Origin of the sequence: Aeromonas sp. QDB31 (genome assembly GCF_027707605.1) — a bacterium.
Taxonomy (GTDB): Bacteria; Pseudomonadota; Gammaproteobacteria; order Enterobacterales; family Aeromonadaceae; genus Aeromonas; species Aeromonas media.
The window spans coordinates 1-56,233 of the sequence record NZ_JAPCIX010000008.1 but is presented as its reverse complement, the minus strand read 5'-3'; the positions used below and the strand labels follow the sequence as shown (position 1 = coordinate 56,233).

Here is a 56,233-nt window from a genome sequence, read left to right as displayed (position 1 = left end):
TTGTTGGTAACGGCGATGACGCTGGGGTTGGTGATGAGAAAACCTGTCTCCTCGGCCACCTCTCTGATTGCCGCCGACTCGAAGCTCTCACCGAGCTCCAGGTGGCCGCCGGCGATGGACCAGTAGGGGGCGTGGCTGCCCTTGCGCTTGCCGAGCAGCACCTGGCCCTGATGGTTGACGAGGATGACACCGACCCCGACGCGGGGATAGGGCGTGGACATAAGAAGAGCTCCTTGCCAAAACTGGATGGCACCATAAAAAACGGGCCCACCTTAGGACGGATGGGCCCGTTTCGCAAGTCGCCAATTGGCTATCAATTCGGGATCACGTCAACCTGACCTGCATCTTGTCGGCGCAGTGCGCCTCGGCTTGCAACCGTCGATAAAGGGCTGGATCTCTCGACTGGTGGCCGATGGTCAGCCCAGCCTGACCAGCATCTTGCCGGTGTTGCGTCCCTCGAACAGCCCGATAAAGGCCTGCGGCATGCTGGCCAGTCCCTCGCTGATGGTCTCCTCTGCCTGCAGGAGGCCAGCCTCGAAGGCGGGGATGGCCTCGGCCAGGAACTCCCCGTAATGCTGCCAGTGATCGGAGACCAGCAGCCCCTGCATCAGGATGCGCTTGCGGATCATTTGGGCGAGGTTGCGCGGCCCGCTGCCCTGGCCGTTGCTGTTGTACTGCTCGATAAGGCCGCACAGGACGATGCGCCCGTGCAGCGCCATATGGTTGAGGGCCGCGTCCAGCATGGCGCCCCCCACGTTCTCGAAATAGACCTGGATGCCTTCTGGCGCGAGTCGGGCCAGCTCGGCGTCGAGATCCGGCGTCTCCCGATAGTTGATCACCGCATCGGCGCCGAGCGTCTTGAGGTAGGCGACCTTGTCAGCGGAGCCGGTGGATCCGATCACCCGGGCGCCAGCCCGCTTGGCGAGTTGCACCGCCATGGTGCCGACCGCGCCGGAGGCGGCCGATACCAGCAGAGTCTCACCGGCCTGCAGACGGGCGACCTTGTGCAGGCCCGCCCAGGCAGTCATGCCCGGCATGCCGAGGGCGCCGAGGAAGTGCTGGGAGGGCAGCGCTGTGGCGGGCAAACGGGTCAGTTGCTCCCCACTGGCGACGAAGGCATCCCGCCAGCCCAGCATGCTGCTCACCGGGTCACCCACCTTGAAGTCGGGGTGACGGGACGCCTGCACAGTGCCGATGGCGCCGCCGTCGAGAGGGCCGTTCAGGGGGAAGGGGGGCACATAGCTCTTGGCCTCGCTCATGCGACCGCGCATGTAAGGGTCCACCGACAGCCACTGGTTGGTCACCAGCACCTCGCCCTCCTGCAGGGCGGGCAGGGGCACTTCCCTGAGGGCGAAATCGTCCGGGGTGGGGAGGCCGGTTGGGCGGCGCAGCAGTTGGATCTGATGGCTGATCGGGGTCATGGTCGTTCTCCAGCGAGGTAAGGGGCTGTCGACGCCGGGCCCGTTTAAGGCTGAGGCGGCTAGGGCATTCTATTTGTGTGCAAACTAAAATCAGGTTAATCCCGAAAAGAGGGGGTGACAACTGTTTTGTGTGCAAATTATTCAGACGCCAGTTGTCCTGGGGTATACTGGCCCCAGTCGTCAGCGAGGTGCCCCATGAGTGAATTGAAAAAGCAGGTCTGTTTTGCCCTCTACAGCGCCTCCAATGCAGTGATGCGCGCCTATCGGCCGCTCCTGGACAAGCTGGATCTGACCTACACCCAGTACCTGGTGATGCTGTCGCTCTGGGCGCGGGACGAGGTCAGCCTCAAGGAGATTGGCCAGGAGACCGGCCTGGACGCGGGCACCCTGACCCCCATCGTCAAGCGGTTGGAGAGCAAGGGCTGGCTTACCCGCACCGTCTCACACGAAGACGAGCGGCAAAAATGCATCCGCCTGACCGAGGCGGGGCGCGAGCTGCAGCAGGGGGTCAGGGAGTGCTGTCTGGCGGACAACTTGCGCAATCAGGTGGATCTGGCCGATGCTGAGTTGGCCGAGCTCAAGCGACTCTGCGATCGCGTGGCGGCGCAGCTCGGGCGCTGAATCCTCTTCCCCTTGCCTGGAGTCATCCGATGAAACCCTGGTTACCCCTGTGTGTTCTGCTGCTCGGTGGCTGCGCCGGCAGCACCTATTCCCCGTCCGAGTTGCGGATCGATGATGCGGATGCCTGGCAGGCCGTCTGCAAGGATGGCGTGCGGGTCAGGGCCATCAACGAGGAGGGGATCTGCGCGGATCACCGCGGCGTGGCCATGTGGACGAATAAGCCAAGGGCGGTTCGAATGGCAGAGGAAGCCGCCAAATAGTGTGATCCAGGCACCATAAAATGACACAACCGGCCCATTGGCCGGTTTTTTTTCGCGATCTCGCCTGCACTTTGCGGCCTTGTTCATGGTGTGCTCATGGTTCCCTTTCCATACTGGCCTCACAGTTTCATGAGAGGAGAGAGAGATGCAGTCATCCATCGTCGGGCTCTCCATTCTGTGGGGGCTGGCCAGTTTTGGTGTTCAGGGGGATTTCATCGAGAGCCGTGATTCCGTTGCGCCGTCCTGGCAAGCCGAGTCCAGAGTGGAGATGGAAGGTTATCTGATTGAGTCGCTCGGCGAAGATCGCTGGGTGTTCGACAACGGCAGTGAGAGTCTGCTGGTCTCCCTGCCCGAGGGGCAGTGGGTGTCAGAAGGCGAGCGGTTGCGACTGAGTGGTGAACCCCAGCAGGAGCAGGCCGGTTGGCTGTTGCAGGTGCAGGATGTCAGCCAGGTCGGCGTCTGACCCGGCCAGTTCTCGGTGACACAAGATACAAAGAGGAGGCCAGTGCCTCCTCTTGCTTTTTGCGCTTCTGGCCCTCAGCCCAAGTGCCGGGTTGCTAGCCCAGGTGGTTGAGGGGCAGCGCCGTCTTGTGCTTGATGCGGCGCAGCACGAAGCTGGAGCGTACCCCGGTCACGCCGGAGATGTGGGTCAGTTTGTCAAGCAGGAAGTGCTGGTAGTGCTCCATGTCCCGCACCACCACCTTGAGCTGGTAGTCGGCGTCGTTGCCGGTGATGAGGTCGCATTCCAGCACCTCGGGCAGATTCTGGATGGCCCGATCGAAGTTTTCGAACCGCTCAGGGGTGTGCCTGTCCATGGAGATGTGAATGTAGGCGGTGAGGGTGAGCCCCAGCTGACGGGCGTTGAGCAGGGTGACGTGGGTATCGATGAGACCGGCATCCTCCAGCGCCTTGACCCGGCGCGAGCAGGGAGAGGGGGAGAGCCCGACCAGCTCGGCCAGCTCCAGGTTGCTGATGCGGCCATTCTCCTGCATCAACTCCAGAATATGCCTGTCTATGCGATCAAGTTTCAGCATTCTCCGTTCCTCGTTGCAATTATTAATTCACTTTTCCTAGATTAAGGGTGAACTATTGCAAAAACAACTGAAAATACCTACTACTTCACAACCACTCACCGCACCGGTAGGGGTACCATGGTTTCATCTTCCGGTGGCAAGACAGATGCCCAATCAGGCCTCTGTGGTGAAGGACCTTACCGGGTCAACAACCCCATCAGCCGTCCGACCTTATCGGGAAACGACGGGCTGGAACGAGAGCATCCCCTCCCCGAAGGCAACAAAGCAGGCATCCCGGCGCCTGCTTTGTTGTTTTTGCGCGCCGGCATCCTCAGGCCTGCGGCGGCCGGATGCGATAGAGGCAGCGCCTGTCCCCCTCCAGCAGGTATTGTTCCCGCTCCACCCCGGCCGGTGCCAGCAACTGGCGAAACAGCGCCAGCTCGCTCCTGCAAAATCCCCGACAGGCCCGCGCCGCGGCGCAGATGGGGCAGTGGCTCTCCCACAGCAGCCAGCTGCCATCCTCCTCCTGGCGAAAATCCGCCATATAGCCCTCTCGCGTACGCTGCGCCGTCAGTGCAGCCAGCCTGTCGGCTAGCGCCGGCTGGGTCAGCTCGGCCTGATAACGGGCCAGCTGTTGCTGCTCCCGCTGGGCGATCAGCCGCTCCATGCCCACCTCGCCAAACAGCTGCTGGATGTTGTCGATAAGCTGCAGGGTCAGCTCGCTGTGGCTATCGGGGAAGCGCTGCCAGGCCTGCTCGGTGAGGTGCCAGAGCCGTACCGGGCGACCGCGGCCCCGCGCCTCGTCGCTAAATCCTACCCAGCCGTCGGCCTCCAGCGCCGTCAGATGCTGGCGGGCGCCCATGGAGGTCATCTGCAGCTGCTCCCCCAGCGCGGCGGCACTCTGGGGGCCGTGAGTCTTAAGCAGGTAGAGGATCTTGTCGGTACTGGCGTTCATGGGGGATCTCGTTGTCGACAGGTGCGGCATATTGAGCGGAAGCGGTTCGCGCGATTCTGGTATGCGTGTGGTCATTATGGGCAGCGGCCTCATTTAAATCAATGATTCACTTTACTTAATGTCGTTCCCTTTGCAGTATAAATAAATCAATAAATTTATTTAATGAGGCGAAGATGGAAGGGATCAAGGGACAGGCGACCCTCTGGGTATTGGTGATGACGGTGACCCTGGCGGTGGCGGGTTTCAGTCTGCCCTCGCCGGTGCTGGCGCCACTGATGCTGGATCCGGCCCAGGGCATGTTGACGCCCGAGGCGTCTGACTGGAGCCGCAAGGTGTGGCTCGGGGTCATCATGGGACTCTATCCGCTGTTTCAATTGCTGGGGGCCCCCTGGCTGGGCAAGTTGTCGGATCGCCATGGCCGCAAGCCGGTGCTGACCCTCTGCCTGATCGGGGTGTTGGCGGGTTATGTGCTGATGGCCCTGGGGATTGCCTGGCGCTCCCTGCCGCTCTTGCTGCTGAGCCGGGTGGTGGAGGGCTTCTTCAACGGCGACATTGCCATCGTGCAGGCGATGGCGGCGGATATGAGCACCACCAGAACCAAGGCACGCAACTTCGCTCGCATCAACATCGGCATGAACCTGGGCTGGGTACTGGGCCCCATGATTGGGGGCTATGCCGCCGTGGTGTCGGGGGATTACAGCCTGGCGGCCTGGCTGGCGGTGGCCATGACGGTGGGCAACCTGCTGCTGGTGCTCTGGCTGTTGCCCAACCGGCCGCCGGTACCGGCCGAGCAAGAGCTGGCCTCCCTCTCGACCCGGCAACTGTTGTTGCAACCTCGCCTGCTGCCGTACTTCGTGCTGACTCTGCTCAGCTACGGGGCCGTGCAGCTCTACTTCACCTACTTCAACGTCTGGTTGGTGGAGCGGCTGGCCTGGGATCCGGTGCAACTGGCCCAGGCCGCCGTGCTGGTGAGCGTACCCATGATGCTGGGGTCCTGGCTCGGGGCGCAACTTGCCCGACACTGGCGTGGCAGCTCCCTTGGCATAGTCGGACATCTGGTGATGGCGGCGGGCATGCTGATGTTCATTCTGCCGACCCAGTGGTGGGGGCTGGCGCTCACCTTCATTCCGGCCGGCATCGGCATGAGCCTGGGGGAGCTCGCCACCTCGGTGGCCATCTCCAATCGCAGCCATGCCAGCCAGCAGGGGCAGGCGATGGGGGTCTACCGCGGCCTGGCGGTGGGCAGCGAGATCCTGGCGGTGGTGCTCGGCAGCCTGGCGCTGCTGGCAGGCACCGAGTGGCCCTTCTATCTGGCGGCGCTCTGCGGCGTGATCTGCGCCCTCGGTTTCTACGGGTTGCGCAGACGGGCGGACAGACGAAGCGCCGTGGCCGCCTGCGCCGAGCCGGGCTGAGGCGGCTGGATCACAGATCGGCGCCGGGGTGACAGCCGGGGCTTGCATCCCGGCGCCGAGTTTGGGACGGTATGGCTCTTTGCCCCCTTTACCCCGTCGCCCGGCGAACCTGACCAGCACAGGCCTTCATATGCGCCCCGCGATGCCCAGTCCTGAGAGGTGATATGAGCGAGTTTCAGGCCATTGCGCCGGGATTGAAATGGTATGGCACCTTGCACGGCTCAACATTCCTGGAGGTGATATGAATCATTATCAAGCCATTGCACTGGATATGGACGGTACCCTGCTGACCCGGGATCACAAGATCTCGTCTGCGACCCGGGCCGCCCTGGCCCAGGCCCGCGCCCACGGTATCAAGGTGCTGCTGGTGACGGGCCGCCACTTCATGACGGCTCGGCCCTTCCATCACGAGCTGGCCCTCGACACCCCCCTCATCTGCAGCAACGGCGCCTACCTCTATGATCCGGCGCAAGGCAGGATCCTGGCCGGGGATCCCCTGGCGGTGGCGCCGCTCACCGCCCTGCTGGCCGAGGTGCAGGCGCAGCAGATGGGCGCCCTGTTCCACCTCGACGAAGGCATAGGCTATCTCGGCTGCGAGGAGCATGTGGGGCGGATGCGGCGCTGGTCGGCGAACCAGCCGGATCACCTCAAGGTCTCATTGCTGCCGGCGGAGGATATCGACAGCTGGCTGCAAAAGCCCATCTGGAAGCTGGAGCTGTTCAATCAGGATCCGGGCCTGCTGCACCGCTTCGTGGGGGAGGTGGTGCAGCACCTGCCCTTCACCCAGGATTGGGCGGCGCCCTATGCGGTGGAGCTGGTGCAGCCTGGCTGCAGCAAGGGCAACCGGCTGGCCCAGTGGGCCGCGAGGGAGGGCATAGCGATGGAAAACGTGGTGGCCTTTGGGGACAACAACAACGACATCAGCATGTTCGAGCAGGTAGGGCTGGCGGTGGCCATGGGCAACGCGGCGCCCCAGATCCATGCCCATGCGGACAGGGTCACCGCGGATCACAACGAAGACGGCATAGCGCTGGCGCTGCAGCGCTGGGTCCTGCCCTCCTGAGGGGCAACAGAAAGGGGCCAGCGCGGCCCCTTGTTGGTCAGCTCCCGAAGGAGAACTGGATCACCCGATCCGGGAAGCGGATCCGGTTGTAGTCACGGCGTACCCCCTCGTAGTGGCGGATGGCGCGCTCGCGCTGGGCCCGGTAGTAGTCCCGCTGCTTGCTGTCGCTCTCGCCCCGGATCTGCTGATCCAGCTGATAGATGGTCCGCTCGGTGCGCTCCAGCTCCTGTTGCAGCTCGCCGAGGCGCTGCTCAAGCAGATACTCTTTGCGACCGCGTTCGAACTGGGTGAGGAAGGTCGTGTCGTTGGGGCAGACTCCCAGGTATTCGTTCCCCTCCCGCCCCTTGCTGTAGGCGAGCTCCGGGATGCAGTAGAGCTCGAGCCCCTTGGCGTAGCCGCGCTGCCACTCGTCTTCGTCCACCCTGAGGCCGTATTCCCCGCAGGTCTGCTTGTAGTCACGGGTGGCGGTCCGGGTCTTGCCCTGCTCCCCGTCCTGATAACCCTGGTTGTACCAGCTCATGGCGCGGCACTCCTCCTCCGACAGGGAGCTGCACCCGGCGAGCAGCAGGGGGAGGGTCAACAGCAGGATCTTGGGGGACATGAAGGGGCTCCGACAGCAAGGATGGTGGGGCATTCTAGAAGAGGAAGCCCGCCTGGGACAAGCACCCGGTACCAGGCTGATTTCATGATGTTTTTATCAGTACTTTCAAGCCGTTGCGAACGGGCCTCCGGCGACCTTTTCTTGCCGGGGGAGGCAGGGTAAACTGCGCCTACTTTTAACTGGCACGTAACAAAAACAATGAAAGTCCTGACCGTCGATTATCGCTCCCCCGACGCGGCCGAGCGCTTCACCGAATCCCTGCGCACCACCGGCTTCGGGGTGCTGACCCACCACCCCATCCCGAAGGAGCTGGTGCAGTCCATCTATGACAACTGGTATCGCTTCTTCATGAGCGAGCAGAAGCAGGCGTTCCTGTTCAACCGCGAGACCCAGGACGGCTACTTCCCGCCCTCGGTGTCCGAGGTGGCCAAGGGCAACAGCCAGAAGGACATCAAGGAGTACTTCCACCTCTACCCCTGGGGCCAGATGCCGGAAGAGCTGAGGGCGCAGGCGATGGAGTACTACCGCCTCGCCAACGATCTCGCCGCCGAGCTGCTCTCCTGGGTGGAGCAATACACCCCGGCGGACATCGCCGCCCACTACAGCTGCCCGCTCTCCTCCATGATCGAAGAGAGCCAGAAGACCCTGCTGCGGGTGCTGCACTATCCGCCGTTCGACGGCACCGAGGAGCCGGGGGCCATCCGCGCCGCGGCCCATGAAGACATCAATCTGCTGACCATTTTGCCCGCCGCGAGCGAGCCCGGCCTGCAAGTGAAGGGTTCCGACGGGGAGTGGATGGACGTGCCCTGCGACTTTGGCACCCTGATCATCAACATAGGTGACATGCTGCAGGAGGCCTCCCGTGGCTATTACCCCTCCACCACCCACAGGGTCATCAACCCGACCGGCGGCAGTGCCGCTAAGTCCCGCATCTCCTTGCCGCTGTTCCTGCACCCGCGCCCGGACGTGGTGCTCTCCGAGCGCCACACCGCCCACAGCTACCTGATGGAGCGGCTGCGGGAGCTGGGGGTCATCTAATCCCGCCAGAGGCGATCAGACAGTAAACCGGAGCAAACTCGCTCCGGTTTCTTATTTTGCGGCACAGTTGGTTGGTTATCCGGATTTTATTGGTTGATGATGCTAAAAACTGAGTTTTATAACGGATATACGCCGAGTGATTGCGCGCCCCCGGGCGTACTCTGAGCGCCATTCCGGGCCCCGCTGGCGGGCCCCTCGATTGGAGTTCCCATGAAGCAGTCCCAATGGTCATCCCGGCTCGGTTACATCCTGGCCGCCGCAGGTTCGGCGGTCGGTCTCGGCGCCATCTGGAAGTTCCCCTATGTGACCGCCGCCAACGGTGGCGGTGCCTTCCTGCTGGTGTTCCTGCTGTTCAGCTTCACCCTGGGGGGGGGCGGTGCTGATGGGGGAGACGTTGCTCGGCAGCCTGACCCGGCGCGGGGTGGTGGGGGCCTTCGGCGAATTGATGGGCAAGCGCTGGCGCTGGGTCGGCGCCATGGGTTTGCTGTGCAGCCTGCTCATCTTCAGCTTCTACAGCGTGGTGGGAGGTTGGACCCTGGGTTACACCGGCATGGCGCTGGCGGGGGAGCTGCAGCAGGGGGACGGCGCGGCGCTGACCGCCCGCTTCAACGACTACGTCGGTGATCCGCTCTGGCCGGTGCTGACCCACCTGCTGTTCGCCGCCCTCTCCTGGTGGTTCGTGCTGGGCGGGGTGCAGAAGGGGGTGGAGCGCACCCTGCGCTGGATGATGCCGGCCCTCTTCATCATGATCCTGCTGCTGGTGGCCTTCGGCCTCACCCTGCCCAATGCCATGGCCGGGGTGCGCCACTTCCTGATGCCTGACTTCAGCAAGCTCGGCATGTCCGGGGTGCTCGACGCCATGGGGCTGGCCTTCTTCTCCCTCTCCATTGGCCTCGGCATCCACACCACCTATGGCGCCTACCTGCCCTCCAGCGAAGGGGTGGGCCGCTCCAGCCTCTGGGTGGTGTTGCTGGCGAGCCTGATCGCCGTGCTGGCGGGCTTGATGATCTTCCCCGTGCTGGCGGCGACCGGTATCGATCCCGCCTCAGGGCCCGGCCTCACCTTCATGACCATGCCGGCGGTGTTCCAGCAACTGCCCTTCGGCCAGGGGCTGGCGGTGGTCTTCTTCGCCCTGCTGGTGGTGGCGGCGCTCTCCTCGGCCATCTCCCTGCTGGAGCACCTGCAGTGCTTCGTCTGCGAGAGCCTGGGCTGGTCGCGGCGGGCGGCCTGCAGCCTGATCACAGCCCTGGTGATGGCGGGGGGCATCCCGGTCAGCCTGTCGTTCGGCCCCTGGGCGGATCTGACCCTGTTTGGCAAGAACATCTTCGAGCTGCTGGACTTCATCACCTCCAACCTGCTGATGCCCCTGTTCGGGCTGGCACTCACCCTGCTGCTGGGCTGGCGGTTGGGCCTGAGGGCCTTGCCCCAGGGGCTGGATCCATACTGGTGCGCCCTGCTGATGTGCTGCTGGCGCTGGCTGGCCCCCCTGCTCATCGGCGGCATCCTGGTGCGGGGTCTGCTGTAATCTTCTGCCGTTCGGGCGGGCCCTCGGGCCTGCCCGTTGCCCGGGCAGATAAAGGAACCTCGCCGGTAGGATTGACTGTCTCGAAAAATCCATGAAATGGATATTTATCAAAATTTTGATTCACAATGTGGCTATTAAATTGAGAAATATTCTGTTTTACGGACGGTAATGGACTATTGGCTGTCAACTTCTCTTGCCGTGGTTTAGGCTGTGGCTCCTTTTTCGCGTCCAGGTTACTCACAGAATGTCACCCCTCATCGCCCTTGTTGGTCGATTTTTCAGCTCGCAAGAGAGGTGACCCTGCACGCGCACTCAGTCTGAATGTTCATTGCAAAGGTCGCCCCCGGGCGGCCTTTTTGTTGCAGCCCAGTTGTTGCGACCCAGGTTGCACTTACCCATGGAGTATCGATTCGATGTTGTCTTCCCCGGAGGTTGTATGAGCCAGGTTCAGTGGTCTTCCCGTCTCGGTCATGTGCTGGCGGCGGCCGGCACGGCCATTGGCCTTGGCGCCATCTGGAAGTTTCCCTATGTGACCGCCACCAATGGTGGCGGCGCCTTCCTGCTGGTGTTTCTGCTGTTCAGTTTCACCCTGGGGGTCGCGGTGCTGGTGGGTGAGACCCTGCTCGGCAGCCGCAGCCAGCGCGGGGTGCTCGGCGCCTTCCATCGGCTGGTGGGGCCGAACTGGCGCTGGATGGGCTATATGGGGATCCTCTGCGGCTTCTTCATCTACAGCTTCTACAGCGTGGTAGGGGGCTGGACCGTGGGCTATGCGGCGCTGGCTGTGGCGGGCAAGCTCAACCTGAGCGAGGGCTCGGCGCTGACCGCCCTGTTCAACGGCTACGTCAGCCATCCCTGGTGGCCTGTGCTGACTCATCTGGTCTTCGCCGGGCTCACCTGGTGGTTCGTGCAGGGAGGCATCCAGAAGGGAGTGGAGCGGGCGCTACGCTGGATGATGCCAGCGCTCTTCATCATGATGCTGCTGCTGGTGGGGGTGGGTCTCTCCATGCCGGGGGCCATGGCCGGGGTGCGCCAACTGCTGCTGCCGGACTTCTCCATGCTGACCGGCCAGAGCGTGCTGGATGCCCTGGGGCTGGCCTTCTTCTCCCTCTCCATCGGCCTCGGGGTACACACCACCTATGGCGCCTATCTGCCCAATAGCGAAGGGGTGCTGCGCTCCGGGGTCTGGGTAGTGACCCTGGCGAGCCTTATCTCTGTGCTGGCGGGGCTGATGATCTTCCCGGCGCTGGCCTCTACCGGCATTGACCCCACAGCCGGCCCGGGTCTCACCTTCATGACCATGCCCGCCGTGTTCAGCCACCTGCCGTTCGGTCAGGGGCTGGGGGTAGTCTTCTTCCTGCTGCTGCTGGTGGCGGCGCTCTCCTCCTCCATCTCCATGCTGGAGCACCTGGTGCGCTTCACCTGCGAGGAGTGGGGCTGGTCGCGCCGTGGTGCCTGCCGGGTGCTGACCCTGCTGATCATGGCCTCCGGCATTCCGGTGAGCCTGTCGTTCGGTCCCTGGGCCGACTACACCCTGTTTGGCAAGACCATTTTCGACTTGCTGGACTACCTCACCTCCAACCTGATGATGCCGCTGTTCGGTCTGGTGTTGACCCTGCTGCTGGGCTGGCGGCTGGGGGATACCATACTGCCTGCCGGGTTGTCGCCGGCCCTGCGCCTGTGCCTGCTCTGGTGCTGGCGACTGGTGGCGCCGCTCTTGATCGCCGGTATTCTGGTGCGGGGTCTGCTCTAGCCGTTGTTCCGTGAAGGCGCTTGGGCTCCCGACCTTAGTGAGGTGTGAGAGGAGGAAGTTTGGGGGCCAGGTGAGATCGGATCTGCCGCAGCGTCTCCTGATAGGCGTCGGCATGCTGCCCCAGGAACGCGGCGCTGTGGTTGAGGCGCCGCTCAAGCCGGTCAACCAGTTGGGCGACCCCGGGAGCCGGCATGCCGCTCGGCCAGCACAGTTGCAACAGCGTCAGCAGTTGCCAGGCATCCCCCGGCAGAGCGGGAAACTCCTCCAGCAGGGTCAAGCCATATTGGATGGCCACCTGATGCTGCCCGGCAGAGATGGCCTCTTGCCGCCCCAGGCGCAGAGAGGCCAGGCGCTGTTCGCGTTGCTCCAACTGCTGCCCGAGTTCGGTGATCACCAGCCTGAACAGCCGCTGGAGCAGTGGGGAGGGCGCCACCCTGGCCTGATGCTGGCTGAGCTGTGCCAGATAACGCCGGGCGTGCTGGGGCAGGCCGCAGAACTGGCTGACGGCAAAGCCGAGCAACTGGTTGAGGTGATGGTCCCGCGCCGCCTCTGGCGGATGTCTGGCCAGCAGCACCAGGGCCTCATCGAAGCGATAATCCAGGCCCAGCATCAGGGCTTGCAGCAGTGCGGCCTCGTGGTCACGCAGGGTCGTCGTCTGGCCGAGGCTGTCACACTCCTGGCGCAGCGTGGCTATCCTGGCCGCTGTCGGGTTGTGCCAGAGCACCGCCAGACTGGCGCTCAGGATGACATGCTCGATAGATATCCGGAATCTGTGCTCGGAAAAGAAACGCAGAGTGAGGCTTCTGGCCTGCTCCAGCGCCTTCCCCTCCTCTTTGAGCAGCAGTGCCAGCAGGATACCGACCTGGCGCCACTCCGGTTGCCAGGGGTACTTGTGCAGCAACTGCCCGAGCGCGGCCCAGGCCGGTTCCCATTGTGCCTCGTGTAGCAGGCAGGCGAGGGATAGCTCCTGATGAATGGCGGCAGGAAGTCGTGTCTGATTGCGAGCCAGATCCTTGCGGGCACTTTCCAGCCTGTTCAATCCAAGCAGGGCGAGGATCAACCCCTTGCGTGGCCACCAGGCGTCGTGTTCCGTGGTGCACATGGCGTAGTGCTGGGTGGCCTGGAAGTGATCCTGCTCCTGCAACAGCATGTATCCCTTGACCCTGTCTATCTGCGGCCCCAGCCCCTTGTGCCGCGAGTGCTGATAGAGCAGATCCTCGCATCGGGCACAGGCGTTGCGCCACTCCCTGAGGGCCATGGGCGTGGCCAGAGGCCGCGTCAGCTCGATCAGCATCAGCAATTCACGCAGGCTGTTGGTCAGTTGCTCCGTGGTGAAGGGGACGGGCAGGCGCAACGGGAAATAGAGGTCGGAAGGGGGGAATTGACCGGCGTCATCCTCCTCGCCCAGCAACCACAGCACGCAGCCCGGCGCGAGCAGGCCCAGATAGTGCGCCTCATGGAGCAGACGGATCCCGTCATGGGCCTGATGCTGATACTGGCGGCAGATGATGGCATCAAAGGCGTGCTGGCCGAGGAGGGCGGGCAGGGTCGCGAGCTCCTTGCAATGGCGCAGTTGGGATGCGTTCACCCCCAGCTCGCCGAGCCCCTGGGAGAGGGCCGAGCTGATCATGGCATCGTCTTCGATCAGGAGGATCTGCATTCTTGACGCTCCTTCGCTGACTGGGATGTGGCCAGGCGTGTGAAAACCGGATTCAAAGATGGCCCCACTGTCGTCCGAGAGAGGCGACGGGGTCAATACCCCACTTGGGTCAGTGACAGGGCGCGTGGAAGATAAGCCGCCATAGGGCGGGGGTCTTCATCCGGTCAGGCCTTGCCGCAGGCCGGGATGAGGGCGGGACCCTACTGCAAACCGGGTCCCTTGGCCGAGAAGGGACAGTCGCGCTGACGGATGAGCCGATTGCCCTGCTGCCCGTGCCCCTGCCAGGCGAGCTCGAGTTGGCCGAGACGACCGAGGTGGCGCAGCTCGAACTCGTAGCGCAGGCAGGGGTTGTCCGTGGGCAGCCGGGTCATGGACGCCGGCAGGCGGTAGTCATAGCGCAGCAGGGGGCCGTCCTGCAGCTGGCTCTGGGCGGGCACCAGGCCCTCCGCCGTGGGGGAGGGAACACTCAGGTAGCGGCGCAGGGTCAGGGGGGCGTCGATGGCCCTCTGATAGTGGAGCCCGTTCATGGCGGCGAGCTCCTCCTCCAGCCGCTGCAACTCCCCCTCCAGCCCGCTCAGCGCCGCACCCAGCTGCTGATGGCTGGGCGAGGCGCAGCCCCCCAGCAACAGGGTCATGAGCAGCAGGGCGGGGCGGACGGGCAGCATGGTCACTCCTTCGGGATCAGGGCCACTGACTATAGCAGGGGATTGGTGGGCGGCGCCGCGCGCAGCAGCCCGGCGAGGCGCTCCAGCCCCTCGGCGACCCGGGCGTCGGTGGCGGGCTGGCTCAGGCTCAGGCGCACCCCTTGCGGGGCGGCAAACTGGCCGGCGGCAAAGTGTTCTCCGCTCGCGACCCCGACGTCAAGGGCGTTGGCCGCCTCGGCGAACTCCTGACTGCGCCAGGGCTCGGGCAGCGGCAGCCAGGCGTGCATGGAGCCCGGCTGCCAGCGAGCCCCCGGCAGCAGGTGGCGCAGCAGCTCTCCCCGACGCGCCAGGACCCGTCTCTGCTGCTCGATGAGCGGCATGATCTGGTGCTGGCTCACCAGCTTGCAGGCCAGCTCGATGAGCAGAGGGCTCACCATCCAGCTCGACAGCCGCATCGCCTGGGCGAAGCCGTTGCGAAGGGCGGGGGGAGCCAGCACGAAGCCGACCCGCAGGCCGCCGCAGGCGATCTTGGCCAGGCTGCCGAGGTAGATGACCCGCTCCGGCGCCAGATTGACCAGAGGCGGGAGCGAGACCTCGGGCAGCAGGCCGTTGACGTCATCCTCGACGATCAGCAGATCATGGCGGCGTGCGATGGCGACTATCTCCTCTCGCCGCGCCAGGCTCATGGTGGCCGTGGTGGGGTTTTGCAGGGTGGGGGTCAGGTAGAGCAGCTTGGCCCGCCGCTGGCGACAGGCGGCCTCCAGGGCGGCGGGGATCAGCCCCTCCTCGTCCATCGCCAGCCCCATCACCTGATTCTTCAGCTGGCGCGCATTGCCCAGCATGCCGGGGTAGCTGAGCCCCTCACAGAAGATAGTCTCCCCCACGCAGCCGGTGGCCAGCAGGGCCAGCATGATGCCGTGCTGGGCGCCATGGCTGAACAGCAGCCTGTCCTCGCTCCCCCGGATGCCCTGCTCGGCGAGCCAGTCGACGAACAGCTGGCGCTGCGGGGCACGCCCGGCCTCCTTGTCATAGCCCAGCAACCCGTTGAGATCCCCGTCCGCCAGCTCGGTCAGCATGGGTTTGATGATGGCGGCCCTGTCCAGCTGCACCGGCAAGTTCTGCCACAGCTCGATGCGCTGGTTGTCCTCGTTGCGGATCACCCATTCGTTGGCGGGATCCGCCGCGGCCCTGACCCAGGTGCCATGACCCACCCTGGCCGCCAGCAGACCCCGCCGCTCGGCTTCGGTGTAGGCGCGGGTGATGGTGCCCACAGTCACTCCCAGCCGGTCCGCCAGCGCCCTGTGGGTGGGCAGCCGGGTCTGGGGAGGCAGGGCGCCATCGGCAATGGCCTGCTCGATGGCCTTGACCAGTTTCAGGTAGAGGGGGCCCTCGAAGGGGGTGAGGTCGGGTGTCCAGATTGTCATGGTGACAATAAATCCATTGATCCAATATTGTCCCCAATATAGCGTGATAATCAGCCTGTTAACAACCCGATAGCTCACATTGTACCGATACAATGTGGCAAGAAAGGAGTCACCTCATGACCATTGAATGGTATGCCACCCTGTTTGGCTTCGCCCTGCTCACCTGCGGCACCCCGGGGCCCAACAATCTGATGTTGACGGCATCCGGTGCCAACTTCGGGGTGCGCCGCACCCTGCCGCACCTGATAGGTGTGGTGGTGGGCCAGCCGGTGCTGCAACTGGTGCTGGCGCTCGGTTTCTATCCGCTGTTCGAGCGCTGGCCCCTGCTCAAGCTGAGCCTGCAGGTGCTGGGCAGTCTTTATCTGCTGTGGCTGGCCTGGCGCATCGCCGTGGCCGGTGCCCCCGGCGATCCGGCGAGGCGCGCCCGCCCGCTGACCCTGCTGGAAGGCCTGGGCTTTCAGTTCCTCAACCCCAAGGCCTGGATGATGGGGATCTCCGCCATCAGTCTGTTCAGCCTGCCGGGGAGCGACTACTGGGCGAGTATGTGGGGCATCATGTCCGTTTTCCCCATGGCGGGGCTGCCGGTCTGCTTCGCCTGGGTGCTGTTCGGTCATCAGCTCAGCCGCTGGATCAACTCGGACAGAGGCTGGCGCCGTCTCAATGGCAGCCTGGGCGCGCTCACCGCCCTGTGCGTGGTGATGCTCTGGTATTAATGACAGCCTGATTATTCATGCAAAGAAAATGCATTGCTGACCTTGTCGTCAGGGCGCTGGCTCTGCATATTAGGAGGCTTGCCGTATCTGAATGAGGTTGAGATGGATCTGAACTGGTTGTTTCCCCTGGCGGGCTTTGCCCTGATCACCTGTGGCACCCCTGGCCCCAACAACATGCTGCTCACCAGCGCCGGGGCCGCTCAGGGGTTTCGCCGCTCCATCCCCCTGCTGGTGGGTGTGGTAGGAGGCATCAACCTGATGATCCTGGCCACGGCCCTGGGGCTGGGGGTGGTGTTCGAGAAGGTGCCGCTGCTGCACGACGGCCTCAAGCTGGTGGGCTCGGCCTACCTGCTCTGGCTGGCCTGGAAGGTGGCCACCGCCAGCGGCCCGGCGGATGGCAGTAGGCCGCTTATCCCGGCCCATCAGGGGGCCATGTTGCAGTTGCTCAACCCCAAGGCCTGGATGATGGCGCTCTCCGCCATCAGCGGCTTTACCCTGGCGGGGGAGGCTTACTGGCCGTCCGCCGGCTGGGTGCTCGGCATCTTCTTCGTGACCGGCCTCTATACCGGGGCCTTCTGGGTGCTGTTTGGTGCCCAGGTGCGCCGCCTCATCCGCACCGCCAAAGGCTGGCGTCGCTTTAACCTCGGCATGGGGATCGCCACGGCGGCCTGCGTGCTGATGATCTGGATTTAGGCCTTGGCCTGAGCCTGAGCCTTTACCGGCTGTCTTGTTGGCCCTTCGGGGCCTTTTTTGTTTCCCCGGCGGCGCGGCATGACGCTCGCGCCGTCCAGTGCCAGCATGGTGGCAAGGAGGTTTTATGAAATGTATCGGTCTGCTGGGTGGCATGAGCTGGGAGTCCACCGTCAGCTACTACCAGGCGCTCAACCGAGGCGTGCGGGCGCGGCTCGGCGGCCTGCATTCGGCGCGGGTGTTGCTCAATAGCGTCGATTTTGCCGAGATAGAGCGGCTGCAACATGCCGGTGACTGGCCCGCCACCGCCCGTCTGCTGGCGGCCGAGGCCCGCGCACTCCAGGCCGGTGGCGCCGATTTCCTGCTGATAGGCACCAACACCATGCACAAGGTGGCCCCCGAGATCGCCGCCGCCATCGAGATCCCGCTGCTGCACATCGCCGACGCCACCGCCCGCCGTCTGCAGGCCGACGGGGTGACCCGGGTCGGCTTGCTCGGTACCCGCTTCACCATGGAGCAGGATTTCTACAAGGGGCGGCTGCAAGAGCTGTTCGGGCTGGAGGTGCTGGTGCCGCAGGAGGCTGCGCGGGAGCGGGTGCATCGCATCATCTATGACGAGCTCTGTCTGGGGCAGATCCATGAGCCGTCGCGGGCCGAATACCTGGCCATCATCGCCGAGCTGGCCCAGGCCGGGGCTCAGGCCGTGATCCTGGGCTGCACCGAAATCGCCCTGCTGGTGGGGGAGTGCCAGGCCGCCGTGCCGCTCTACGACACTACCGCCATTCATGCCGACGCCGCCGTGGCGTGGGCGCTGGAGTAGGGAAGAGAGAGACAGAATCCGTGGAGGCGCTGCGGCGTCTCCCCTCCTCTTGCCGTCATCCTCCCCGATCCTGACTGTGAGTCAGCCTTCACTTCAGCAAGCCGATTGACGCTTTTATTGTCAAACGGCTCACATTTCCTCCTTTTGTCCCTTGAGTCCGACGCGTCGGACGCCTAGGTTTCGATCACTGAAACGATTCAGCTATCACCAAAAACAAGAGACACGAGGATAAAGCCATGTTGAAGAAACTCTCCATTGCCGTGCTGCTCGCCCTGGGCGCGAGTTCTGGCCAGGCCGCCGAATTCTTGCTGACCGACGCCCAGCAGGGACTGGATGTGGGGGACTGGAAGATCACCAGCGACAAGCTGGGGATCAAGAGCCCGGTACCCTTCTCCATCGAGAAGAAACGCCTGCACGGCGGGCGTCAGGAGGGGGTGGATCTGCTCATCGTCGACAACGGGGTGATGAAGATCACCCTGGTGCCGACCCGTGGCATGGGGATCAAGGAGGTCAAGGGGGCCGATCTGCGCCTGGGTTGGGATTCCCCGGTCAAGGAGGTGGTCAACCCGGCCTTCATCGATCTGGAGAGTCGCGCCGGTCTGGGCTGGCTCGATGGCTTCAACGAGATGTTGGTGCGCTGCGGCTACGAGTGGACCGGTCACCCCGGGGTGGATGACGACGGCCGCCTCAAGAGCCTGCACGGCCGGGTGCAGAACATACCGGCGTCCGTGGTCAGCGTGACAGTGGACGAGGAGCCGCCCTACGCCATCCACGTGCGGGGCCGGGTGGACGAGCGCACCTTCAAGATGAGCGAGCTGGTCACCTGGACCCAGCTGAGCGTGGTACCCGGTCAGGCGGAATTTGCCCTGCAGGACAAGCTGACCAACCACGCGGACTACGAGAACGAGTACCAGATCATCTATCACGGCAACTTCGGGGCGCCGATCCTGGAGGAGGGGGCACATGTCAGCACGCCGGTGAAGCAGATCTCTCCGTTCAACGACTACGCCAAGGCGGGACTCAAGGGCTGGCAAACCTATCTGGGGCCCACCAAGGGCTTCGACGAGATGGTGTTCAACCTGGTGCCCTACAGCGATGCCGAGGGCAACACCCTGGCGGTGCTGAACAACCGGGCGGGCAGCGCCGGGGTGGCGGTGGGTTACAACACCAAACAGTTACCTGTGCTGACGCTCTGGAAGAACACAGACACCCGGGCCCAGGGCTATGTGACCGGCATAGAGCCCGGTACCAGCTATGCCTACAGCACCAAGTACCAGCGCCCGCTGGGGCTGGTACCCAAGATCCAGCCGGGGGAGACCAAGACCTTCGACCTGACCTATCGCCTGCTGCGCAATGGGGAGGAGGTGAAGCAGGCCCTGGCCCAGGTGGACAAGATCCAGGCCGGCCGTCCCACCGAGCTGCGCGAGCAACCCCTGGTCAAGCTGCCCTGAGTGGCAGGTAGACAGCAAAAAGCCGCTCCATGAGCGGCTTTTTCATGCCAGATGAGGGATCAGCCGTGGCTGGACTCAGACATGGCTGTACATGGCCTCGATCTCGCTCTGGTACTTGGATTCGATGATCTTGCGGCGCAGCTTCATGGTGGGGGTGATCTCCCCGAGCTCCATGGAGAAGGCGCTCGGCAGCAGGGTGAACTTCTTCACCTGCTCAAACTTGGCCAGCTCTTTTTGCAAGTCAGCAATCCGTGCCTCGAAGAACTCCACCACCTTGGAGTGGCGCAGCAGCTCGGTCTTGCACTGGTACTGCAGGTTGATGGAGCGGGCATACTCCTCCAGGGACTCGAAGCAGGGGACGATCAGCGCCGAGACGAAGTGGCGGGCATCGGCGACGATGGCGATCTGCTCGATGAAGCGATCCTTGCCGAGGGTCCCCTCTACCAGTTGCGGGGCCACGTACTTGCCGTTGGAGGTCTTCATCAGCTCCTTGAGGCGCTCGGTGAAGTAGATGTTGCCCTGGTCGTCGAGCTCGCCGGCATCGCCGGTACGCAGGAAGCCATCGGTCGTCATCACCTCGGCGGTGGCGTCCGGCTTGTTGTAGTAGCCGCGCATCACTGTCGGTGAGCGCACCAGCAGCTCGTTGTTCTCGCCGAGTTTGACCTCGATACCGTCCATGACGGTGCCGATGGAACCCAGCTTGAACTGGCTGTCTTCGTAGCAGCAGACGGTGGCCGTGGTCTCTGTCATGCCGTAGCCGTACTTGAGGTTGAGCCCCATGGCCTGGAAGAAGAGGTTGACGTCGTCCGCGAGGCGAGCGCCTGCCACCGGCAGGAAGCGGGTGCGGCCGCCGAAGCGCGCACGCAGCTTGCGAAACACCAGCCGCTCGGCCAGGGCCAGCTGCAGGTAAAGCAGGGGGGAGGCGGACTTGCCGGCCTGGCGGGTGGCGACCATCCGCTTGCCGACCCCGGTGGCCCAGCCGAACAGGGCGCGGCGCAGGCGCGGTGCCTGGGCAACTTTGGCCTGGATCATGGCGTAGGCCTTCTCGTAGAGGCGCGGTACGGCGCACATCACTGTGGGCTGCACCTCGCCAATCACTTCCATCACCTTCTGCGGATCGCGGATATAGACGTTCTCGGCGCCGCAATAGAGCACGTAGTAGCTCCAGGCGCGCTCGAACACGTGGCTGAGCGGCAGCATGCAGAGGGAGACATCCTGCTCGCCAAGATCCAGGCGGCGGTCGTGCATCTCGAAACAAGCGGCGATGTTGTTGAAGTCGAGCATGACCCCCTTGGGTTCACCCGTGGTGCCCGAGGTGTAGATCAGGGTCAGCAGATCATCCATGCGGTAGTGCTGCTCGCGCTCCCTCAGCGCCTGCTCGCTGGGCTGATGGTTGCCGGAGACCAGGAAGGTCTGGAAGTGGCTAGCCTGCTCGCAGCCGCGCAGATCGACGGTGCCGTCAAGGGTGACTATCTGGTTGATCTCGCCACTCTTGAGCAGCAGGAGCGCCTGATCGAACTGGGGCTGCTCCCCCACGAACAGCAGCTTGATGCCGGCGTCCTTTATGATGTAGCGCAGTTGTTCGAGCGTGCTGGTGGGGTAGATGGGCACGCTGACGCCACGGGCGGCGAGGATGCCGAGATCGGCCTGAGTCCACTCCGGCATGTTGCGGGCATAGAGGCCGACCATCTCGGTGGGCTGGTGGCCGGCGCGGATCAGCGCCTGGGCGCAGTAGTCCATGGCCTGGCCCAGGGTACGCCAGCCGATGGCGCGCCATTGGCCATCCTGCTGGACGCGCAGGGCGGCCTTGTTGCCAAGGCGGGCAATACGCTCACGCATCACTCTAACCAGATGAAGCTGCGACATCTAAATCATCCTCAAGTAACAGTTGTGCGCCCGCAGGGGCACTAAAATCGGGGCTGGAGTTTAAACTCTAACATTACAGCTTACAAGTGTGCGCCATTTGTCCTGGATCACAAAGTCGTCAACTCGGGGAGAGTCAGGCATGATAAGGACAAGGGTCGGATTCATTCAGGGAGTAGCGCCATGGGGATCGGGGTCAAGAGTCTGTTGACGGGCATGTTGTTGCTGCTGGCGGGAGCCGGTGCACTCTGGTTTGTCCTTGGCGGATCAGGGGCGCAGGACAACCCCTGGCTGAGCGGGGCCGAGGGTTATGAGCAGGCGCAGCGGCTGGCGCTGAGCGAAGGATACCCCTTGCTCTACGTGATAGAGCGCGCCAAATGCCGACGCTGCAAGGCGCTCAATAACGAGCTGTGGCGCGCCCCCGAGATGCAATCCGCCCTGGCGGGGCTGGCCAAGGTACGGCTCAACCCGGATGCGGGGGATGGCAGCGAGCACATACTGCGGCGCTTCCCCCAGGTGGCGACCGCGCCCGGCATCTATGTGCAGCGACCGGGAGAGCCGCTTAGGCCCATCAAGGTGGCGGTGGATATCCAGCAGATCTGGATGCCTGGCGTCACCTACGGGCGCGGCTTCTTCATGCCGCTCTCGGGGGCTGCCTTCGAGGCGGTGCTGAGGGTTACCCTCAGCCTGGAGGATCCCGCCATCGACAATGCCCCCCTGCCCTGAGGGGCGACTGGGGAGCGGGATGAGGGTAGACACGACAAGGGGGCTGCACGGCCCCCTTGTCCGTTGTGGATGGCCTTCTGACCCAAGCCGAGGGGGATCAGCCGAAGTCGAACAGGCGGGACATCAGCACGGCGTCTTCCCGATCCTGGCCGGTGCCGTAGTAGTCGGCGCGGCGGCAATACTCGGCAAACCCCTCGCTCTCGTAGAGGCCGATGGCGGTGCGGTTGCCCGCCCGTACCTCCAGAAACCAGGCCTCGGCCCCCTTCGCCTTGCTGCGGCCCAGATACTCTTTCAACAGCGCCCGACCCAGCCCCTTGCCCTGAAACTCGGGGTGCACGCAGATGTTCATCAGCGAGCTGTCTCCCGCCACCAGATCCGAGATATAGAAACCGGCGGGACGCCCCTCCACCAGCATCAGGCCGTTGAGATAGCGCGGCCCGAAGCAGGAGAGCAGGTTGGCCTGACTCCAGGGCTCCTGGTGGGCGGCCCGCTCTATGGGATAGATGGCATCGAAATCGGATTCGAGCAGGGGACGAAAGCTGGGCAAGAGGTCAGACATGGTTACTCCGGACGGGATTCGGACTTGCGACGGACGGCATGGTCATGCCATGGTCGTGGCTTCAAGGATCTTGGCGGCTGGCCGGTTCAACCGGGCTGGCGCTGCCGGCACTGCTGCCACAGGGCGCGCTTGTGCGCCGCGCCTGGCTTGAGCGGGCAGATGAGGGCATGGGGCCAGCGCGGATCCGGCGCCGTCAGCCAGAGCAGAGGAGGCGTCACCCCCTCGGGCAGCTCGCCGAGCAAGGAGACCTCGTCCGTGCCTATGCCGAGCCACTGGCAGATATCCCCGAGCAAGGAGGGCGCGGGCAGTGCCTCGGCCTGCAGCCACAGCTTGCCGGTCGGCACCGCCACCGGCTGGCGTGGGGTCGCCGCATCCGCTGCCGCCGGGGTCACCTGCGGCTGCCGGGTTGCCCCAGCGTCTGCCGGTTGGTCTGGCAGGTCCCTGGCTCTCAGTTGCCAGAGGGGGATGCCCATCCGGGCCAGGATGCGCTGACGCAGTGGGTCCAGCAGGGGATCTTGCATGCGAAGGCTCACTCTTGATCTGCATTGGGGTAAATTCTGATGCGCAGAGTACACTCTCGCAGGTTTTGCTGCACCCCCTTGCGTGCCGGGATTGTCCCGCCGGGGCCGTGCGATCCCGACCCCGACCGCGGGATGACCAGATTCAACAGACCATGACAGTGAGGCGGGGCCAGAGGCCGGACCCCGTGGACACTATGACCATACCAGCTTCGGAACTGTGCCTATGCCGCCTTTAGCCCAGAATACTGTTCGTGCCACCCCCATCCATGAGCGCCTGCCACGGCTGCTGGCCGCCCTCGGGGAGGGGCTGTATGAGCGCCAGGACGCCCTGCGGCTCGGCCTGCTGGCGGCCTTGAGTGGCGAGAGCGTCTTCCTGCTGGGCCCCCCGGGCATCGCCAAGAGCCTGATCGCGCGGCGCCTCAAGCTCGCCTTTCACGATGCCCGCCACTTCGAATACCTGATGACCCGCTTCAGCACGCCGGAGGAGGTGTTCGGCCCTCTCTCGATCCAGGCGCTCAAGGAGGATGGCAAGTACCTGAGGCTGACTCACGGCTACCTGCCGGAAGCCGAGGTGGTGTTTCTCGACGAGATTTGGAAGGCGGGCCCGGCCATCCTCAACACCCTGCTCACCGCCATCAACGAGCGGCAGTTCCGCAACGGCGACAGCCAGCATCCCATTCCCATGCGTCTGCTGGTGACCGCATCGAACGAGCTGCCCGCCCCGGACAGCGGGTTGGAGGCGCTCTACGATCGCATGCTGGTGCGGATCTGGATGGACAGGGTGCAGGAGAAATCCAACTTCCAGGCCATGCTGGCGAGCGATGGCCAATCCCACCAGAACCTGACGCCCTCGGTGCAGATCCGGGGGGAGGAGTACGAGGCCTGGCAGGCGGAGATCGAGCAGGTGCGCCTGCCCGACGCCTGTTTCGAGCTCATCTATCAGCTGCGCCAGCAGCTCGACAGCCAGCTCGGTCACGGCTGCTATGTGTCGGATCGGCGCTGGAAGAAGGCGGTCAGACTCATCAAGGCGAGCGCCTTCTTCAACGGCCGCGACGAAGTGGCGCCGCTGGATCTGCTGCTGTTCAAGGATTGCCTCTGGCACGATGAGGCTTCCCGCGCCGCCTTGCTGGAGATGATCGGCGAGTTCTCCCGCCTCTACGGTTACCAGCAACTGGTGCTGACCCGTGAGCTGCTGGCCCTGCGCGAGCGATTCAAACAGCTCAAGGGGGCCGTCGCCCAGCGCCTCGGCTGCAAGGCGGTCAAGCGCAAGCAGTGGTTTGGCCGCCGCGCCCGCGGCACCGAGTTGCCGCTGGCCAACGCCAAACCGTTCGGCAAGCAGGTGCACTTCCACCTGCTCACCCCGGCTCCTCTGGATGGCGGGGATCCCAAGCGTCTGACCGAGACCCTCACCTTCGATCGCACCCTGCTCTCCCACTGGCACCCCACCGGGGAGGCGCTGGTGGGCTGGCCCCTTGGCAACCTCAAGGAGGGACACTACGAGCTGGTGCTCGACGAGCAGTTGCGGCTGCAGGTGCTGGATGTCCAGCGCCAGCCCGTGCCCCTGGTGCTGGTGGAGCGAACCCCCATCCCCGAGGTGGTGACGGCCCCCTGGCAGACCGAGCTCGGTGAGCTGGCGAGCCAGGTTGTCCGGGTGCAGCAGAGCCTCAAGGGGCAGCGCAGCCTGTTCGATCGTCACCAGCCCCACCTGTTTGTCGGGGAGCACTGGCTGCGCCAGGTGGAGGACAGCTTCTTCGTGCTGAACCGTGACCTGGAACGGCTGGGCGAGGAGCTGAAGCAGTGGCGGGATCGCCTGCCCAGGCTCGATGCCTGATGCTGTCCGAACTGATGCTGGCCCATGAGATGAGCCGCCTGTCGTACCCGCAGGATGTCGCCATGCGTCCCTTGCGTGGGGAGTGCCCATGCTAGAGATCGGCATGATGGATCTGGGGCTCCTCATCGGTGAGGGGGAGCTGGCGGGGGAGATGGCGCTGCTGCTGGCGTCCACCCCCAAGATCTCCGAATTCCTCAAACGCTCCCCGCTGCAGGGCAAGCTGCTGAAAAAACGCATCCAGACCTGGAGCGAGCAGCTCGGCGAGGAGATGCGCCACAAGCCGGTGCCGGTGGCGCTGGAGCAGGAGTACCTGCTCTATCAGGCCCACAGATTGCTGCCCCTGCCCGAGCTGGTGGGGCGGCTGCCGGCCCTGCTGGAGGCGCTGGAGCAGCACAGCCCCTTTGCTGGTGATGCCCGCAGCCTGGTGCGCCAGATCATGGTGCAGCCGACCGAGGGGCTGCGTCAGCTGTTCGTGGAGAAGTGGCGGGCCAGCCTGGTGGGCAGCCTGCTGCAGTTGCAGCAGCAGATCGCCGAAGCGGAGCGGGAGAAGCAGCGCCAGGAGATAGAGGATCAGCTGCTGGCGAACCGGACCCTGGCCGATGCCCTGGATCCGCACCAGATCTCCGCCGGGGGACTCTGGGATCTGGCCCAGGGCAGCTGGCACAAACGCAGCCTGGTGCTGGTGCAACAATATGCCCGCATGTTGCAGCGCGAACCCCTGCTGGGGGAGATCGCGGCCCTGCTGGGGCGCAGCGAGCGGGATCGGCGGACCGACGCCCGGACGCTGCCCCCTGTGCCCATGCACGAGCTGGAAGAGGTGCAGACCGACGACGTGCCTGACGATCTGGTGGGGGTGCACCCGGCCAGCGATCTGATGCGTCTCTTGCCGAGCGAGGCCGTGATGCTGGCCCTGCCGGAGCTGGAACTGGAGTTCTATCGCCGCTATCTGGAGCGGCGCCTGCTGAGTTATCAGTCGCGGGGCACCTTGCCGCGCCAGCGCCTGATGCAGCGCTCCCCGGAGCAGGGCGGGCAGGAGGTGCAGCCGCGGGGACCCTTCATCGTCTGCGTCGATACCTCGGGCTCCATGGGGGGCTATCCGGAGGAGTGCGCCAAGGCACTGTTCCTCGCGCTGCTCAAGGTGGCGATGGACGAGAAACGGGGCTGCTATCTCATGTTATTTTCCACCGAGGTGGCGACCCTCGAGATCACCGCCGACACCGGGCTGGACAAGGCGGAACGCTTCCTCTCCATGAGTTTCCACGGCGGCACCGATCTGGTGCCCTGCCTCGAGCAGGCGCTGGTACAGCTCGAGCAACCGGATTTTGCCAGGGCCGATGTGCTGGTGATCTCCGACTTCATCGCCCAGAGCCTGCCCCATGCCCTGCTCGATCGGATGAACCGGCGGCGAGCGCAGCAGACCCGCTTCCACGCCGTCGCCATGTCCAGGCACGCCAAATCGGCGATCCTGCGGGTGTTCGACAACAGCTGGCTGCTGGACTGCGGTCTGCGTGGCCGCCTGCTCAGGCGCTGGCAACGCAGCTAGGGACGGGCTGGCGCCGCTCCGGTGTCAGATACCGGTCCTGTGATAGAGACCCCGTTCGCTGACCTGATCCTGATCCAGCAGCGGTTGGCCGCTCGGCTGGGCGATATGAAATCCCCGTTTGCCGCTACGTTTGACCCGGTACATGGCCTGATCGGCCCGGGCCAGCGCCGTGCTGAAATCATCCTGAGGCCGGATGGCCGCTATCCCCATGCTCAGGCCCACGGCCGCCTCCCCATTGGGCAGCTCGAACGGAGTGGCGATGGCATCGATGCATTGACGGGCCAGGTGGCTGGTGCGGGGATCCTCGCTCGGCCAGGGCAGCAAGAGCACGAACTCATCCCCCCCGAGCCGACCCAGTCTGACCTCCTCACAACAGCAGTGGCGCAGCCGCTGGCTGAGGGCCACCAGCAGCTCGTCGCCGGCGCGGTGGCCCAAGTTGTCGTTCACCTGCTTGAAGTCATCGAGATCGATGAAGCAGATGGCCCTGTACTCCCCCGGAAACTGGCGGTGCAGGGCGGTGCGATTGAGCAGGCCGGTGAGGGGATCCCGGTGGGCGAGCTGGGCCAGCTGCTGCTCGTACTCCTTCTCGTGGGTGATGTCGATGTGGGTGCCCATCACCCGCAGCGGGTTGCCCTGCTCATCCCATTCCACCACCCGACCCCTGTCCAGCACCCAGGTGGTCTTGCCATCCTTGGCGATCATCCGGTGCATCACCTGATAGAAGGGGCTCTTGCCCTCCAGATGGTCGAAGAAGGCCTGCAGCACCCGCTCCCTGTCTTCCGGGTGCAGGTGTTCACGCCAGGTGTCGAAGTGGGCCGACAGCTCCTTGGGCTGATAGCCGAGCATGGATCCCCAGCGCCGGTTGAAGATGATGAGCTTGCCGGTGGGAACATGGTTCTGCCAGATGCACAGGCCGGTACCGTCCATGGCGGCATCCAGCTTCTCCCGTGCGTCATCCGCGATGCGTTTGAGGCGCTCGTTCTCCAGCAACAACCTGTCGTAAGCCTCCCGCAGCTCCTCGTAGGTCATTCATCATCCCTTCCCTTGTGTCAGTTCGCTTATAGTCGATGCAGACTTTCCTTCTGTAAAGAATGAGATAGCGGGAGTGAGCGCTGACACGGCAATGAATGCCGTGGCTGTGCGCCCATGGCAAGCAGGGATATGATTGAGGCGATGGGCACGGCGTCCGGGCCATCGAACGGGGAGACTGAATCAGCATGAAGATCCTGATGGGCGTTAGCCTGCTGTTATGGCTGGGGGTGACACCCGCCTTCGCGGTGTCCCCCCGGCTGAGCGAGCCCGGATTGTCTCGGGAGCTGCAGCAGCTGGAGGATGATGCTCCGCCCTTGCAAGTGTTTCGCGACCGTGTCGCCGCCCTGGTTGCCCATGTCGATGCCTATCCGCCCGAGGTGCAGGGACGCATCGCCCGGTTGCAGTGCTGGGCCCAGCCGAGCGAGCGGGACGAGGAGTTCCTGCGCGCGGTGCAGTTTGCCGATCGGGCGCTGGCAGAGGTGAGGGGCCGCAAGGACAGGGTCGCCGAGAGCGGCCTGCTCGCCTGCCGCGGTTATCATCAGCAGTTGCTCGGCAACATGGACGAGGCGAGGCTGGACTACGCCGCCGCCCTGACCCTGGCGCGCAGGCTGGGGGATGAACGGCAGCGGGCCGACATCCTCAACCTGCGGGGGGAGATGTACTCCTACCAGGGGGAGTTGGCCGAGGGGCTGATGGAGCTTATCGATGCCCATCGCCGCTACGAGGCCCTGGGGCTGGAGAGCAAGGGGCGCGAGGTGCTGGCCAGGATCGCCAATGCCTATCGCAGGATGGGGCTCTTCGAGCGGGCCGAGGGCTATTTCCAGGAGCTGGAGCACGACTACCGGACGCTGGGGGATGTCGAGCGGCTGGTAGATATCCACACCCAACAGGGACTGCTCTATATCGACACGGCAGAGTACGACAAGGCGCTGCCGCTGATGGTGGAGGCCGAGCGCTACTATGAGGCGCAACAGCAGGACGGGGTGCTGGCCTGGAGCAGGATAGAGCTGGCCACCATCCTGCTCAAACAGGGCAAGACGGCGCAGGCCATGGCCAAGCTGGAACAGGCCGCCACCTTGCTGCATCGGGGGGAAGGGGCAGACAGCGTGACTCTGGGCCATTGGCACATCGTCATGGCCACCGTGCAGGATGCCATGGGCAAACCGGCCGAGGCGCTGCGACACCTGGACGAGGCCGAGCCGATTTTTGCCCGGGAGCAGAACCTGCGCTTCCTTGCCTGGGTGCACGAGGTGCGCGCCCGGGTGCTGGAGCGTCAGGGACGGGTCGGGGAGGCCCTGGCCAGCCTCAAGGCCTTCGTGCAGACCCGTCATGCACTGGATCAGCGGCTGCGGGAACAGCGGGCCCTGCAGATGCGTTTCGAGTTCGATCTGGCGCGTAAGGAGCTGGAGAACCAGACCCTCAGAGCCCAGCAGCAGTTGCAGGCCGAAAAGTTCAAGCAGTTGCAGGAGCGACGCTACTGGCAATTTCTGGTGGTGGCCCTGCTGCTGCTGGTCATGGGGATACTGGTGATCCACCAGCGGGGCCGTACCCGCAAGATGCAGCGTCTCGCCATGACGGACGAGCTGACGGGCATCCACAACCGGCGCCAGATCCAGGCCAAGGGGCGCAAATGGTTCGCCCTGGCGCGCGCGAGCGGCAAGCCCCTTTGCGTGCTGTTGCTGGACATCGATCACTTCAAGAAGGTCAACGACCGGCTCGGCCACCAGGTGGGGGATAGGGTGCTGACCGCCGTGGCCCAGTGCATCGAGGAGCAGGTGCGCAGCCTGGATCGGGTGGGGCGCAACGGCGGGGAGGAGTTTCTGGTGCTGCTGCCCGACACCGGTCTGGAGGAGGCGGCCGAGGTGGCGGAGCGGGTGCGGCTCGCCGTCTCCCGCCTCGTCATCGAGGGGGTGCCTGCGGATCACCCCATCCACGTCAGCATAGGCTGTGCCGAGTACAGGGCAGAGGATGACAATCTCGGGGAGCTGATCCGCCGGGCCGACGAGGCCATGTACGCCGCCAAGCTGGCGGGGCGCAACCGGGTGGTGAAGGCGGCCTGATCCCGAACCGCCCTTCAGCCCCTCATGCCGGGCTGGGTATTTTTCACTCGCGCGGGTATAATGTCGCGCAATTTTGCTTTGACTCAGGCGAGAAGGCCCATGTAACGCAGCGCTCCTCCTTTTTCCACCTGCGGGTTCCATGACCCGGCTGCGTGGCGTCGTTGTCTGCATGGGAGCCCTGATCCCAAGGTGCTGTCCCGCATTTATTCCCACGGTGGCTCCAGGCCGCCGCTCAATAGAAGAACGTCGAATTATGTCAGCTGAATTTCTGAGTGAAGTCTCCAAGAGACGCACTTTTGCGATCATCTCGCACCCGGATGCGGGTAAGACCACCATCACCGAAAAAGTCCTGCTGTTCGGACAGGCCATTCAGCGCGCCGGTACCGTCAAGGGCCGTGGCTCAGGCCAGCATGCCAAATCCGACTGGATGGAGATGGAGAAGCAGCGTGGTATCTCCATCACTACGTCCGTGATGCAGTTCCCCTATGCCGACTGTCTGGTCAACCTGCTCGACACCCCGGGTCACGAGGACTTCTCCGAAGATACCTATCGTACGCTCACAGCTGTGGATTGCTGCCTGATGGTCATCGATGCCGCCAAGGGCGTCGAAGATCGGACCCGCAAGCTGATGGAAGTGACCCGGCTGCGGGACACCCCCATCCTCACCTTCATGAACAAGCTGGACCGCGAAGTGCGCGATCCCATGGAAGTGATGGACGAGGTGGAGCGCGAGCTGAAGATCATGTGCGCCCCCATCACCTGGCCCATCGGCTGCGGCAAGTCCTTCAAGGGTGTCTACCACCTCTACAAGGATGAGACCTATCTGTATCAGACCGGTCAGGGCCACACCATCCAGGAGAAGCGGGTGGTCAAGGGGTTGAACAATCCGGATCTCGATGCCGCCATCGGTGAAGATCTGGCCGCCCAACTGCGCGGCGAACTGGAGCTGGTGCAGGGCGCCTCTCCGGAGTTCGATCACGAGACCTTCATCGCCGGCGAGATGACCCCTGTCTTCTTCGGGACGGCGCTGGGTAACTTCGGCGTCGACCACATGCTGGACGGCCTGACCGACTGGGCCCCGGCCCCCATGCCGCGCAAGGCCGAGAGCCGCGAAGTGGTGGCCACCGAGGAGAAGTTCTCCGGCTTCGTGTTCAAGATCCAGGCGAACATGGATCCGAAACACCGCGACCGTATCGCCTTTATGCGCATCGTATCCGGCACCTACTCCAAGGGCATGAAGATGCGCCACGTGCGCATCGGCAAGGATGTGAACATCTCCGACGCCGTCACCTTCATGGCCGGTGACCGTGAGCAGGCCGTCGAGGCGTGCGCCGGTGACATCATCGGGCTGCACAACCACGGTACCATCCAGATCGGTGACACCTTCACCCAGGGTGAGGATCTCAAGTTCACCGGCATCCCGAACTTTGCCCCTGAACTGTTCCGCCGCATCCGCCTGCGCGACCCGCTCAAGCAGAAGCAGCTGCTCAAGGGGCTGGTGCAGCTCTCCGAAGAGGGGGCGGTGCAGGTGTTCCGTCCGCTCATCAGCAACGATCTCATCGTCGGCGCCGTCGGTGTGCTGCAGTTCGATGTGGTGGTCTCCCGCCTCAAGAGTGAGTACAACGTCGAGGCCATCTACGAGGCGGTCAACGTCTCCACCGCCCGCTGGGTGGAAGGGACCGACGTCAAGAAGTTCGAGGAGTTCAAGCGCAAGAACGAGGTCAACCTGGCCCTGGATGGTGGTGACAACCTCACCTATATCGCCCCGACCATGGTCAACCTGCGCCTGTCCCAGGAGCGTCACCCGGACGTCCAGTTCCGCCAGACCCGCGAGCACTGATAACGCGCGCCCCCAGGCGGCAAAAGCTGATATAAAAGAAGGCCCTCGCGGGCCTTCTTTTTTTTGCCCGCGTTCTATTTCAGATCAGGAGATCACCATGCTTGGACGCATTACCAACCTCTTCCCGCTCTGGGCCTTGCTGTTTTCAGTGCTGGCTTACTGGCAGCCAGCGCTGTTCGTCGATCTCAAGACCCAGATAGTGCCGCTGCTCACCATCATCATGCTGGCCATGGGGCTGACCCTGCGCCCCGCCAACTTCCTCGACGTGGTAAACAACAAGAGGGCCATCGGACTGGGACTGGTGTTGCAGTTCAGCGTGATGCCGCTGGCGGCCCTGCTGATCAGCCTGCTGCTCGGTTTCGATGCCGAGCTGACCGTGGGCATGGTGCTGGTGGGCAGCGTCGCCGGTGGCACCTCCTCCAACGTGATGTGCTACCTCGCCAAGGGGGATGTGGCCCTCTCCATCACCATGACGGCGCTCTCCACCTTGCTTGGGGTGATCATCACCCCGCTGCTGGTGCAACTGCTGGCTGGCAAGAGCGTCGATGTCCCCGTGCTGGACATGCTGTTGAGCCTGCTCAAGATAGTGCTGATCCCGGTGGTCATCGGGGTCCTGGCCAACGTCTGGCTGCACTCCCTGACCGCGAGGCTAGAGCCTCTGCTGCCGCTGGTTTCCATGGTGGCCATAGTGCTGATCATCGCCACCGTCGTGGCCCTCAATGCCGGCCAGTTCGCCGCCATAGGTCCCATAGTGGCGCTGGCGGTGATCCTCCATAACGGCATAGGCATCACGGCGGGTTACTGGATGAGCCGATGGCTTGGCTTCGATGAGCGCATCTGCCGCACCATCGCCTTCGAGGTGGGGCTGCAAAACTCCGGGCTGGCCACGGCGCTCGCAATGAAGTTCTTCACCCCGGCCTCCGCCGTGGCGGGCACCCTGTTCTCGGTCTGGCACAACCTCTCCGGCTCTCTGCTCGCCGGCTTCTGGGCCAGGCGGCCGCTGCTTCTCGCCGAGAGGCAAACCGGGGCTGTGGTCAAGGATCACTGAGGCCTGCTTTGGCTCCATGCAAGAGACCCCGCTGCGGCGGGGTCTCTTTTTTGTCCCTCTTCCCGTGACAGGGGAAGAAGAGATGGGACAGGCTCAGGGGCGACTCAGAGCGCCAGCACCATGCAGATCTCGCAGGCGTCGTGGCCGGTGCAGCCAAGGGGCCCCGGCAGGTGCACGAAGCCCAGCGACTCGTAGAGGCTGGTGGCCTCGCGCAGATCGGCCGTGGTCTCCAGATAGCAGCGTTGGTAACCGAGCGTGCGAGCCTCGGCCAGGGCCTGCAGCACCAGTCTCCGCCCCAGCCCCAGGCCGCGCAGGGCGGGCAGGAAGTACATCTTCTGCAGCTCGCAGGTCCCGGCTTCACCCGCCAGGGGGGCTATGCCGCCCCCGCCTAGGATGGCGCCGTCCGGCCCCTCTATCACCCAATAACGGCTGTGCTTGCCCTGATAGGTCTCATGGAGGAAGTCGAGATTGGGATCTGCCACCCCGTAGCCCTTGTCGGCGGTGAGGCCGTATTCGGCGGAGACGGCGCGCACCACGGCGGCGATGGCGGCATTGTCCTCAGGGGCGATGGGCCTGATGCGATAGCCCTGCTGGCGGCGGGCGCGGGAGAGGGCGCTGCGATAGAGGCGCATGCCCTCCCAGAGCCGTTCGCGCTCCTCGGGGGCGAGCTGGGCCAGGGTCTCTGCCATGGCCTCATCCATCTGCCGGTGCAGCTCCTCAAGCTGCGCCTTGCCCTGTCCGGTGAGGGTCGCCTGCTTGCTGCGCCCGTCCGAGGGGTGTGGCTGCCAGGCGATGAGCTCCCGCTCGGCGAGGCGGGCCAGGGGGCGGCTGGCGTTGGACTTGTCGATGCGCAGTTGCTCGGCGAGCTGCTGGTTGGTGGCGGGGCCATTCTCCAGCTCGATCAGCAGGTGGGCCTCGAGGGGGCTGAGGGCCAGGGAGCCGCACTGCTGGGAGAGCATGCCAAGTTCGCGTACCAGTTCCCGTGACAGGGCGCGCAGGGGGCGGGGATCCATCTTGTGAGTGTCCTTCTCGTTGTTACCTGCAACCAATATAGCCAACTGGTTGTTGATGACAACTATTTCATGAGCCAGAAGGCGGACACAAAAAAGGGCCCGGGAGAGGGGCCCAAACATTGGAAACCCGCGCCAGTGCGCGGATCCCATCCTTGGTCAGGAACACGCTGGCCGGGCAAAGGCGGCCCGGCCTGCGTATGACTCGGGCTCGGCTTACACCAGCTCGGCCAGCATGGTGCCGGCCACGGCGCTGTCTCAGGGCGCGGCGCGGTTTATACCAATTCCGCCAGCATGGTGTCGGCATAGGGGACCAGGGCGTCGCCCTGTTTCACCTTGGCGAGATAGTCAGGGTTGGCGATAAGCGGGCGGCCGATGGCGACGAGGTCGAAGCGGTCGGCGCGGATCGCCTCGGCGGCGGTCTCGGCGCTGTAGTTGCCCACCCCCACCAGGTGGCCGTCGTAGTGGGCGCGCAGGTAGTCGGAGGCGCGGCCATCCAGGTAGTCGAAGGTGAGGCTGTCATCGAAGATGCCAAGGTGCACATAGGCCAGGGCACGCTTGTTCAGCTCGGCCAGCAGGTAATCGAACACGGCGCGATCCCGCGCATCGCCTTCGAGGTGCACATAGGCACCGGGGGAGAGACGCAGGCCCACCCGCTCGCTGCCGATGCGGGCGTTGATGGCATCCACCACCTCCAGGGCGAAGCGGCTCATGTTCTCCGGGGTCTGGCCGTACTGGTCGGTGCGCAGGTTGCTGGAGTGGTGCAGGAACTGGTCGATGAGGTAGCCGTTGGCGCCGTGGATCTCCACCCCGTCAAAGCCCGCCTCGATGGCGTTGGCGGCGGCCTGGGCGTAATCCTCGACCAGCTGGGCAATGTCGCTCTCGCTCAGGGCGCGGGGCACCTGATACACCAGTTCGCGCATGCGCGGCACTGTGCCTTCATGGGCGACCGCAGACGGTGCCAGCACTTCGGCGTGATGGAAGAAGGGGTGGGAGAGACGACCCACGTGCCACAGCTGGGCGAAGATCTTGCCCCCCTTGGCGTGCACGGTCTCGGTGACCTGTTTCCAGCCTGCGATCTGCTCAGGGCTGTAGATGCCGGGGGTGTTGGGATAGCCCTGGCCGTCCGGGCGAATGATGGTGGCTTCGGAGATGATGAGGCCGATGTCGGCGCGGCGACCATAGTAGGCAGCCATCTGCGCGGTCGGCACCAGTCCCGGGCCCGCCATGCAGCGGGTGAGGGGGGCCATCATGAAGCGATTCGCGAGGGTGAGGGTGCCGTTGAGGCGGTAAGGTTGAAACAGGGTATCCATGCAGAGCGTCCTCGGGGGTGATTCTTGAATAGGCATTCAAGACGTTTTTTGGTTTGTACGCAAGTATTTTTTGAACAAGCATTCAACATGGATTGGTCTTGCCTGCCTGCTGGGGTAAACTTGCCGCCCTGTTCCCCGGTACGCCGGGCCCTTGCCAGCGGAGATCCCATGCGCAGTGCCGAATTTGATCGGGACCTTGTCCTGCGAAGCGCCATGGAGGCGTTTCGAGCCAGAGGCTATGCCAAGACCACCATGCAGGATCTGGTGGCGGCGACCGGGTTGCACCCGGGCAGTCTCTATGCCGCCTTTGGCAACAAGCGGGGCCTGCTGCTGGCGGCGGTCGATCACTATGTGCAGGAGAAGGGCACCCTGCGCCGTCGCTGCTTCGATCAACCGAGTCCGCTGGCCGGGCTGAAGGCCTTCTTCACCCAGTTGGTGGACGATGCCCTGCAAGGCTCCTGCCTGCTGACCCGCACCCTGATGGAGCTGGCGGAGCAGGACGAAGAGCTGCACCTGCGCTTCAAGGTCATCTATGGCGAGCTGGAAAGCGACCTGGCGCAGCTGCTGCATCAGGCCGGCGAGCAGGGAGAGCTGGCCCCCGGGGGCGACATCCCCACCCTGACCGCCTTCTTGCAGGTCAACATCCAGGGGCTGGTGACCTTCGCCCAGTGCCACCCAGACCGCGTCCTGCTGGGGGGCGTCGTCGATCAGCTGATGGCGGCCCTGACTCCTCGGCGCTGAATCCCGGCCCTCTGGGCCTATATTTGTCCCCGCTGCTTGCCCCTGCCTGCCCCCTCTTCCATCTTCATGGTGAGGATATCGGCAGGAGGAAAGGGAATGACCAGAAAGGCAACGTCTCGGGCGATACTGGCGCACTTCACCACGCCACGGCTCTCCATTGCGCAGCGCTTCGCCGCCGGCAAGGCCCTGCGGGAACAGTTTCCCCGCGAAGCTCACTCCTGGCTGCCACCCGCGGCGTATGACAGGGATCCCATCGCCGTGCTCAAGGCCCAGGCCACCACTCGCTTGAAGCAGCTGGTGCCGGTGCGCCATGCCAGGATGCAGGAGTCCCCCTTCGCCTTCCTGCGCGGGGCGGCCGCCATCATGGCGGGGGATCTCGTCGCCACTCCCCACTCCGGCCTCATGGTCCAGGCCTGTGGCGACATGCATGTCGCCAATATCGGCCTCTACGCGAGCGCCGAGCGCAACCTGGTGCTGGCCATCAACGACTTCGATGAGACCCACCTCGGCCCCTGGGAGTGGGATCTCAAGCGTCTGGCCGCCAGCGCTCTGGTGGCGGCCGAGTACCTGGGGGCCGACGCCGCCCGCCAGCGGGAGGCGGCCAGGATGATAGCGACCGGTTACCGCACCAAGCTGCGGGAATACGGCAAGATGGGATTTATGAGGGTCTGGTACGATCACATCGAACAGGCCTCGGTGCTCGATGCCTTCTCCGTCGATGCCCATCAGCGCGTCAAGGCCACCTTCGCCAAGGCGCGGAGTCGCAACCACCTGCAGGTGCTCGGCAAGATGACGGATCTGGTGGACGATCAGCACAGGATCCGCGAACTCCACCCCTTTGTCATCCGCGAGACCCACACCGAGGACGGGGAGCCCGTCTATGAGGTGCTCGGCGAACTGCTGGAGGCCTATCTCGCCTCCCTGCCGGAGGACAGGCGCATACTGCTGCGCCGCTACCGGGTCGTGGACGTGGCTCGCAAGGTGGTGGGGGTGGGCAGCGTGGGCACCCGCTGCTGGGTGATCCTGCTGACCGGCGCCGACGATGACGATCCCCTCTTCCTGCAGGTCAAAGAGGCGCAACCCTCGGTGCTGGCCCCCTATTTCACCTCGGAAGACGACAGCGGCAACCAGGGGCGGCGGGTGGTGCGGGGGCAGCGGATGATCCAGGGATCACCGGACATCTTTCTCGGCTGGTGCGATCTCAGAGGCCGTCACTTCTATGTGCGCCAACTGCGGGACATGAAGGGGGGCATCGACATCACCCCTGGCATGGTCAAGCCCCGCCACTTCGTGGAGTATTGCCAACTGTGCGGCTGGGCCCTGGCGCTGGCCCATGCCAAGTCGGGGGATGCGGCCCAGATCGCCGGCTACCTCGGCAAGTCGGAGGTGATGGATGAGGCTATCGCCGACTTTGCGGTGGCCTATGGCCAGCGCACCCGGGAAGATCATGCCCTGCTGCTGGCCGCCATCGCCCGCGGGGAGCTGCCGGTCGCCTCAGAGGCGAGGTGAGGGGCTGGTGGAGGCGAGGCTCGTAATGGTGATCATCTGTTGGTTGCCACGATTTATCCGCAGGCCGCCGATCCGCTCCCTTGCAAAAGAATGTGATAAGAGTTGGGGGTGAGGGGCTCACCTGGGTGGGCCCGCCGGTTGTCCACGAACTTTCCGTTGACGGGGACAGGCTCCCTTCTCCCCTTGCGGGAGAAGGGCTGGGGATGAGGGGGGAATCTAGTCACTGCAATGACAACCTGATAAACGCCAGCACCCCATCCATCTGCCCTAGCACCTCGTTGTTCCACACTCTGATCACCCGAAACCCTTCGCCATTGAGATAGGCCGTTCTGACCTCATCCTGTTGCTGACCTTCCGGCTGGTTATGTTGCGAGCCATCGACCTCGATCACCAGCCGCTGTTCCAGACAGATGAAGTCCACTATGTAGGGCCCAATAGGGAACTGGCGGCGGAACTTGAGCCCCTCAAGCCGGCGATCACGCAGCTGAAACCAGAGCCTCTGTTCGGCCAGGGTCGCTTCGGCTCTCAGTTGTTTGGCAAAGGGGCGGGTCTGCATGGGATTTATCCAGAGCTGTTTGACCCATTAGGTATAGCAATTACCCAGTGGCGTACGGGCTCTGTTTATTGGGCGGGGCTCTTCTCCCTCACCCTGACCCTCTCCCAGAGGGAGAGGGAACCGCTCGGGGAATCGTTGAGAGTGAAGATAACAAAGGGCCTCTAGTGCCAAAGCGTTGGAGATATAGCATTTTTGGTCTTTGTCGCTTTGTCGCTTTGTCGCTTTGTCGTGTCGGTTGCCCCCGTGTTTCCACTGAACGCCGATCTGCTCCCTTCTCCCCTTGCGGGAGAAGGGCTGGGGATGAGGGGGCACTAACCCGGATTCACCAACTCCTTCATCAACGTCTTCAACCAGATCAAGGCTGGCTGCTGCGCATGCACCGGGTGCCAGACGCAGTTGAGATGGTAATCCGGCACGTCTTCGGGCAGCGGCAGGCTTTTCAGCGGCCAGTGGTTGGCGAGCAGCTCGGCCACCATGCTCGGCAGTACCAAGAGGTGGTCGCTCTGGCTGACGATGGCGGCGGCGGACATATAGCTCTGGCTGTTGACCGAGATGGTGCGACTGTGCCCCAGGCTCTGCAAATAGCGGTCGAGGCTCGCCTCGGAGGTGCCGAGCGGCGAGTGGAACACGTGGGGCATCTCGATAAGCTGCTCGAGCGTGATGCGCTCCTCCTCCAGCTCCAGGGTGGCGCGCACCAGCCCGGCCAGGGGTTCGGTGAGCCAGGTCTCCTTGCCCAGATACCCCGGTACCTGCATGTACTCGTCAAACCCCAGCACCAGATCGATTTCGCCGCTCGCCAGCTCCGCCTCCGGCAATGTGTCGCGCAGTATGCGGATCTCGATGGTGACCCCGGGGGCCAGCCGTCTGAGGCGCTGGATGAGGGGCGGGATCAGCACGCACTCCACGTAATCCGTGGTGCAGAGCACGAAACGGCGCTTCGACTGGTGCGGTTCGAACAGCTCCTCCTCGCTGAGCTGCTGCTCCAGCAACCGCAACACCTGCTGTACCCCCAGGTGCAGGCGCTGGGCCCGGGGGGTCGGTAGCATCCCCTGAGGCGTGCGCACCAGCAGCGGATCGTCAAAGAAGGCCCGCAGGCGATTGAGGGCATGGCTCATGGCGGGCTGGCTGATAAAGAGCGACTCGGCGGCGCGGGTCACGCTCCCTTGTGTCATCAGGGCGTCAAGGGCGAGCAGCAGATTGAGGTCGAGTTGGTGCAGTTTCATGGGAGGATTATTCGCCGTGTTTATGGGACAATCCATCCTATTCATTTGATGGATGGGCACGCAACTTCTTACACTGCGACCCACTGTTATTTTTCCGGGTTCCCAGGTAAATCGGGGGCCTCAATCCATGCAAGGAGCCTTGCGATGAGCATCAAGACCATCAACTCCATTCCGGCCGCAGACGGCTTCACCATGCCCGCCGAGTGGGCGCACCAGCAGGCCGTCTGGATGATCTGGCCGTTCCGCCCGGACAACTGGCGCGTTGCCGGTCGCTTCGCGCAAGAAACCTTCGCCAAGGTGGCCGATGCCATCGGGCAAGCCACCCCGGTCTTTATGGGGGTGCCGGCCCAGTTTATGGAGCAGGCCCGCGCCATCATGCCCGCCCACGTCACCCTGGTCGAAATGGCCAGCGATGACTGCTGGGCCCGCGACACAGGCCCGACAGTTGTCACCAACGCCGCCGGCGAGTGCCGTGGCGTGGATTGGGGCTTCAACGCTTGGGGCGGTCACAAGGGCGGTCTCTACTACCCCTGGGATCAGGACGAGAAAGTGGCGGCTCAGATGCTGGAGCAGCACGGCATGGATCGCTACGCCGCGCCGCTCATTCTGGAAGGGGGTTCCATCCACGTGGATGGCGAAGGCACCTGCCTGACCAGCGCCGAGTGCCTGCTCAACGAAAACCGCAACCCGCACCTGAGCAAAGAGCAGATCGAGGCGCACCTGCGCGACTATCTGGGTGTCACCAGCTTTATCTGGCTGGATGAAGGCGTCTACATGGACGAGACCGACGGTCACATCGACAACATGTGCTGCTTCGTGCGCCCGGGTGAAGTGGCCCTGCACTGGACCAACGACGAGAACGATCCCCAATACGAGCGCTCCCTGGCCGCCCTCAAGGTGCTGGAAGCGGCGGTGGACGCCAAGGGTCGCAAGCTCAAAATCTGGAAGCTGCCCCAGCCGGGCCCGCTGTTCTGCACCGAGGAGGAGTCTGCCGGCGTCGAGAGCGGCAGCGGTGTGCCGCGCGAGGCAGAGGGTCGTCTGGCCGGCTCCTACGTGAACTTCCTTATCACCAACGATCGCATCGTCTACCCGCTGCTGGATGCCGCCACCGACGGCGAAGCCCAGCGTATTCTGGAAGAGATCTTCCCGGATCACACCGTGGTCGGCGTCCCGGCCCGCGAGATCCTGCTGGGCGGTGGCAATATTCACTGCATTACTCAGCAGATCCCCTCCGGCAAATAAGAACCGGATGACGATCCTGCTGCGAGACCGTGATCAAGGCTCATGTGCTGCTCGGAAGCCTCACGTATGTTTATACGCTCCGGTTCCTGCGCTGCTCTTCACCTTGCTGACGGTCTCTCGCGACGGGTCGTAAACCGGTTCTAGTTAGTATTCAAAACCCCACGCCGTGGGGTTTTATCTCTTGATGACATGATGGTGGCAGGCGCCGATGCGGCGATCATCATGACAAACAGTCACCCTTTTACAGGAGATCAACATGATCGAAGTGACCGAGGTTTCCATTGCCGAGCTGCGCGGTGCGCTCGAATCGGGCCGCACCACAGCGGTCGAACTGGTCAAGGCCTATCTGGCCCGGATCGCTGCCTATAACGGACCCGAGACCAACACCAAGCTGAACGCTTTGGTGGTGCCCAACCCCGATGCGCTGAAAGAGGCGCAAGCCTCCGATGCCCGCCGCGCCCGTGGCGAAACCCTGGGGCCGCTCGACGGCATCCCCTACACCGCCAAAGACAGCTATCTGGTCAAGGGGCTGACCGCCGCCTCCGGCAGCCCGGCCTTCAAGGATCTGGTGGCCCAGCGCGATGCCTTTACTGTCGAGCGGCTGCGCGCAGCCGGTGCCATCTGCCTTGGCAAAACCAATATGCCGCCGATGGCCAATGGCGGCATGCAGCGCGGCGTTTATGGCCGTGCCGAGAGCCCCTACAACGCCGACTACCTGACCGCGCCGTTTGCTTCCGGCTCCTCCAACGGGGCCGGCACCGCCACCGCCGCGAGCTTCGCCGCCTTCGGTCTGGCCGAAGAGACTTGGTCGAGCGGCCGTGGCCCGGCCTCCAACAACGGCCTCTGTGCCTACACCCCGTCCCGTGGCGTCATCTCGGTGCGAGGCAACTGGCCGCTGACTCCGACCATGGACGTCGTCGTGCCCTATGCCCGCACCATGGCCGATCTGCTGGAAGTGCTGGACGTGGTGGTGGCCGACGATGCCGACACCCGTGGGGATCTGTGGCGCATGCAGCCCTGGGTCAAGATCCCCAAGGCCTCCGAGGTGCGCCCGGCTTCCTACCTTGAGCTGGCTGCCAAGGCCGATGCCCTCAAGGGCAAGCGCCTCGGCGTGCCGCGCATGTTTATCAACAAGGATGAACTGGCGGGCACCAGCGAGCACCCCGGCATCGGCGGCCCGACCGGTCAGCGCATCCATACCCGCGAGGCCGTGATTGCCCTGTGGGAGCAGGCCCGTCAGGCACTGGAGGCCGCTGGCGCCGAGGTCATCGAAGTGGACTTTCCCCTGGTCTCCAACTGCGAAGGGGACAGACCCGGCGCGCCGACCGTGTTCAATCGCGGCATAGTCACCCCTGAGTTTCTCAACGACGAGTTGTGGGAGCTGTCCGGCTGGGCGTTTGACGACTTCCTGCGCGCCAACGGCGATCCCAAGTTGAACAAGCTTGAGGATGTCGATGGGCCCCAGATCTTCCCCCACGATCCGGGCACATTGCCGAATCGCGAGGGCGATCTGGCGGCGGGCATGGACGAGTACGTCAATATGGCCAAGCGCGGCCTGAAATCCTGGGACGAGATCCCCACAGTGCCGGACGGCCTGCGTGGGCTGGAACAGACCCGCAAGCTGGACTTGGAAGACTGGATGGACGGGCTCAAGCTCGACGCCGTGTTGTTCCCCACCGTCGCCGACGTCGCCCCGGCTGATGCGGATGTGAATCCGGCCTCCGCCGATATCGCCTGGAGCAATGGCATCTGGGTCGCCAACGGCAACCTCGCCATTCGCCACCTCGGCGTGCCGACCGTCACCGTCCCCATGGGGGTGATGGCCGATATCGGCATGCCGGTGGGGCTGACCTTCGCCGGTCGTGCCTATGACGACAACAACCTGCTGCGCGTTGCCTCGGCCTTCGAGTCCACCGGCAGCAAGCGCAGGGTGCCACCGCGTACGCCGCCGTTGGGATAAATATCCCGAATTGGTCTGGTGATAATGATAAAAACCACCCGTTATACGGGTGGTTTTTTATTCTTCATAGTCATCAGGATCATAAGACGACTCTTGAAGAGTGATCTCGGCGTCGTCCATATCTAAAGATATTAGGGAATCAATAAATTCAATGTCATCTACTGTGGCGCGAGCAACAAGCTCATCATCATAATTTAGGCTCACATCGACGAATATTTTCTCTTTGTGATTAATATGTAATCTATCGGTGACTATAAAAACATATTCTCTGTCTTCAGGATCCCACGGAGAGTTTTCATAATTTGCAGCTGAATATTCTGCACTCACCGAAATTTCAATTTCCAATTCGTAGGTCGCCCTATGTGGGCTAACTTCTATAAGGTTTTTGTCGACTACGCTTACTTGGGTAACAATAATACGTTCGATATCGACATCTAAGTAATAGCTGCTGTCCGGATAAAACTCCATATCTGAAAGTTTAGCGTGAATGGTTTTTATAACTTCGGATTCAAGTCTAGTGAACACCTTATCCGCAAAAGATACTGGCTCGCTTAATTCAGCTTCATTTCTTATAACTAAGTCAATTAGCTCATCTACGGATTTTAGATGAAAGATATTTTCATATTGCTCTGCATATGCCTTCATATCTCCATCGCAACTAATTACATAAAGTAGATGCTCTCTTTCCTCACTTACTTTGCGCACAGCCTCTAAAGCAAATGCATCAGGAAACTCATTCTTTTTGTTTTCTCCACAGAAAGGTGGAAGACTATTGAAGTAATTTTCAAAAACAATTGATGCATCAACAATGTTTATTGGGACAATCTCAGCATTACTAATCGTTAAAAATTTATCAAATGCATCCATCAGAATCTTGTTAATGTCATCTTCTTTTAGGGCTGAAAAAATCCCATGACAATCAAGAGTTGGAGTGTTTCTGAGAATCATTGCCTCCTTCTGAGCCTTTTTTATGGTGCCGGCTGCTTTTTTTGCTTTCTCTCTCAGGTGTTTTTTAACCTCCTGAATTGTTATTTCGGTTGTCAGTAAGTGTAATTTTCTTTTTTCCAAGAAACCGCAGAGCTGATCTAATTTATGAGAGTCAAATTGAAAGTTTTTGTTTTCGAATGCTGACGTGTCAATGAAAATAAGCCTGCTTTGGAGTTCCATGGTCATAAGTGCTCAAATTGTCTGCCTAAGAGTAGATTTAGATTGATTTTTTCTGCCTTAATAGTCAATTTAAAAAAGCTAAACCTTGTCCTCTTTAGAGGGCTGCATGTTCGAATAGCGAAGCGTATTCGGACGATCGCGAAAGGAAGGTTACCGAGAGGTCGCTAACATCCAGGGTTTTCTGCCTGTCTTGCCATAACTCGGTGCGCAGCGGTAAACGGACGATTACGCTGCGTTAATCGACCCACTTGATGGGACTTATTGTTACCTCCCCCTCATCCCCGACCCTTCTCCCGCAAGGGGAGAAGGGAGCATATATGCGCCTCTGATTTGGTCTGGCAACCGGGCTTGGAATTGGCACGGGCCATCCCCTCTCCCTTGGGAGAGGGCTAGGGTGAGGGGCCGCTGTCTGTGTTGTAGGTTCGAATAGCGAAGCGTATTCGGACGATCGCGATAAGGAGTTGCCGAAAGGTTGCTGATATCCAGAGTTCCTGCCTGTCTTGCCATGACTCGGTGCGCGGCGGTATGCGGACGATGACGCTGCACTAATTGTCCCTACGTGGTCTGGTCATTGCTTGTTATATCGCGTCTTGCGAGGCAGGTGATGATGATTTTCCGCATTCCCCCAACATCTTCCCGACTTCACTTTGGCTTCACACAGCCTCATTTTCCCCTCACATATCCCTTCTATCTTCTGCCCACTGATAAATGGGCCTGCTTGCCACAGGGTGGCGAGGGCCAACGAGAGGGGAGCAAGACGATGAAATCTTGGATCAAATACGGGTTGGCAGGGGCCTTGATACTGGTGGCGAGCTTCTGGGGCGGCAGCGTGCGGGCGGCGCAGATGCCCCTTGGCCTGGATGGCGCCTTGCCGGGGCAGATAGTCGCCCAGGCTGCGGCTCTCCCGAGTGGCACCTATTTCTTGTCTCTGGGGGGTCAGCTATCGGCTGCAGCCGGGCGCAGCACTTCAGGGCATGGATAGCGGCCTTTTTATCCGGACCCTGGTGGTGACTGTGCGGCATATTGCCCATCAACACAGGCCAGTCTGGTGCGCGGCGCAGTGGGTATCACGTCAGGCCGGGTGGGCTACTGCGCCTGATATTGGGCATCAAGCCAGGCGATGGCCGCTTGAGGGTCGTTGAATGCCCGGATATGGTCCGGGTGGGTGAGGGAGAGGCAGGAGAGGGCGATGTGGTGGAGCACCTTGGCCGAATAGAGGGAGGCGATGGCCACCAGGTTCTTCTGGGCCAGCCACTGATAGGTCTCTTGCAGATGGGGCAGGGCGGATAGCACCACCCCCTGATGCTGGCGATGGTCCACCAGGGCGCAGAAAGGCTTCCCGTCCAGGCTGTTCACCACCCGCTTTATCTCCTTAATCCACGCCAGCATACCCTCTTCATTGAAAGGGCCGATCAGCTCGCAGGTGACCAGGTGTTCCTGCACATTGAAGATGAACTCACCGTGCTTTTTATCAAAGGACATACAACATTCTTATCCATGACCAGAGGCCGCAATATAATATTGATTCATTCAATCTGCATCAATATCCAAGTGAGGGTTGCTGCCCTTGCTCGAGGTTTTATGGGTGCAAGTCAGAGGCTGCGAGCGAGGTGCATCTGATATGACAAGGGCCTCCCCAGGGAGGCCCTTTTGATGATGCGCCTCATCTTGAGGCTAGCGGAAGCGGAACAGCTCCCGGTGCAGCGGGGCGGTCAGATGGGCATCCAGGGTGTGGGCCATGGGCTCGGGGCCGCAGAACCACACCGGGGTGTGCTGGCGTTCACCCAGGGCGGCCAGATCCAGCCGACCGCGCTCGGACTCCAGGTGCAATCGGTAGTTGACCCCGGCCCGGCGGCACAGTTCGGCGAGGCGGTTGTGATAGGGTGCGGCCTCGGCGGTGGGGGCGCATTGCAACAAGGTGGTGCCCGGGCGTGTCTCGCCACGGCGCACCAGCGCCTCCAGCCAGGCGACGAAGGGGGTGATGCCGATACCGGCGCCCACCCAGAGCGCGGGGGCCGGGTCTGGCAGGGCGAAGGCGCCATAGGGGCCGGTCACGATGACGGCCTCCCCCACCCTGAGGTGCTGGTGCAGCCAGTGGGTGTGATCCCCGAGGGCGCGCACCGCCAGGGTCAGGGTGCGGCAGTCCGCCGAGACATTCACCAGGGTGTAGGGATGGGGCTCGCCGCGCCCGGCGAAGTCGAAGAAGGCGAACTGGCCCGGACGGTAGCCAGACAGGGGAGAGGTCAGAGTGACCCTGATCTCCAGGGTGCGTTCGTCCAGAGGGGTGAGGGTGCTGACCGTTCCCTGGCGGCGCGCATTCTGGCCCACCCGGCCAAACAGGGAGTAGAGCGCGCCCATGGCGCCCAGCCCGCCGCCGATAAGCAGGGTCATGCCGACCGGCGTCAGGACGCCGATGCGCGGCAGCAGGCAGAGCCCGTGCAGCCAGCCCATCAGGTAGATGACCGGGGCCAGCCGATGGACCACCTTGAAGCGCTCGTAGCGCACCACCGCAAGCAGGCTCACCACCACCAGGGCCAGCAGCAGATAGAAACCCCATTCCCCCAGGGTATTGCCGAGTTCGTGCCACAGGGCATCGTTGCCAGCGCCAGCACCGCGGCGTGCCGGCCGGGTCAGCCAGTCGGCGGTGACGGCCCACTTGGGCGCCTCCACCAGCAGCCAGTGGGCCATCAGGGTGCCGGTGGCCCAGAGCGCGCTGCTGCGATGCAGGTGCAACATGCGATCCAGCCCGCCACACCAGACTTCGAGCCTCGGCAGGCGCAGGGCCAGCAGCAGGGAGAGGGTCATGGCGCCGAGGCCAAGCAGACCGGTCAGGATCAGCAGCTCATGGCGCCAGGGCCAGAGGCCGGCGGGCCACTGGGTGAGGCCAGCGAGCCAGAGCAGGGTGAGGGTCAGGGGCAGGGCCCAGGCGAGGGATGCGGGTTTCATGATGTCCTCCTTGTTCATGTCTCTATTGCACGCCCGCTTTGTGGCAAGAGTGTGCCCCTTTACTACCTCTTTTGTAGCAGAGTGTGGCAAAGGGTCGCCGGGTCAGGGGAAGAGGGTTGAGCAGGAGGGCGCGGGGGAGAAAAGCGGTAGGAGGACGGCAGGAAAGCGGTCGGAGTGCTGGCACCCGCCCCACGCATCCGCGCCAGGAGAGTGGTGACGCGGGGGCGCCCGCATGGCTACCCCCGCAAGAGCATGTGTCAGGGCTTGCGCCCCTTGCCGCCCTTGTTGCCCGAGAGGGCCTGCTTTCTGGCCTTCTGCTTCTGGGCCGCCTTGCTGCTGCGGCGCGGTTCGGGGTCGAAGCGGGTCAGATCCGGCTCAAAACCCGGGAACCACTGCTGTGGCAAGCGGGTGTCGAGCGCGGCCTCCACCTTCTCCAGCAGCGGCGCATCCTCCGGGCTGAACAGTGTGATGGCGAGCCCCTTGTTGCCGGCGCGGCCGGTGCGCCCGATGCGGTGCACGTAATCCTCCGCCACAAAGGGGAATTCCAGATTGATCACATGGTTGAGGTCGCTGATATCGAGGCCGCGGGCCGCCACGTCGGTGGCCACCAGCGCCTGCAGGGTGCCGGCGCGAAACTCCAGCAACACCTTCTCCCGCGCGCCTTGCGACAGATCGCCGTGGAAGGCGAGCGCATTGATGCCCGCCTTGCCGAGCTGCTGGGCCAGCTTGTCGGCCCCCTGGCGGGTGCGGCTGAAGATCAGGGCCGGAGCCCAGCCCTTCACGGTCAGCATGTGTTCGACCAACGCCAGCTTGCGATCCCCATCCACCGCATAGACCCGCTGTTCCACCTCGGCCGCCGTGGTGTTGCGCGGTGCCACCTCGATAAGCGCGGGGTCACGCAGCAGCACCTTGCTCAAGGCAAACAGGTTGTCATCGCAGGTGGCTGAAAACAGCAGGGTCTGGCGATCCGCCGGGATCTGTTTGAGCAGCGCCTTGATCTCGTCCATAAAGCCCATGTCGAGCATGCGGTCCGCCTCGTCGAACACCAGATGGCTGAGGCTCCCGAGGCGCAAGGCCCCCTGACGCAGATGGTCGAGCAATCGACCCGGGGTGGCGATCAGCAGATCCACCCCGTTTTTCAGCGCCTCCACCTGAGCGGCTATGCTGACCCCGCCGTACACCAGGGCGCTGGTGAGATCCGTGCCCTTGGCGTAGCGCGTGACGCTCTCATGCACCTGCACCGCCAGCTCGCGGGTCGGCACCAGCACCAGGGCGCGGATGGGGCGAGGCGACTCGCCTTGCGGCTGCTGCATCAGTTGCTCCAGCAACGGCAGCACGAAGGCGGCGGTCTTGCCGGTGCCGGTCTGAGCCCCCGCCAGCAGATCCCGCCCCGCCAGAATGACGGGGATGGCGCTGGCCTGAATGGGGGTTGGCGCGGCATAACCCAGCTCACAGAGGGTCTGTTGCAGACGGGGAGAGAGGGCCAGTTCGGCAAAGGAGGCAATGGACATAGGGCACCAGTATGGGGTTATCGCGGCCAGGGCCGTGACGAAAGCGGACAGTGGCCGCCATGGTAGCAGAAGCGCCCCGCACAGCAGAAGGTGATGACTGTCGGCGGGGCGGCGAGGGCCCTGCTGTTGCGGGATCAGTCGGCCGCGTTCTGCTCCCGGATCAGTCTGATCTCCTGCCCCTGATAATAGGCGATGTTGTGCTTGCCATGCTGCTTGACGTGGTAGAGCAGCGTATCGGCCAGGTCGGTGGCTTCGGCGACGGTCAGGTAATCACGGATGCGAATGATGCCTGCCGAGAAGGTGATGGGGGCGGACAGTTCCTCCATCTGAAGTTGTGATGCCAACAGACGGGCCACGGTCTGGCGCATGCTGGCCTCGTCGCCGAGCCTCTTGTAGAGGACGATAAACTCCTCGCCGCCCCAGCGAATGGCCTTGTCCCCCTTGCGCATATTGGCCGTCAGATGACGGGCGAAGGCGGCGAGGGCGATGTCTCCCACTCCGTGGCCATAGGCGTCGTTGATGGACTTGAAGTTGTCGATGTCGAGGAGCATCAGGTAGTCGTGTTCCTGCAACTGGGCCTGATCCAGGATCTCCCGTCTCGGCAGCCGGGTCAGGTGATCGGTCTGTGCCAGGGTACGCAGGCGGCCGTAGATGCCCCGTCCCGTCAGTATGAGCAGCAGCAGGGCGATCAGATAGAGCTTGAAGGCGGGGCCATAGAGCACCGCGCGCATGAAATCGCCGTAGCTGTATGACCATTTGAGATAGAGGTCGACGCTGGCCTTGGCCCGCATAAAGCGGGTATTCAGGCAGAGATGCCAGGGGTGACAGGGCTCTATTTCATCGAAAGAGAGTGTGGTTCTGGTCGGATTGAGGCTCTCGAAGGGGCGAAGCACATCCTTGAACGCCTCGTCGACGGCGATGTCTATGCCCGTCAGACCATGGCGGTAATCTGCTATCACCGGGTCGTAGAAGACGAAGGGGAAGTACATGGTGATGGTCTGCAACCCGGTGAAGGTGTCGGTGTAGATGTCGGACACCCAGGCCTCATCCGTGCTGCAGGGCACATGGGCGGAGGCGAAGAGGGCGCAACCGAAATAATGGGTCCAGGGTTCGATGTCATTGAGGTCGCTGTTGGTCGGCATCAGCCGGTTCGGGAGCGTCAGTCGGTCAGGCACCATGCCAAGCAGGCGACGATCGTCATAGAAGGCGTAGAGGTTGATGACCTCGGGGTAGGAGAGGGCATATTGGTAGGCGATGAGTACCGGGTTGGATGAGGGGAGTATGGGAATGACAGCCATACGGGTCAGGGTATCGAGGTCATAAGCATAGGCATAGGCCGTCGCATCTCTGTTCTCGCTGAAGATGGGCGCCTTGATGCTGCTGTTGTCGACGAACCGGGCCAGCGCGTCTGGCGCCAGGATGCGGGCCCGCTGATAAAACACCTCGAACACATTCTGCTGTTTGGCGGTGATGAGCTGCATGTCGTGCCGGATGCTGAGGTAGGTGTAGTTGAACACCAGCCCCAACCCTGCCAGTGCCAGAGAGAACAGTGTGAATTGAATCAACCACTTGCGGGGGATGATCCGCAACAGTGATCCCGCCATGCCGTGATGCTCCCGGGTAGTGACAGAAGACTTTTTTGTAACTGATTCTGCTCGGCATCACCAGATGAAAGTTGGCGGGGGCAGGCAGCGCAAGGAAAATGAGCCTCCAATATCAACAAGATAGACGTTCACGATTCGATGGCAAGGGAAGGGCGAATCGATGGTGGTCGCGGAGTAAGAGGGCATGGCGCCCCTGACTGGCGCTGCCATCACGGGAGCAGTTGCACCCGTTCGGCACCCAGGTGGTGCATCCATTCTCGCAGGATCAGCAGGGTGGCGGCGAAGCGGCGATCTCTGGGCAGCTGGGCCGCAGCCAGCGGATCTCCCTCCACCATGGCGACCAGCTGGCCGAACAACCGTTCGATGCTCTCCCGGTTCAGCTCGTGACTGCCGAGTCCGCCTGCCAGCGGCACCGGGCTGTGAAGCTGTATCAGGGGGTGGGGTTGGATATGGGCCGCGAGGGGCATCAGTGCATCTTCCACCACCATGATGGCCTGCTCCAGCTCGAGGGGGGTTGGCGGGTCCCGGCGAAAGGGACCGGGTGTCATGGCATTCAGGCCCAGGGCCAATGAAAAGGTCTGGCTGACGCCATCCGCCCCGGTGATCTGTACCCGGCTCTGGCTGTCACCCAGGCTCAACAATAGGGTTTCGTGCCCTTGCTCTGTCATACCGTCGTCTCCTGAATTTGACTCGTCCATGGATACACCCGGCGGAGCACTCTGGCGAGTGCTTTCCCCCCATTCGGGCAAGGGGGCTTGCAAAGGCGTCATCAAATGGCATTCTGGACGTCTAGATTTCTGTTTCTCTGTTGCATTCCCCACAAGGAGTCCTGATATGGCTATTCGTACCCTTCCCCGCGCCCTCGTCCTCGCCCTCTCGCTGATGGGGAGTGGTGCCTTCGCAAACGAGGCGCTGGTCTTCCAGACCGATTTTGGTCTCAAGGACGGGGCCGTCTCCGCCATGAAGGGGGTCGCCTTCGGGGTGGACAGGACACTGCCGCTGCAGGATCTGACCCACGAGATCCCGGCCTACAACATCTGGGAGGCCTCCTACCGCCTCTACCAGACCCTCAACTACTGGCCCAAGGGCACCGTCTTCGTCAGCGTGGTGGATCCCGGCGTCGGCACCGATCGCCACTCGGTGGTGCTCAAGACCAAGAGCGGCCACTACATTGTCAGCCCGGACAACGGCACCCTGACCCTGGTGGCCGAACACTTTGGCATCGAGGCGGTGCGCCAGATAGACGAGAAACGCAACCGTCTCAAGGGCTCCGAGAAGTCCTACACCTTCCACGGTCGCGACGTCTACGCCTACACGGGGGCGCGGCTTGCCTCCGGCGTCATCAGCTTCGAGCAGGTGGGGCCCCTGCTGCCCGCCGAGGTGGTGACCATCCCCTACCAGCCGGCCGTGGCGGAAAAAGATGGCACTCTCAAGGGCACCATTCCCATCCTGGACGTGCAGTACGGCAACGTCTGGACCAACATCGACGATGCGTTGCTGACCAAGGCGGGGATCAACAAGGGGGACAACGCCTGCATCAGGATCAGCGAAGGGGATGCGCTGATATACGAGGGCCAGGCCCCCTACGTCAGCAGCTTCGGCGATGTGCCGGAAGGCCAGCCGCTGGTCTACCTCAACAGCCTGCTGCAGGTCTCGGTGGCCCTCAATATGGACAGCTTCGCCACCAAACATCAGGTGCAATCCGGCGCCAACTGGCATGTCAGCCTGAAGAAGTGCGGCTAGAGGCTGCCAGCGGGTGCAATCCGGTACAAACGGGCATATCAGCCTGAAGAAGTGCGGCTAGGACTCAACCCTTCTGTCGGCGATACGTCTTTCGGGGTGGTGGGACTCGTGTCCACCGCCCCTTCTCTTTGGCGGTGGCGCCTTGCCGGGCCCGCCGGGTTATCTCATCGTTTGTCATCGTCGTTTAATAAAGTGCCGCCATGCTGTGGCCGGACGCAGTGATGACGCAATGATGCCAGCAGAGAGAACAAGGAAAAGCCGATGAGCCGTTTTGACGAGAGAGACAGTGTCAACCATCCCCGGGAACAGGAGCCGGAGTTCAACCGCCTGATCGAGGCTGGCCTCAGCCGCCGGGGGTTCCTCAAGGGAGTTGGCGCCGCCAGCATGGTGGCCTTCTTCGCCGCGAGCCCGGTAGCCCGCGCCGTGGCCGCCACCACCCAGCCGCTGCTGGGGTTCCAGGCCGTGCCCGCCTCTGTGGCCGATGCCGTAGTGGTGCCGTCAGGTTACAAGGCCGAAGTGCTGATCGCCTGGGGGGATGCCCTGTTCGCCGATGCCCCCGCCTTTGCCCAGAGCAATGATGCCAAGGCCCAGGCACGCCAGTTTGGCGACAATAACGACGGCATGAGCTTCTTCCCCCTGGGCCCTGATCGCGCCCTGCTCGCCGTCAACAATGAGTACACCAACTACGAATACCTGTTTGCGGATGGCGGCAAGGTGCTCAGTGCCGAGGCCGTCGCCAAGGCCCAGGCGGCCCACGGTGTCTCTCTGGTGGAGCTGGTACGCATCGATGGCAAGTGGCAGGCCAACCCCAGGGGGGCACTCAATCGCCGCATCACCGCCGCCACCCCCATGACACTGAGCGGTCCGGCGGCGGGCCACGCCCTGCTCAAGACCCAGGCCGACCCTGAGGGGCGCACCGCCCTCGGTACCTTCAACAACTGCGCCAACGGCCAGACTCCCTGGGGCACCTACCTCACCTGCGAGGAGAACTTCAACGGTTACTTCGGCAGTGCGGGCAAGCCGGTGCTGGACCAGCGCGCAGCCCGCTATGGCCTGGCCGCCGAGGATGCGGGCTTTGGCTGGCACCAGTTTGACGAGCGCTTCGATCTCGCCAAACACCCCAACGAGCCGCACCGCTTCGGCTGGGTGGTGGAAATCGATCCGCACGATCCCGCCTCCACCCCGAAGAAGCGCACTGCGCTGGGCCGCTTCAAGCATGAGAATGCCGCCTTCACCATCAATAAAGATGGTCGCGCCGTGGTTTACCTCGGTGATGACGAGCGGGGCGAGCACATCTACCGCTTCGTCTCGAAGAACAAGGTGGCACCGGGCAAGGACCCTGCCAACCGGGATCTGCTGGATGAGGGCACCCTCTATGTGGCCCGCTTCGAGGCCAAGGAAGGGGAACTGAAGGGCACCGGCCAGTGGTTGCCCCTGGTGCACGGCCAGCACGGCCTGACCCGGGAGAACGGCTTCGCCGATCAGGGGGAGGTGCTCATCTTCGCGCGCGAAGCCGCGACCCGGCTCGGCGCCACCACCATGGACAGGCCGGAGTGGGTGGCCGTGCATCCCCACCGTGCCGAAGCCTACTGCACCCTGACCAACAACAAGAACCGCGGCCTCAAGGAGAACCAACCTCTGGACGGCGCCAACCCCAGGGCCGAGAACCCCTATGGCCAGATCATCCGCTGGCGCCCGGCCGGTGGCGATCATGGCAGCGACAGCTTCGAGTGGGATCTCTTCCTGCTGGCGGGCAATCCTGCGGTCAATAAAGAGGGGTTGATGGCGGGCAGTGCCAACATCAACCCGGACAACATGTTCAACAGCCCGGACGGCATCGGCTTCGACGAGGCGGGACGGCTCTGGATCCAGACCGATGGCGATTACTCCAACGAGAAGCAGTTTGCCGGCATGGGCAACAACCAGATGCTGTGCGCGGACCCGGCGAGTGGCGAGGTGCGCCGCTTCCTGACTGGCCCCATTGCCTGCGAGATCACGGGCCTCACCTTCAGTCCGGACTGGCGCACTATGTTCGTCGGGGTGCAGCACCCGGGGGAGGAGCTGGCTCCCTCCCACTTCCCGGATGGCGGCACCGCCATTCCCCGCTCCGCCGTGCTGCGTATCACCCGGGACGACGGCGGTATCATCGGGGCCTGATATTCCGACCCGCTGCCCCTTGTGCCGCATGAGGGCGCAGCCTGCGTGACGCGAACCCCGAAAGTTGGACACCCAACGAGTAGGGGTTCTTTGTTTTGAAGGCGTCGAGCGGGAGAGATAAAGAAGAGGGGATGCCAGCGCCATGGTGGCGTGTCCGGCCGGGTCAGGATTGCGTGCAGAGAAAAGGGGCCGCGTGGTGCCCCTTTTCTGCTATGACATGGCGGGCGTCAGAACTCGTTGGAGAGCGCCTTGTAGCCCTTGACCAGATCGATGTTGGTGTGGGCCACGTCCTCTGAGAACTCGGTGGCATCCACGGTGACGCGGGGGATCTGGGCCAGATCGCTCTGCTGGTTGATGCGGGTGGTGGAGGGCACATAAAAGCCCGGGGGCAGATCGCAGCCGTCGATCACCGAGTTGTGGCGCACCACCGAGCCTTCGCCGATATGGCAGTTGAACAGCACGCTGTTGAAGCCGATGAAGACCCGGTTACCCACCTCGCAGGGGCCGTGCACTATGCTGCGATGGGCGATGGAGCTGTACTCGCCTATGGTGACGGCGGCGCCGGACTTGGAGTGGATCACCACACCGTCCTGAATATTGGAGTTGGCGCCGATGACGATGGGCTCCATGTCGCCGCTCTCGTCCACCTCGTCGGCGCGGATCACGGCATAGGGGCCGACAAACACATTCTCCTTGATGATCACCTTGCCACAGATGATGGCGGTCTTGTCGATGTAGGCGGATTCGTGGATGACGGGCAGGTGACCTGAGGGATTCTTGCGGATCATGTTACGTCCTGTTGCAGCTGAATTCGGGGATAAGGTGGCGGGACGCGGGGCTCGCCGGAGAGTCAGCTTACGCCTCTGATCCGGGAGGGGAAACCCTTTACTGGTCTGACCCTCCTTTAGTAAGGGCATTTCACATGGTTGTTCTTTGGCTCCCTGTTATGGGAGCATGGGGCCTGACAAACGGGCGTATTCCTCGCCGGAAGGGGGCGGCCTGACTGCGATGACGGAGACGATGACATGAAGAAGATGATGCTACTCCTGGCTGCTTTCTTGCTGTGTGCCCAAGTCGCGCAGGCTAAGGGGCGGCCAGGTGAGTTTGACTACTACGCCATGGCGCTCTCCTGGTCACCGCAGCACTGCGCCATCAAACCGGCCGATAGAGAGCAGTGCAGCCGGCAACTGGGATTCGTGCTGCACGGCCTCTGGCCCCAGTATCAGCGTGGCTACCCGAGCAGCTGTTCTCGCGAGCGGCTGGATCCCGCCATGGAGCAGCAGTTTGCCGGGCTCTATCCCAGCCGTTTTCTCTATGGTCATGAGTGGGAGAAGCACGGCACCTGCTCCGGCCTGAGTCAGGAGGCATTCCATCAACTGGCCAGCGACCTGCGCCAGAAGGTGAAGATCCCGGTCGCCTATCAATCGCCAGCAGAGCCCCTTCGCAAGAGTACCTTCGAACTGAAGGCGGATCTGGCCGCAGCCAACCACTGGCTTGCTCCCGATACCATGACGGTGGCCTGCGCCGACGGCGGTCGTTTCCTGCGGGAGATCTACATCTGCATCAACAAGGAAGGGACGGATGCCGTTCCCTGCTCGGACGAGATGCAAAAGCGGGAGCGCCGCTCCTGCGGCCAGCCGGACTTCCTGCTGCGCAGCGTGCGCTGATCCTCGTTATCTTCATCAGGCCTCTTGGGGGCCTGATGTGCAACTGCAGTCATCGGAAAGGAGCTCTGCAATGACCGACGTGAAACAGTTTTTGGCACGGGAGCGCAGCCTGCTGCTCGGGGTGAAAGGGGTGGGCCCCACCGTCATCGGGCGGCTCGAACAGCTGGGTTACCATACCCTGAGTGAGCTGGCCGAGGCGGAGACTGGCCACATAGTCCGGTTGGTGGCCAGCATGCTGGGCTCGACCTGCTGGCAGAACAGCCCACAGGCCCGCGGCGCCATCGACGGCGCCATCGCGCTGGCGCGCAGTCATATGGCAACCTCAGTCGCAGAAAGAGAGGCCGATACATGAGCCTGTTTGCCGAACTGGGGATGCGCTATCCCATCATCCAGGCCCCCATGGCCGGAGTGCAGAACTGTGAGCTGGCGATGGCGGTGACAGGGGTGGGTGCCCTGGGATCCTTGCCGGCGGCCATGCTCGGCACGGCCGAGCTGCGCAAGGCATTGGAACAGCTGGCGGCCAGTGGCCCAGGCCCTTTCAACATCAACTTCTTCTGCCATCGACAGCGTGAGCCTGATCCGGCCGAAGAGCACCGCTGGCAACAGGCGCTGGCGCCTTTTTATGCCGAGTTCGGTGTGAGTACCGATGCTGTATCGAATGGGCCAAGTCGCGCCCCGTTCAACGCCGAGCATGCAGCCATCCTGGCCGAGTTCAACCCCGCCGTAGTCAGCTTCCACTTCGGCCTGCCGGCGCCCGAGTTGCTTGCCAGGGTAAAAGCAACGGGAGCAAATGTCTTTGCCAGTGCGACCACGGTAGCAGAAGCGAAGTGGCTGGCCCGCCATGGCGCCGACGCCATCATAGCCCAGGGGCTGGAGGCGGGAGGCCATCGCGGTCACTTCCTGAATCAGGATCTCAGCTTGCAACAAGGCACCTTTACGCTGTTGCCACAGATAGTGGCGGCAGTGGATTTGCCTGTCATTGCTGCCGGGGGCATTGTCGATGGCAAGGGGATCAAGGCCGCCCTGGCACTGGGGGCCAGCGCAGTCCAGATGGGAACGGCATTTCTCTGTTGTCACGAGGCGACGACCTCGCCCCTACACCGTGCGGCGCTCCTGGGGGCGCACGGCCGGCACACCGCACTGACCAATCTGTTTAGCGGCCGTCCGGCGCGGGGTATAGTGAATCGCTTGATGCGGGAGCTCGGCCCTCTCTCGGCACTGCCCCCTGACTTCCCCCATGCCAGCGGCGCATTGGCCCCGTTGCGCGCCGCGGCTGAAAAGATGGGAGGGAGCGGCTTCTCGCCACTCTGGGCCGGACAGAATGTCTCGGGTTGCCGCTCCCTCGCCGCAGCCGATCTGATCTCAGCCTGGGTCGCCGAGGCCGATCTGGCCTGATGACCTCTTTTTACTGCCTTCCTTTATATAGGTATCTCTATAGGCATCGGCTTTTGGTCAGGATGGCGTCGAGACGCTGCCGGATTGGGGAGCACCGAGTATCAATCAGAGCTCTTTTTAACGCCAACCTGTGGATAAGTTTGTATAAAAGCTGTGTTTTGATATGAATAACTAATAAATGGCCGTTTTTTGCAATTTTATTGCAGTCAGCGCTTGCCAATGTGATCAATGTCTCTATAATGCACCACATCGACAGGCCAAGCGGCAACGCAAACAACCTCGTCGATAACCTCGAAAAGCCTTTTAAAATAAGGCTTGACTCGAGAAGGCGGTTGAGTAGAATTCCACTCCCGCAGCAACACACTGTTGCGTCGCTCTTTAACAATTTGAATCAAGCAATCTGTG

At 63.2% G+C, this 56,233-nt stretch carries 50 protein-coding genes and 2 pseudogenes (1 of these 52 cut by a window edge); 28 read left to right on the top strand and 24 right to left on the bottom strand.

What is annotated here, in order from left to right; all coding sequences use genetic code 11:
• Together PG898_RS10475 and PG898_RS10470 are read right to left on the bottom strand one after the other, a co-directional pair.
• A protein-coding gene (locus tag PG898_RS10475; protein WP_270824090.1) for a nucleotide triphosphate diphosphatase NUDT15 crosses the window boundary here: on the bottom strand, nt 1-221 show its 5' portion. It extends 211 nt beyond the left edge of the window; 221 of the gene's 432 nt are visible here — the first part of the coding sequence; the start codon lies at nt 219-221; its stop codon lies beyond the left edge, outside the window.
• Between the two features lie 195 nt (nt 222-416).
• Nucleotides 417-1,421, bottom strand: a complete 1,005-nt coding sequence (locus PG898_RS10470; RefSeq protein WP_270824089.1) for an NADP-dependent oxidoreductase — start codon at nt 1,419-1,421, stop codon at nt 417-419.
• Between the two features lie 195 nt (nt 1,422-1,616).
• Between PG898_RS10470 and PG898_RS10465 the strand changes: the two genes are divergently transcribed.
• The 3 genes from PG898_RS10465 to PG898_RS10455 all read left to right on the top strand — a co-directional run bounded on the left by PG898_RS10465 (nt 1,617) and on the right by PG898_RS10455 (nt 2,765).
• Entirely contained in the window at nt 1,617-2,042 is a 426-nt protein-coding gene (locus PG898_RS10465) for a MarR family winged helix-turn-helix transcriptional regulator (protein WP_043128402.1), read from the top strand.
• Between the two features lie 29 nt (nt 2,043-2,071).
• Complete coding sequence (locus PG898_RS10460) at nt 2,072-2,302, top strand: hypothetical protein (RefSeq protein WP_270824088.1); 231 nt, start codon at nt 2,072-2,074, stop codon at nt 2,300-2,302.
• Nucleotides 2,303-2,447: 145 nt separating this feature from the next.
• On the top strand, nt 2,448-2,765 hold the full coding sequence (locus tag PG898_RS10455) for a hypothetical protein (protein ID WP_005324594.1): 318 nt from the start codon (nt 2,448-2,450) through the stop codon (nt 2,763-2,765).
• A 94-nt stretch (nt 2,766-2,859) separates the two neighbouring features.
• On the opposite strand, the gene PG898_RS10450 is transcribed toward PG898_RS10455, so the two are convergent.
• Nucleotides 2,860-3,336, bottom strand: coding sequence for an Lrp/AsnC family transcriptional regulator (locus PG898_RS10450; RefSeq protein ID WP_270824087.1), 477 nt, complete (start codon nt 3,334-3,336; stop codon nt 2,860-2,862).
• A gap of 310 nt (nt 3,337-3,646) precedes the next feature.
• A complete protein-coding gene (locus tag PG898_RS10445; RefSeq protein ID WP_005324598.1) occupies nt 3,647-4,270 on the bottom strand; it encodes a helix-turn-helix transcriptional regulator in 624 nt (207 codons plus the stop codon).
• Nucleotides 4,271-4,443: 173 nt separating this feature from the next.
• Between PG898_RS10445 and PG898_RS10440 the strand changes: the two genes are divergently transcribed.
• Together PG898_RS10440 and PG898_RS10435 are read left to right on the top strand one after the other, a co-directional pair.
• Complete coding sequence (locus PG898_RS10440) at nt 4,444-5,682, top strand: MFS transporter (protein ID WP_270824086.1); 1,239 nt, start codon at nt 4,444-4,446, stop codon at nt 5,680-5,682.
• 241 nt (nt 5,683-5,923) lie between these two features.
• Entirely contained in the window at nt 5,924-6,745 is an 822-nt protein-coding gene (locus tag PG898_RS10435) for a Cof-type HAD-IIB family hydrolase (protein WP_270824085.1), read from the top strand.
• A gap of 37 nt (nt 6,746-6,782) precedes the next feature.
• On the opposite strand, the gene PG898_RS10430 is transcribed toward PG898_RS10435, so the two are convergent.
• Entirely contained in the window at nt 6,783-7,346 is a 564-nt protein-coding gene (locus PG898_RS10430; RefSeq protein ID WP_171272591.1) for a DUF2799 domain-containing protein, read from the bottom strand.
• Between the two features lie 198 nt (nt 7,347-7,544).
• Here PG898_RS10430 and PG898_RS10425 point away from each other — a divergent pair, with 198 nt between their 5' ends.
• The 3 genes and pseudogenes from PG898_RS10425 (at nt 7,545) to PG898_RS10415 (ending at nt 11,659) form a co-directional block, all read left to right on the top strand.
• A complete protein-coding gene (locus PG898_RS10425) occupies nt 7,545-8,384 on the top strand; it encodes an isopenicillin N synthase family dioxygenase (protein WP_171272590.1) in 840 nt (279 codons plus the stop codon).
• A 210-nt stretch (nt 8,385-8,594) separates the two neighbouring features.
• Nucleotides 8,595-9,909, top strand: a pseudogene (locus PG898_RS10420) (sodium-dependent transporter).
• A gap of 436 nt (nt 9,910-10,345) precedes the next feature.
• Complete coding sequence (locus PG898_RS10415) at nt 10,346-11,659, top strand: sodium-dependent transporter (protein WP_005324621.1); 1,314 nt, start codon at nt 10,346-10,348, stop codon at nt 11,657-11,659.
• Between the two features lie 34 nt (nt 11,660-11,693).
• Here the strand turns inward: PG898_RS10415 and PG898_RS10410 are convergent, their stop codons facing one another.
• From PG898_RS10410 to PG898_RS10400, 3 genes are all read right to left on the bottom strand, one after another.
• Nucleotides 11,694-13,319 carry a hypothetical protein gene (locus PG898_RS10410; protein WP_270824084.1) on the bottom strand — a complete coding sequence of 542 codons (1,626 nt, stop codon included), beginning with the start codon at nt 13,317-13,319 and terminating at the stop codon, nt 11,694-11,696.
• A 200-nt stretch (nt 13,320-13,519) separates the two neighbouring features.
• The gene (locus PG898_RS10405) at nt 13,520-13,984 is read right to left on the bottom strand and encodes a hypothetical protein (RefSeq protein WP_270824083.1); all 465 of its coding nucleotides are present in this window, start codon (nt 13,982-13,984) and stop codon (nt 13,520-13,522) included.
• 29 nt (nt 13,985-14,013) lie between these two features.
• Nucleotides 14,014-15,387, bottom strand: coding sequence for an aminotransferase-like domain-containing protein (locus tag PG898_RS10400; protein WP_270824082.1), 1,374 nt, complete (start codon nt 15,385-15,387; stop codon nt 14,014-14,016).
• 116 nt (nt 15,388-15,503) lie between these two features.
• On the opposite strand from PG898_RS10400, the gene PG898_RS10395 reads away from it, so the two are divergent.
• The 4 genes from PG898_RS10395 to PG898_RS10380 all read left to right on the top strand — a co-directional run bounded on the left by PG898_RS10395 (nt 15,504) and on the right by PG898_RS10380 (nt 19,061).
• The gene (locus PG898_RS10395) at nt 15,504-16,100 is read left to right on the top strand and encodes a LysE family translocator (RefSeq protein WP_106884898.1); all 597 of its coding nucleotides are present in this window, start codon (nt 15,504-15,506) and stop codon (nt 16,098-16,100) included.
• Between the two features lie 102 nt (nt 16,101-16,202).
• The gene (locus PG898_RS10390; RefSeq protein ID WP_262113686.1) at nt 16,203-16,793 is read left to right on the top strand and encodes a LysE family translocator; all 591 of its coding nucleotides are present in this window, start codon (nt 16,203-16,205) and stop codon (nt 16,791-16,793) included.
• Between the two features lie 124 nt (nt 16,794-16,917).
• The gene (locus tag PG898_RS10385; protein WP_270824081.1) at nt 16,918-17,610 is read left to right on the top strand and encodes an aspartate/glutamate racemase family protein; all 693 of its coding nucleotides are present in this window, start codon (nt 16,918-16,920) and stop codon (nt 17,608-17,610) included.
• A 236-nt stretch (nt 17,611-17,846) separates the two neighbouring features.
• Nucleotides 17,847-19,061: an aldose 1-epimerase family protein gene (locus PG898_RS10380; RefSeq protein ID WP_270824080.1), complete on the top strand. Its 1,215-nt coding sequence runs from the start codon at nt 17,847-17,849 to the stop codon at nt 19,059-19,061.
• Between the two features lie 75 nt (nt 19,062-19,136).
• Here the strand turns inward: PG898_RS10380 and PG898_RS10375 are convergent, their stop codons facing one another.
• Nucleotides 19,137-20,927, bottom strand: coding sequence for an AMP-dependent synthetase/ligase (locus PG898_RS10375; RefSeq protein ID WP_270824078.1), 1,791 nt, complete (start codon nt 20,925-20,927; stop codon nt 19,137-19,139).
• A gap of 180 nt (nt 20,928-21,107) precedes the next feature.
• Here PG898_RS10375 and PG898_RS10370 point away from each other — a divergent pair, with 180 nt between their 5' ends.
• Nucleotides 21,108-21,650, top strand: a complete 543-nt coding sequence (locus PG898_RS10370) for a hypothetical protein (protein ID WP_270824076.1) — start codon at nt 21,108-21,110, stop codon at nt 21,648-21,650.
• 97 nt (nt 21,651-21,747) lie between these two features.
• Here the strand turns inward: PG898_RS10370 and rimI are convergent, their stop codons facing one another.
• Both rimI and PG898_RS10360 read right to left on the bottom strand, forming a co-directional pair.
• Entirely contained in the window at nt 21,748-22,197 is a 450-nt protein-coding gene (gene rimI, locus PG898_RS10365) for a ribosomal protein S18-alanine N-acetyltransferase (RefSeq protein WP_270824147.1), read from the bottom strand.
• A 98-nt stretch (nt 22,198-22,295) separates the two neighbouring features.
• A complete protein-coding gene (locus PG898_RS10360; RefSeq protein ID WP_270824074.1) occupies nt 22,296-22,730 on the bottom strand; it encodes a hypothetical protein in 435 nt (144 codons plus the stop codon).
• A 223-nt stretch (nt 22,731-22,953) separates the two neighbouring features.
• Here PG898_RS10360 and PG898_RS10355 point away from each other — a divergent pair, with 223 nt between their 5' ends.
• Entirely contained in the window at nt 22,954-24,561 is a 1,608-nt protein-coding gene (locus PG898_RS10355; protein WP_270824073.1) for an ATPase RavA domain-containing protein, read from the top strand.
• 88 nt (nt 24,562-24,649) lie between these two features.
• On the top strand, nt 24,650-26,104 hold the full coding sequence (gene viaA, locus PG898_RS10350; RefSeq protein ID WP_041206731.1) for an ATPase RavA stimulator ViaA: 1,455 nt from the start codon (nt 24,650-24,652) through the stop codon (nt 26,102-26,104).
• A 24-nt stretch (nt 26,105-26,128) separates the two neighbouring features.
• Here viaA and PG898_RS10345 read toward each other — a convergent pair whose 3' ends face one another.
• A complete protein-coding gene (locus tag PG898_RS10345; RefSeq protein ID WP_182310406.1) occupies nt 26,129-27,133 on the bottom strand; it encodes a sensor domain-containing diguanylate cyclase in 1,005 nt (334 codons plus the stop codon).
• Between the two features lie 188 nt (nt 27,134-27,321).
• On the opposite strand from PG898_RS10345, the gene PG898_RS10340 reads away from it, so the two are divergent.
• The 3 genes from PG898_RS10340 to PG898_RS10330 all read left to right on the top strand — a co-directional run bounded on the left by PG898_RS10340 (nt 27,322) and on the right by PG898_RS10330 (nt 32,084).
• A complete protein-coding gene (locus tag PG898_RS10340; RefSeq protein ID WP_270824071.1) occupies nt 27,322-29,196 on the top strand; it encodes a GGDEF domain-containing protein in 1,875 nt (624 codons plus the stop codon).
• A 250-nt stretch (nt 29,197-29,446) separates the two neighbouring features.
• The gene (gene prfC, locus PG898_RS10335) at nt 29,447-31,036 is read left to right on the top strand and encodes a peptide chain release factor 3 (RefSeq protein ID WP_270824146.1); all 1,590 of its coding nucleotides are present in this window, start codon (nt 29,447-29,449) and stop codon (nt 31,034-31,036) included.
• A 97-nt stretch (nt 31,037-31,133) separates the two neighbouring features.
• On the top strand, nt 31,134-32,084 hold the full coding sequence (locus tag PG898_RS10330) for a bile acid:sodium symporter family protein (protein ID WP_270824070.1): 951 nt from the start codon (nt 31,134-31,136) through the stop codon (nt 32,082-32,084).
• Nucleotides 32,085-32,188: 104 nt separating this feature from the next.
• On the opposite strand, the gene PG898_RS10325 is transcribed toward PG898_RS10330, so the two are convergent.
• Nucleotides 32,189-33,097: a MarR family transcriptional regulator gene (locus PG898_RS10325; RefSeq protein WP_270824069.1), complete on the bottom strand. Its 909-nt coding sequence runs from the start codon at nt 33,095-33,097 to the stop codon at nt 32,189-32,191.
• Between the two features lie 272 nt (nt 33,098-33,369).
• Complete coding sequence (locus PG898_RS10320) at nt 33,370-34,407, bottom strand: alkene reductase (protein ID WP_270824068.1); 1,038 nt, start codon at nt 34,405-34,407, stop codon at nt 33,370-33,372.
• Between the two features lie 168 nt (nt 34,408-34,575).
• Between PG898_RS10320 and PG898_RS10315 the strand changes: the two genes are divergently transcribed.
• Both PG898_RS10315 and PG898_RS10310 read left to right on the top strand, forming a co-directional pair.
• Complete coding sequence (locus PG898_RS10315; protein WP_270824067.1) at nt 34,576-35,148, top strand: TetR/AcrR family transcriptional regulator; 573 nt, start codon at nt 34,576-34,578, stop codon at nt 35,146-35,148.
• Nucleotides 35,149-35,244: 96 nt separating this feature from the next.
• Entirely contained in the window at nt 35,245-36,657 is a 1,413-nt protein-coding gene (locus PG898_RS10310) for a DUF2252 domain-containing protein (protein ID WP_270824065.1), read from the top strand.
• A gap of 220 nt (nt 36,658-36,877) precedes the next feature.
• On the opposite strand, the gene PG898_RS10305 is transcribed toward PG898_RS10310, so the two are convergent.
• Both PG898_RS10305 and PG898_RS10300 read right to left on the bottom strand, forming a co-directional pair.
• Nucleotides 36,878-37,213 (bottom strand): endonuclease domain-containing protein, encoded by a 336-nt coding sequence (locus PG898_RS10305; protein WP_270824064.1) that lies wholly within the window; start codon nt 37,211-37,213, stop codon nt 36,878-36,880.
• Nucleotides 37,214-37,524: 311 nt separating this feature from the next.
• Entirely contained in the window at nt 37,525-38,436 is a 912-nt protein-coding gene (locus tag PG898_RS10300; RefSeq protein ID WP_270824063.1) for a LysR family transcriptional regulator, read from the bottom strand.
• 144 nt (nt 38,437-38,580) lie between these two features.
• Here PG898_RS10300 and aguA point away from each other — a divergent pair, with 144 nt between their 5' ends.
• A complete protein-coding gene (aguA, locus tag PG898_RS10295; RefSeq protein ID WP_270824062.1) occupies nt 38,581-39,678 on the top strand; it encodes an agmatine deiminase in 1,098 nt (365 codons plus the stop codon).
• A gap of 256 nt (nt 39,679-39,934) precedes the next feature.
• On the top strand, nt 39,935-41,638 hold the full coding sequence (locus PG898_RS10290) for an amidase (RefSeq protein ID WP_270824060.1): 1,704 nt from the start codon (nt 39,935-39,937) through the stop codon (nt 41,636-41,638).
• Nucleotides 41,639-41,695: 57 nt separating this feature from the next.
• Here the strand turns inward: PG898_RS10290 and PG898_RS10285 are convergent, their stop codons facing one another.
• Entirely contained in the window at nt 41,696-42,811 is a 1,116-nt protein-coding gene (locus PG898_RS10285) for a PIN domain-containing protein (protein ID WP_270824059.1), read from the bottom strand.
• A gap of 754 nt (nt 42,812-43,565) precedes the next feature.
• Here PG898_RS10285 and PG898_RS21350 point away from each other — a divergent pair.
• Nucleotides 43,566-43,658 (top strand): annotated as a pseudogene (locus tag PG898_RS21350) (subclass B2 metallo-beta-lactamase); the annotation flags it as partial.
• Nucleotides 43,659-43,891: 233 nt separating this feature from the next.
• On the opposite strand, the gene PG898_RS10275 reads toward PG898_RS21350, so the two are convergent.
• The 5 genes from PG898_RS10275 to PG898_RS10255 form a co-directional block, all read right to left on the bottom strand.
• Nucleotides 43,892-44,287, bottom strand: coding sequence for a hypothetical protein (locus tag PG898_RS10275; RefSeq protein WP_270824056.1), 396 nt, complete (start codon nt 44,285-44,287; stop codon nt 43,892-43,894).
• A gap of 192 nt (nt 44,288-44,479) precedes the next feature.
• On the bottom strand, nt 44,480-45,769 hold the full coding sequence (locus tag PG898_RS10270; RefSeq protein WP_270824055.1) for a ferredoxin reductase family protein: 1,290 nt from the start codon (nt 45,767-45,769) through the stop codon (nt 44,480-44,482).
• A gap of 239 nt (nt 45,770-46,008) precedes the next feature.
• Nucleotides 46,009-47,262: a DEAD/DEAH box helicase gene (locus PG898_RS10265; protein ID WP_270824054.1), complete on the bottom strand. Its 1,254-nt coding sequence runs from the start codon at nt 47,260-47,262 to the stop codon at nt 46,009-46,011.
• A gap of 134 nt (nt 47,263-47,396) precedes the next feature.
• Entirely contained in the window at nt 47,397-48,866 is a 1,470-nt protein-coding gene (locus PG898_RS10260) for a GGDEF domain-containing protein (RefSeq protein ID WP_270824052.1), read from the bottom strand.
• A gap of 209 nt (nt 48,867-49,075) precedes the next feature.
• Nucleotides 49,076-49,534, bottom strand: coding sequence for a hypothetical protein (locus PG898_RS10255; RefSeq protein ID WP_041206727.1), 459 nt, complete (start codon nt 49,532-49,534; stop codon nt 49,076-49,078).
• Between the two features lie 166 nt (nt 49,535-49,700).
• Between PG898_RS10255 and PG898_RS10250 the strand changes: the two genes are divergently transcribed.
• Nucleotides 49,701-50,609, top strand: coding sequence for an SAM hydrolase/SAM-dependent halogenase family protein (locus PG898_RS10250; RefSeq protein ID WP_270824051.1), 909 nt, complete (start codon nt 49,701-49,703; stop codon nt 50,607-50,609).
• Between the two features lie 261 nt (nt 50,610-50,870).
• Nucleotides 50,871-52,766, top strand: a complete 1,896-nt coding sequence (locus PG898_RS10245) for a PhoX family protein (protein ID WP_270824050.1) — start codon at nt 50,871-50,873, stop codon at nt 52,764-52,766.
• A 227-nt stretch (nt 52,767-52,993) separates the two neighbouring features.
• Here PG898_RS10245 and PG898_RS10240 read toward each other — a convergent pair whose 3' ends face one another.
• Entirely contained in the window at nt 52,994-53,554 is a 561-nt protein-coding gene (locus PG898_RS10240) for a gamma carbonic anhydrase family protein (RefSeq protein WP_005330618.1), read from the bottom strand.
• Nucleotides 53,555-53,791: 237 nt separating this feature from the next.
• Between PG898_RS10240 and PG898_RS10235 the strand changes: the two genes are divergently transcribed.
• The 3 genes from PG898_RS10235 (at nt 53,792) to PG898_RS10225 (ending at nt 55,828) form a co-directional block, all read left to right on the top strand.
• Nucleotides 53,792-54,433 carry a ribonuclease T2 family protein gene (locus PG898_RS10235; protein ID WP_270824048.1) on the top strand — a complete coding sequence of 214 codons (642 nt, stop codon included), beginning with the start codon at nt 53,792-53,794 and terminating at the stop codon, nt 54,431-54,433.
• Nucleotides 54,434-54,503: 70 nt separating this feature from the next.
• On the top strand, nt 54,504-54,785 hold the full coding sequence (locus PG898_RS10230; RefSeq protein ID WP_270824047.1) for a helix-hairpin-helix domain-containing protein: 282 nt from the start codon (nt 54,504-54,506) through the stop codon (nt 54,783-54,785).
• Nucleotides 54,782-55,828, top strand: coding sequence for an NAD(P)H-dependent flavin oxidoreductase (locus PG898_RS10225; RefSeq protein ID WP_270824046.1), 1,047 nt, complete (start codon nt 54,782-54,784; stop codon nt 55,826-55,828). Before PG898_RS10230 ends, PG898_RS10225 begins: the two co-directional genes overlap by 4 nt.
• A gap of 206 nt (nt 55,829-56,034) precedes the next feature.
• Here PG898_RS10225 and PG898_RS10220 read toward each other — a convergent pair.
• Nucleotides 56,035-56,233, bottom strand: a 199-nt coding sequence (locus tag PG898_RS10220; protein WP_270824045.1) for a hypothetical protein, incomplete at its 5' end; no start/stop codon positions are given.

Coding starts and splice junctions, on each gene's coding strand:
- PG898_RS10470 (WP_270824089.1), bottom strand. CDS start 1,421: ATGACCCCGATCAGCCATCAGATCCAACTGCTGCGCCGCCCAACCGGC.
- PG898_RS10465 (WP_043128402.1), top strand. CDS start 1,617: ATGAGTGAATTGAAAAAGCAGGTCTGTTTTGCCCTCTACAGCGCCTCC.
- PG898_RS10460 (WP_270824088.1), top strand. CDS start 2,072: ATGAAACCCTGGTTACCCCTGTGTGTTCTGCTGCTCGGTGGCTGCGCC.
- PG898_RS10455 (WP_005324594.1), top strand. CDS start 2,448: ATGCAGTCATCCATCGTCGGGCTCTCCATTCTGTGGGGGCTGGCCAGT.
- PG898_RS10450 (WP_270824087.1), bottom strand. CDS start 3,336: ATGCTGAAACTTGATCGCATAGACAGGCATATTCTGGAGTTGATGCAG.
- PG898_RS10445 (WP_005324598.1), bottom strand. CDS start 4,270: ATGAACGCCAGTACCGACAAGATCCTCTACCTGCTTAAGACTCACGGC.
- PG898_RS10440 (WP_270824086.1), top strand. CDS start 4,444: ATGGAAGGGATCAAGGGACAGGCGACCCTCTGGGTATTGGTGATGACG.
- PG898_RS10435 (WP_270824085.1), top strand. CDS start 5,924: ATGAATCATTATCAAGCCATTGCACTGGATATGGACGGTACCCTGCTG.
- PG898_RS10430 (WP_171272591.1), bottom strand. CDS start 7,346: ATGTCCCCCAAGATCCTGCTGTTGACCCTCCCCCTGCTGCTCGCCGGG.
- PG898_RS10425 (WP_171272590.1), top strand. CDS start 7,545: ATGAAAGTCCTGACCGTCGATTATCGCTCCCCCGACGCGGCCGAGCGC.
- PG898_RS10415 (WP_005324621.1), top strand. CDS start 10,346: ATGAGCCAGGTTCAGTGGTCTTCCCGTCTCGGTCATGTGCTGGCGGCG.
- PG898_RS10410 (WP_270824084.1), bottom strand. CDS start 13,319: ATGCAGATCCTCCTGATCGAAGACGATGCCATGATCAGCTCGGCCCTC.
- PG898_RS10405 (WP_270824083.1), bottom strand. CDS start 13,984: ATGCTGCCCGTCCGCCCCGCCCTGCTGCTCATGACCCTGTTGCTGGGG.
- PG898_RS10400 (WP_270824082.1), bottom strand. CDS start 15,387: ATGACAATCTGGACACCCGACCTCACCCCCTTCGAGGGCCCCCTCTAC.
- PG898_RS10395 (WP_106884898.1), top strand. CDS start 15,504: ATGACCATTGAATGGTATGCCACCCTGTTTGGCTTCGCCCTGCTCACC.
- PG898_RS10390 (WP_262113686.1), top strand. CDS start 16,203: ATGGATCTGAACTGGTTGTTTCCCCTGGCGGGCTTTGCCCTGATCACC.
- PG898_RS10385 (WP_270824081.1), top strand. CDS start 16,918: ATGAAATGTATCGGTCTGCTGGGTGGCATGAGCTGGGAGTCCACCGTC.
- PG898_RS10380 (WP_270824080.1), top strand. CDS start 17,847: ATGTTGAAGAAACTCTCCATTGCCGTGCTGCTCGCCCTGGGCGCGAGT.
- PG898_RS10375 (WP_270824078.1), bottom strand. CDS start 20,927: ATGTCGCAGCTTCATCTGGTTAGAGTGATGCGTGAGCGTATTGCCCGC.
- PG898_RS10370 (WP_270824076.1), top strand. CDS start 21,108: ATGGGGATCGGGGTCAAGAGTCTGTTGACGGGCATGTTGTTGCTGCTG.
- PG898_RS10360 (WP_270824074.1), bottom strand. CDS start 22,730: ATGCAAGATCCCCTGCTGGACCCACTGCGTCAGCGCATCCTGGCCCGG.
- PG898_RS10355 (WP_270824073.1), top strand. CDS start 22,954: ATGCCGCCTTTAGCCCAGAATACTGTTCGTGCCACCCCCATCCATGAG.
- viaA (WP_041206731.1), top strand. CDS start 24,650: ATGCTAGAGATCGGCATGATGGATCTGGGGCTCCTCATCGGTGAGGGG.
- PG898_RS10345 (WP_182310406.1), bottom strand. CDS start 27,133: ATGACCTACGAGGAGCTGCGGGAGGCTTACGACAGGTTGTTGCTGGAG.
- PG898_RS10340 (WP_270824071.1), top strand. CDS start 27,322: ATGAAGATCCTGATGGGCGTTAGCCTGCTGTTATGGCTGGGGGTGACA.
- PG898_RS10330 (WP_270824070.1), top strand. CDS start 31,134: ATGCTTGGACGCATTACCAACCTCTTCCCGCTCTGGGCCTTGCTGTTT.
- PG898_RS10325 (WP_270824069.1), bottom strand. CDS start 33,097: ATGGATCCCCGCCCCCTGCGCGCCCTGTCACGGGAACTGGTACGCGAA.
- PG898_RS10320 (WP_270824068.1), bottom strand. CDS start 34,407: ATGGATACCCTGTTTCAACCTTACCGCCTCAACGGCACCCTCACCCTC.
- PG898_RS10315 (WP_270824067.1), top strand. CDS start 34,576: ATGCGCAGTGCCGAATTTGATCGGGACCTTGTCCTGCGAAGCGCCATG.
- PG898_RS10310 (WP_270824065.1), top strand. CDS start 35,245: ATGACCAGAAAGGCAACGTCTCGGGCGATACTGGCGCACTTCACCACG.
- PG898_RS10305 (WP_270824064.1), bottom strand. CDS start 37,213: ATGCAGACCCGCCCCTTTGCCAAACAACTGAGAGCCGAAGCGACCCTG.
- PG898_RS10300 (WP_270824063.1), bottom strand. CDS start 38,436: ATGAAACTGCACCAACTCGACCTCAATCTGCTGCTCGCCCTTGACGCC.
- aguA (WP_270824062.1), top strand. CDS start 38,581: ATGAGCATCAAGACCATCAACTCCATTCCGGCCGCAGACGGCTTCACC.
- PG898_RS10290 (WP_270824060.1), top strand. CDS start 39,935: ATGATCGAAGTGACCGAGGTTTCCATTGCCGAGCTGCGCGGTGCGCTC.
- PG898_RS10285 (WP_270824059.1), bottom strand. CDS start 42,811: ATGACCATGGAACTCCAAAGCAGGCTTATTTTCATTGACACGTCAGCA.
- PG898_RS10275 (WP_270824056.1), bottom strand. CDS start 44,287: ATGTCCTTTGATAAAAAGCACGGTGAGTTCATCTTCAATGTGCAGGAA.
- PG898_RS10270 (WP_270824055.1), bottom strand. CDS start 45,769: ATGAACAAGGAGGACATCATGAAACCCGCATCCCTCGCCTGGGCCCTG.
- PG898_RS10265 (WP_270824054.1), bottom strand. CDS start 47,262: ATGTCCATTGCCTCCTTTGCCGAACTGGCCCTCTCTCCCCGTCTGCAA.
- PG898_RS10260 (WP_270824052.1), bottom strand. CDS start 48,866: ATGGCGGGATCACTGTTGCGGATCATCCCCCGCAAGTGGTTGATTCAA.
- PG898_RS10255 (WP_041206727.1), bottom strand. CDS start 49,534: ATGACAGAGCAAGGGCACGAAACCCTATTGTTGAGCCTGGGTGACAGC.
- PG898_RS10250 (WP_270824051.1), top strand. CDS start 49,701: ATGGCTATTCGTACCCTTCCCCGCGCCCTCGTCCTCGCCCTCTCGCTG.
- PG898_RS10245 (WP_270824050.1), top strand. CDS start 50,871: ATGAGCCGTTTTGACGAGAGAGACAGTGTCAACCATCCCCGGGAACAG.
- PG898_RS10240 (WP_005330618.1), bottom strand. CDS start 53,554: ATGATCCGCAAGAATCCCTCAGGTCACCTGCCCGTCATCCACGAATCC.
- PG898_RS10235 (WP_270824048.1), top strand. CDS start 53,792: ATGAAGAAGATGATGCTACTCCTGGCTGCTTTCTTGCTGTGTGCCCAA.
- PG898_RS10230 (WP_270824047.1), top strand. CDS start 54,504: ATGACCGACGTGAAACAGTTTTTGGCACGGGAGCGCAGCCTGCTGCTC.
- PG898_RS10225 (WP_270824046.1), top strand. CDS start 54,782: ATGAGCCTGTTTGCCGAACTGGGGATGCGCTATCCCATCATCCAGGCC.